The sequence below is a fragment of the Streptosporangium sp. NPDC051022 genome (assembly GCF_040683035.1).
GTDB lineage: Bacteria > Actinomycetota > Actinomycetes > Streptosporangiales > Streptosporangiaceae > Streptosporangium.
This window is the reverse complement of sequence record NZ_JBFBCF010000012.1, coordinates 159431-215799: the sequence shown is the minus strand read 5'-3', so window position 1 is coordinate 215799 and position 56369 is coordinate 159431. Positions and strand designations below refer to the sequence as shown.

Annotated in this window: 54 protein-coding genes and 1 riboswitch (1 of these 55 cut by a window edge); of the genes, 13 read left to right on the top strand and 41 right to left on the bottom strand. The window is 71.1% G+C overall.

Features of this window, described 5'->3' with window-relative positions; translation table 11 throughout:
- The 6 genes from AB0N02_RS21420 to AB0N02_RS21395 all read right to left on the bottom strand — a co-directional run.
- Positions 1–482 carry the 5' portion of a YegS/Rv2252/BmrU family lipid kinase gene (locus tag AB0N02_RS21420; protein WP_363949103.1) on the bottom strand. Its footprint begins 523 nt before the window's first position, so the window shows 482 of its 1005 coding nt (coding positions 1–482); its start codon is at positions 480–482; the stop codon falls past the left edge of the window.
- Positions 483–500: 18 nt separating this feature from the next.
- Positions 501–1379, bottom strand: coding sequence for a twin-arginine translocase subunit TatC (gene tatC / locus AB0N02_RS21415; protein WP_363949101.1), 879 nt, complete (start codon positions 1377–1379; stop codon positions 501–503).
- A gap of 49 nt (positions 1380–1428) precedes the next feature.
- Entirely contained in the window at positions 1429–1752 is a 324-nt protein-coding gene (gene tatA, locus AB0N02_RS21410) for a Sec-independent protein translocase subunit TatA (protein WP_363949099.1), read from the bottom strand.
- 65 nt (positions 1753–1817) lie between these two features.
- Positions 1818–2006: a hypothetical protein gene (locus tag AB0N02_RS21405; RefSeq protein ID WP_363949097.1), complete on the bottom strand. Its 189-nt coding sequence runs from the start codon at positions 2004–2006 to the stop codon at positions 1818–1820.
- Positions 2007–2030: 24 nt separating this feature from the next.
- Positions 2031–2987 (bottom strand): WYL domain-containing protein, encoded by a 957-nt coding sequence (locus AB0N02_RS21400; RefSeq protein ID WP_363949095.1) that lies wholly within the window; start codon positions 2985–2987, stop codon positions 2031–2033.
- Between the two features lie 85 nt (positions 2988–3072).
- Positions 3073–4032, bottom strand: coding sequence for a WYL domain-containing protein (locus AB0N02_RS21395; protein ID WP_363949093.1), 960 nt, complete (start codon positions 4030–4032; stop codon positions 3073–3075).
- 56 nt (positions 4033–4088) lie between these two features.
- On the opposite strand from AB0N02_RS21395, the gene AB0N02_RS21390 reads away from it, so the two are divergent.
- A complete protein-coding gene (locus AB0N02_RS21390) occupies positions 4089–5252 on the top strand; it encodes a DUF3866 family protein (protein ID WP_363949090.1) in 1164 nt (387 codons plus the stop codon).
- Here the strand turns inward: AB0N02_RS21390 and AB0N02_RS21385 are convergent.
- From AB0N02_RS21385 to AB0N02_RS21350, 8 genes are all read right to left on the bottom strand, one after another.
- Positions 5198–5680: a DUF3291 domain-containing protein gene (locus AB0N02_RS21385; RefSeq protein ID WP_363949087.1), complete on the bottom strand. Its 483-nt coding sequence runs from the start codon at positions 5678–5680 to the stop codon at positions 5198–5200. The two genes, AB0N02_RS21390 and AB0N02_RS21385, sit on opposite strands and share 55 nt — an antisense overlap.
- 27 nt (positions 5681–5707) lie before the next feature.
- Positions 5708–6349 (bottom strand): transcriptional regulator, encoded by a 642-nt coding sequence (locus AB0N02_RS21380; protein WP_363949085.1) that lies wholly within the window; start codon positions 6347–6349, stop codon positions 5708–5710.
- 88 nt (positions 6350–6437) lie between these two features.
- A complete protein-coding gene (locus AB0N02_RS21375; protein WP_363949083.1) occupies positions 6438–7388 on the bottom strand; it encodes an FKBP-type peptidyl-prolyl cis-trans isomerase in 951 nt (316 codons plus the stop codon).
- A 95-nt stretch (positions 7389–7483) separates the two neighbouring features.
- Positions 7484–8842 carry a Pup--protein ligase gene (gene pafA, locus AB0N02_RS21370; protein WP_363949081.1) on the bottom strand — a complete coding sequence of 453 codons (1359 nt, stop codon included), beginning with the start codon at positions 8840–8842 and terminating at the stop codon, positions 7484–7486.
- Positions 8843–9203: 361 nt separating this feature from the next.
- Complete coding sequence (locus tag AB0N02_RS21365; protein ID WP_363949079.1) at positions 9204–9719, bottom strand: hypothetical protein; 516 nt, start codon at positions 9717–9719, stop codon at positions 9204–9206.
- Positions 9720–9841: 122 nt separating this feature from the next.
- Complete coding sequence (gene prcA, locus AB0N02_RS21360) at positions 9842–10672, bottom strand: proteasome subunit alpha (protein WP_363949077.1); 831 nt, start codon at positions 10670–10672, stop codon at positions 9842–9844.
- A gap of 19 nt (positions 10673–10691) precedes the next feature.
- Positions 10692–11510: a proteasome subunit beta gene (gene prcB / locus AB0N02_RS21355; protein WP_363949219.1), complete on the bottom strand. Its 819-nt coding sequence runs from the start codon at positions 11508–11510 to the stop codon at positions 10692–10694.
- Between the two features lie 642 nt (positions 11511–12152).
- Entirely contained in the window at positions 12153–12362 is a 210-nt protein-coding gene (locus AB0N02_RS21350; RefSeq protein ID WP_363949074.1) for a ubiquitin-like protein Pup, read from the bottom strand.
- Positions 12363–12708: 346 nt separating this feature from the next.
- On the opposite strand from AB0N02_RS21350, the gene AB0N02_RS21345 reads away from it, so the two are divergent.
- Positions 12709–13503 carry a serine/threonine-protein kinase gene (locus AB0N02_RS21345; protein WP_363949071.1) on the top strand — a complete coding sequence of 265 codons (795 nt, stop codon included), beginning with the start codon at positions 12709–12711 and terminating at the stop codon, positions 13501–13503.
- 296 nt (positions 13504–13799) lie between these two features.
- Here AB0N02_RS21345 and AB0N02_RS21340 read toward each other — a convergent pair whose 3' ends face one another.
- The 10 genes from AB0N02_RS21340 to AB0N02_RS21295 all read right to left on the bottom strand — a co-directional run bounded on the left by AB0N02_RS21340 (position 13800) and on the right by AB0N02_RS21295 (position 25655).
- Positions 13800–15131 carry a cobyrinate a,c-diamide synthase gene (locus AB0N02_RS21340; protein WP_363949068.1) on the bottom strand — a complete coding sequence of 444 codons (1332 nt, stop codon included), beginning with the start codon at positions 15129–15131 and terminating at the stop codon, positions 13800–13802.
- Positions 15125–15727: a cob(I)yrinic acid a,c-diamide adenosyltransferase gene (cobO, locus tag AB0N02_RS21335; protein ID WP_363949217.1), complete on the bottom strand. Its 603-nt coding sequence runs from the start codon at positions 15725–15727 to the stop codon at positions 15125–15127. The genes AB0N02_RS21340 and cobO overlap by 7 nt, the downstream gene beginning before the upstream one ends.
- Positions 15728–15812: 85 nt before the next feature.
- Positions 15813–18002, bottom strand: coding sequence for a putative cobaltochelatase (locus tag AB0N02_RS21330; RefSeq protein ID WP_363949065.1), 2190 nt, complete (start codon positions 18000–18002; stop codon positions 15813–15815).
- 31 nt (positions 18003–18033) lie between these two features.
- Positions 18034–18597: a histidine phosphatase family protein gene (locus AB0N02_RS21325; protein WP_363949062.1), complete on the bottom strand. Its 564-nt coding sequence runs from the start codon at positions 18595–18597 to the stop codon at positions 18034–18036.
- The gene (locus tag AB0N02_RS21320; protein ID WP_363949059.1) at positions 18594–19337 is read right to left on the bottom strand and encodes a CbtA family protein; all 744 of its coding nucleotides are present in this window, start codon (positions 19335–19337) and stop codon (positions 18594–18596) included. The genes AB0N02_RS21325 and AB0N02_RS21320 overlap by 4 nt, the downstream gene beginning before the upstream one ends.
- Positions 19338–19344: 7 nt before the next feature.
- The gene (locus AB0N02_RS21315; protein WP_363949056.1) at positions 19345–19539 is read right to left on the bottom strand and encodes a CbtB domain-containing protein; all 195 of its coding nucleotides are present in this window, start codon (positions 19537–19539) and stop codon (positions 19345–19347) included.
- Between the two features lie 43 nt (positions 19540–19582).
- Positions 19583–19677: riboswitch (adenosylcobalamin (AdoCbl) riboswitch) on the bottom strand.
- Positions 19678–19824: 147 nt separating this feature from the next.
- Positions 19825–21342: a depupylase/deamidase Dop gene (dop, locus tag AB0N02_RS21310; RefSeq protein ID WP_363949053.1), complete on the bottom strand. Its 1518-nt coding sequence runs from the start codon at positions 21340–21342 to the stop codon at positions 19825–19827.
- An 84-nt stretch (positions 21343–21426) separates the two neighbouring features.
- Complete coding sequence (locus AB0N02_RS21305; protein WP_363949050.1) at positions 21427–22611, bottom strand: acyltransferase; 1185 nt, start codon at positions 22609–22611, stop codon at positions 21427–21429.
- Positions 22612–22816: 205 nt separating this feature from the next.
- Positions 22817–24580: a proteasome ATPase gene (gene arc / locus AB0N02_RS21300; protein ID WP_363949047.1), complete on the bottom strand. Its 1764-nt coding sequence runs from the start codon at positions 24578–24580 to the stop codon at positions 22817–22819.
- A 205-nt stretch (positions 24581–24785) separates the two neighbouring features.
- On the bottom strand, positions 24786–25655 hold the full coding sequence (locus AB0N02_RS21295) for a tRNA (adenine-N1)-methyltransferase (RefSeq protein ID WP_363949044.1): 870 nt from the start codon (positions 25653–25655) through the stop codon (positions 24786–24788).
- 182 nt (positions 25656–25837) lie between these two features.
- Between AB0N02_RS21295 and AB0N02_RS21290 the strand changes: the two genes are divergently transcribed.
- Complete coding sequence (locus AB0N02_RS21290; protein WP_363949041.1) at positions 25838–26941, top strand: GNAT family N-acetyltransferase; 1104 nt, start codon at positions 25838–25840, stop codon at positions 26939–26941.
- 228 nt (positions 26942–27169) lie between these two features.
- Here the strand turns inward: AB0N02_RS21290 and AB0N02_RS21285 are convergent, their stop codons facing one another.
- The 3 genes from AB0N02_RS21285 to AB0N02_RS21275 all read right to left on the bottom strand — a co-directional run bounded on the left by AB0N02_RS21285 (position 27170) and on the right by AB0N02_RS21275 (position 30295).
- Positions 27170–28642: an FHA domain-containing protein gene (locus AB0N02_RS21285; RefSeq protein WP_363949038.1), complete on the bottom strand. Its 1473-nt coding sequence runs from the start codon at positions 28640–28642 to the stop codon at positions 27170–27172.
- Between the two features lie 21 nt (positions 28643–28663).
- A complete protein-coding gene (locus tag AB0N02_RS21280; RefSeq protein ID WP_363949035.1) occupies positions 28664–29020 on the bottom strand; it encodes a hypothetical protein in 357 nt (118 codons plus the stop codon).
- A 177-nt stretch (positions 29021–29197) separates the two neighbouring features.
- Positions 29198–30295 (bottom strand): site-2 protease family protein, encoded by a 1098-nt coding sequence (locus tag AB0N02_RS21275; protein WP_363949214.1) that lies wholly within the window; start codon positions 30293–30295, stop codon positions 29198–29200.
- 181 nt (positions 30296–30476) lie between these two features.
- On the opposite strand from AB0N02_RS21275, the gene AB0N02_RS21270 reads away from it, so the two are divergent.
- From AB0N02_RS21270 to AB0N02_RS21260, 3 genes are all read left to right on the top strand, one after another.
- The gene (locus tag AB0N02_RS21270) at positions 30477–31346 is read left to right on the top strand and encodes a RecB family exonuclease (RefSeq protein ID WP_363949032.1); all 870 of its coding nucleotides are present in this window, start codon (positions 30477–30479) and stop codon (positions 31344–31346) included.
- A 143-nt stretch (positions 31347–31489) separates the two neighbouring features.
- Positions 31490–32680 carry a sensor histidine kinase gene (locus AB0N02_RS21265; RefSeq protein ID WP_363949029.1) on the top strand — a complete coding sequence of 397 codons (1191 nt, stop codon included), beginning with the start codon at positions 31490–31492 and terminating at the stop codon, positions 32678–32680.
- Positions 32680–33363, top strand: coding sequence for a response regulator transcription factor (locus tag AB0N02_RS21260; RefSeq protein ID WP_363949026.1), 684 nt, complete (start codon positions 32680–32682; stop codon positions 33361–33363). The genes AB0N02_RS21265 and AB0N02_RS21260 overlap by 1 nt, the downstream gene beginning before the upstream one ends.
- Here the strand turns inward: AB0N02_RS21260 and AB0N02_RS21255 are convergent.
- Positions 33324–34223, bottom strand: a complete 900-nt coding sequence (locus AB0N02_RS21255; protein WP_363949023.1) for a LysR family transcriptional regulator — start codon at positions 34221–34223, stop codon at positions 33324–33326. The two genes, AB0N02_RS21260 and AB0N02_RS21255, sit on opposite strands and share 40 nt — an antisense overlap.
- A 79-nt stretch (positions 34224–34302) precedes the next feature.
- On the opposite strand from AB0N02_RS21255, the gene AB0N02_RS21250 reads away from it, so the two are divergent.
- Complete coding sequence (locus AB0N02_RS21250; protein ID WP_363949021.1) at positions 34303–35157, top strand: GNAT family N-acetyltransferase; 855 nt, start codon at positions 34303–34305, stop codon at positions 35155–35157.
- A 123-nt stretch (positions 35158–35280) separates the two neighbouring features.
- Here AB0N02_RS21250 and AB0N02_RS21245 read toward each other — a convergent pair whose 3' ends face one another.
- From AB0N02_RS21245 to metH, 8 genes are all read right to left on the bottom strand, one after another.
- Positions 35281–36342: a dipeptide ABC transporter ATP-binding protein gene (locus AB0N02_RS21245; RefSeq protein ID WP_363949018.1), complete on the bottom strand. Its 1062-nt coding sequence runs from the start codon at positions 36340–36342 to the stop codon at positions 35281–35283.
- Positions 36343–36463: 121 nt separating this feature from the next.
- Positions 36464–37504, bottom strand: a complete 1041-nt coding sequence (locus AB0N02_RS21240; protein WP_363949015.1) for an ABC transporter ATP-binding protein — start codon at positions 37502–37504, stop codon at positions 36464–36466.
- Positions 37501–38514: an ABC transporter permease gene (locus AB0N02_RS21235; RefSeq protein WP_363949012.1), complete on the bottom strand. Its 1014-nt coding sequence runs from the start codon at positions 38512–38514 to the stop codon at positions 37501–37503. Before AB0N02_RS21235 ends, AB0N02_RS21240 begins: the two co-directional genes overlap by 4 nt.
- 81 nt (positions 38515–38595) lie before the next feature.
- Positions 38596–40374 carry an ABC transporter substrate-binding protein gene (locus AB0N02_RS21230; RefSeq protein ID WP_363949009.1) on the bottom strand — a complete coding sequence of 593 codons (1779 nt, stop codon included), beginning with the start codon at positions 40372–40374 and terminating at the stop codon, positions 38596–38598.
- Positions 40375–40432: 58 nt separating this feature from the next.
- Positions 40433–41443: an ABC transporter permease gene (locus AB0N02_RS21225; RefSeq protein WP_363949007.1), complete on the bottom strand. Its 1011-nt coding sequence runs from the start codon at positions 41441–41443 to the stop codon at positions 40433–40435.
- Positions 41444–41706: 263 nt separating this feature from the next.
- A complete protein-coding gene (locus tag AB0N02_RS21220) occupies positions 41707–42219 on the bottom strand; it encodes a cellulose synthase (RefSeq protein WP_363949005.1) in 513 nt (170 codons plus the stop codon).
- Between the two features lie 283 nt (positions 42220–42502).
- Positions 42503–43153 (bottom strand): HAD family phosphatase, encoded by a 651-nt coding sequence (locus AB0N02_RS21215; protein ID WP_363949003.1) that lies wholly within the window; start codon positions 43151–43153, stop codon positions 42503–42505.
- Positions 43154–43184: 31 nt separating this feature from the next.
- Positions 43185–46649 (bottom strand): methionine synthase, encoded by a 3465-nt coding sequence (gene metH / locus AB0N02_RS21210; protein ID WP_363949000.1) that lies wholly within the window; start codon positions 46647–46649, stop codon positions 43185–43187.
- 210 nt (positions 46650–46859) lie between these two features.
- Here metH and AB0N02_RS21205 point away from each other — a divergent pair, with 210 nt between their 5' ends.
- The 4 genes from AB0N02_RS21205 (at position 46860) to AB0N02_RS21190 (ending at position 49667) form a co-directional block, all read left to right on the top strand.
- Positions 46860–47714: a PAC2 family protein gene (locus AB0N02_RS21205; RefSeq protein ID WP_363948998.1), complete on the top strand. Its 855-nt coding sequence runs from the start codon at positions 46860–46862 to the stop codon at positions 47712–47714.
- A gap of 189 nt (positions 47715–47903) precedes the next feature.
- Entirely contained in the window at positions 47904–48575 is a 672-nt protein-coding gene (locus tag AB0N02_RS21200) for a hypothetical protein (protein WP_363948996.1), read from the top strand.
- Positions 48576–48770: 195 nt separating this feature from the next.
- Positions 48771–49247: a peptide deformylase gene (def, locus tag AB0N02_RS21195; protein ID WP_363948994.1), complete on the top strand. Its 477-nt coding sequence runs from the start codon at positions 48771–48773 to the stop codon at positions 49245–49247.
- A gap of 216 nt (positions 49248–49463) precedes the next feature.
- Complete coding sequence (locus AB0N02_RS21190; protein WP_363948992.1) at positions 49464–49667, top strand: cold-shock protein; 204 nt, start codon at positions 49464–49466, stop codon at positions 49665–49667.
- A 286-nt stretch (positions 49668–49953) separates the two neighbouring features.
- On the opposite strand, the gene mshC is transcribed toward AB0N02_RS21190, so the two are convergent.
- The 5 genes from mshC to AB0N02_RS21165 all read right to left on the bottom strand — a co-directional run bounded on the left by mshC (position 49954) and on the right by AB0N02_RS21165 (position 54067).
- On the bottom strand, positions 49954–51177 hold the full coding sequence (mshC, locus tag AB0N02_RS21185) for a cysteine--1-D-myo-inosityl 2-amino-2-deoxy-alpha-D-glucopyranoside ligase (RefSeq protein ID WP_363948990.1): 1224 nt from the start codon (positions 51175–51177) through the stop codon (positions 49954–49956).
- Positions 51178–51268: 91 nt separating this feature from the next.
- Positions 51269–51985: an NRDE family protein gene (locus AB0N02_RS21180; RefSeq protein ID WP_363948987.1), complete on the bottom strand. Its 717-nt coding sequence runs from the start codon at positions 51983–51985 to the stop codon at positions 51269–51271.
- A 33-nt stretch (positions 51986–52018) separates the two neighbouring features.
- Positions 52019–52780 (bottom strand): SCO1664 family protein, encoded by a 762-nt coding sequence (locus AB0N02_RS21175; protein ID WP_363948985.1) that lies wholly within the window; start codon positions 52778–52780, stop codon positions 52019–52021.
- On the bottom strand, positions 52777–53346 hold the full coding sequence (locus AB0N02_RS21170) for a DUF3090 domain-containing protein (RefSeq protein WP_363948983.1): 570 nt from the start codon (positions 53344–53346) through the stop codon (positions 52777–52779). The genes AB0N02_RS21175 and AB0N02_RS21170 overlap by 4 nt, the downstream gene beginning before the upstream one ends.
- 10 nt (positions 53347–53356) lie before the next feature.
- A complete protein-coding gene (locus tag AB0N02_RS21165) occupies positions 53357–54067 on the bottom strand; it encodes a histidine phosphatase family protein (protein WP_363948980.1) in 711 nt (236 codons plus the stop codon).
- A gap of 65 nt (positions 54068–54132) precedes the next feature.
- On the opposite strand from AB0N02_RS21165, the gene AB0N02_RS21160 reads away from it, so the two are divergent.
- Positions 54133–55077: an aldo/keto reductase gene (locus AB0N02_RS21160; RefSeq protein WP_363948978.1), complete on the top strand. Its 945-nt coding sequence runs from the start codon at positions 54133–54135 to the stop codon at positions 55075–55077.
- A 218-nt stretch (positions 55078–55295) separates the two neighbouring features.
- Entirely contained in the window at positions 55296–56309 is a 1014-nt protein-coding gene (locus tag AB0N02_RS21155) for a hypothetical protein (RefSeq protein WP_363948976.1), read from the top strand.
- Positions 56310–56369 lie beyond the last annotated feature (60 nt).

Here is a 56369-nt window from a genome sequence, read left to right as displayed (position 1 = left end):
TATCTGGCCATGCCCGGCGGCCAGGTCATCCGGTTGGCCCGTTCGTTGACGCGGGAGTCGAAGCCGCAGGCGAGGACTCCGGCGAACCATTCGCCGTCACCGGTCCTGGCGGCGTCGACCGCGCGGAGCCCGCCGCCGAGCACGACGTCGGCGGCGGCCACGGGTGATCTCCCCGTCAGGCCGAGCGCGGCGGCGATGTCGTTTCCGGTGCCCGCGGGGACGATCCCCAGCGGGACGCCGGTCCCCGCGACCGCCTGGACGGCCAGGTGCACCAGCCCGTCGCCGCCGAAGGCCACCAGCGTGCCCGCGCCCGCCGCGACGGCCGTACGGGCGCGGGTCAGGGCGTCGGCGGCGGACTCACCGACGATCACCGAGACCTCGGCTCCGCCGCGGCGCAACCGGTGCAGCACCGGGCCGAGCAGTTCCCGCGAACGTCCGCCCCGGGCGGCTGGATTGACGAGGACGGCGATCTCTCCGGGCACGGCCCGGGAATCCATCGCTTACTTCGGCGAGTCGGTATCCGTCTCCAGATCGAGCGGAGAGGCCTCGTCGTCGGACAGCTGGGAGAAGTCATCGCCCTTGGCGGCGGCCCTTCTCTCCCTGAGGTACATGAACCCCTCGGCGAGGGCGAACAGCACGACCATCGGGATCGCCAGGGCGATCATCGAGAACGGGTCGGTGCTCGGCGTCGCGAGCGCCGCGAAGACGAACATGATGAAGATGACCATGCGGCGGTGCTTGGCCACCGTGGCACGCGGCAGGACCCCGATGACGTTGAGGAAGACCATCAGCAGCGGCAGCTCGAAGGAGACACCGAAGATGATCAGCATCACCAGCGCGTAGGTGAGGTAGTCGTCCATCTCCAGCAGCGGGATCGCGTTGTCGGGCGCGAAGCCGAGCAGGATCGACAGGCCGGTGTCCATGATGAGGTAGGCCAGCGCCGCGCCCGCCGCGAACAGCGGGATCGCCAGGCCGAGGAACGAGATCGAGTAGCGCTTCTCGTTGCGGTACAGGCCGGGGGTGACGAAGGCCCAGATCTGGTACAGCCAGACCGGTGAGGAGAGCACCATCGCGAACATCGCCGCGACCTTCAGGTTGACGAAGAAGGCCTCGAAGACGCCGCGGATGGCGAAGGTGCACTCTCCCGGCCGCAGCATCCGCGACGCGGGCAGGCCACAGTAGGGCGCGGTGATGAAGGCCCAGATCGGCTGGAAGAAGATGAAGCCGACAATGATGCCGACGACCATCGCGAGCAGGGCGATGATCACACGGTTGCGCAGCTCACGGAGATGCTCCATGAGCGGCATGCGTCCCTCGGACCTCTCCTCGGACGACACCGATCCGTTCGAGCCCGGCTTGGGCCATTTCAGCAGCGCCATTCACGAATCCCGGTCTGACGAGTGATGTGATCAGGAACCAACCGGAAGCCTACTGCGGCTTCGCGGCACCGGCCTGGGCACGCAGCTTGGCGGCCTGCTCCTCGAGGGCGCGGGCCTGCTCCTCGACCGACGCCTGGGCGGCGGGAGCCGTGGGGAGCGGCTGAGGAGCCGGGGCGGCCTGCGGCTGTGCCTGGACGACGGTGGCCGCCGGAGCGCCCGCCTCGTCGTCGTCGCGGAGCTTGGAGGTCTCCGCCTTGAAGATCCGCAACGATCGGCCCAGACCACGAGCCGCGTCCGGCAGCTTCTTCGCGCCGAACAGCAGGATCAGGATCACTCCGATGATGATCAGCTCGGTGGGTCCCAGGTTGGGCATGACACATCCTTAAGCCGAACGACATGCACTCTCTTGCCCGATCGTACGCTCCCCCGGGCACAGACTCATCCCTTCCGGGCCTGGATTGTCCGGACCTGCTCGTTGAAGGCGCTGTGTGCGGGGGTGATCCTCCGGCGTATTCCGTCGACCTCCCTGCCCAGTTCCCGGGTGGCCAGCAGCACGCGGACCCCCAGAAAACCCAGCAGCACAAGGCCTGCGAAGGCGAGACCGACCGCGGCGAAGATCCAGCTCATATCAACAGATCATAACGTCGCGTGTCAGGAGACCGACTCGTAACGATTCAGCGCGGACGTCGCGGCCCGCCTGACGTCGTCGGCCAGCGAGGCGGGGGAGAGCACCCGCCCCGTGTCCCCCAGGCGCAGCGCCAGGCGCACCAGCCAGTCCTGCTCACGGGCGCGCAGCCCCACCCGCAGACGGCCCTCGCCGAGCTCCTCGACCCGCTCGCACGGATAGTATTCGGCGACCCAGCGGCCCGCGGGGGTCAGCTCCAGCTCGATCAGCTCGTCGGTCGGCGAGGGGCGGAACACCCCGGGCGTCACCTCGCCGGGCACGGCGTCCGCGGGCGGATCGGCGGCCACGTCGAGGATCTCCACCGTGAGCATCCGGTCGAGGCGGAACAGCCGCACCGCCTCGGCCCGGTAACACCAGCCCGACAGGTAGGAGCGGCCGTCGACCACGACCAGGCGCATCGGGTCGACCTCACGCGGGGTGATCTCGTCGCGGCCCGGCACGTAGTAGCGCAGTGAGAGCCGCCTGCCGCACCGCAGCGCCTCGTTGACGGTCGGCAGCGCGTCGGGGGCTGCGTCGACCTCGACGGCGACCTGGCTGCTGACCGCGGCCGCGCCCTCGCCCGAGGCCTGCTCGAACTTGGCGATGACCCGGGCCAGCGCGTCGCGTTCGCCGAACTCCGGCAGCTCGGCGAGCATGCGCAGGGCCACCAGCAGGGCACTGGCCTCGTCGACGCCCAGCCGCAGCGGGCGGGCGATGGTGTCGGCGTTGTCGATGATGATCTCGCCGCCGTCCCACGAGACGTCGATCAGATCACCGGGGGTGTGTCCGGGCAGCCCGCACATCCACACCAGCTGCAGGTCGTCGATGAGCTGCTTCTCGCTCAGCCCGAAGATCTTCGCCACCTCGGGCACCTGGGCCCCGGGGTGCGACATCAGGTAGGGCACCAGGGCCAGCAGCCTGGGCAACCGGTCCGCCGTGCTCATGCCTCGCCTCTCCTTCTCGGCCCCGCGTCCCGCCCGGCCACTGTCCACTCCTCACCGGCGGCCCGGACCGCCGCTCGCGCGCCCGTCATGCCAGGGCGCCCTTCAGCCGGCAGATCACTGCCTCCCTGGCGTCCGGCGGCCCGGCCACCTCGGCGTCGGCGGCGAAGCCGACCACCCATCCGGCCAGCCGCTCGGTGTCGGTGAAGTCGACGTCCAGCTCGTCCCACCCGTCATCGCCCCGCCGTACGGCCTTCGCCACCTGGCGCAGCCCCTGGCAGGTGCCCTCGCGGACCCGGATGAGGGCGGTGCGCTCCTGGACCGTCATGTCGTCGCGGTAGCCGACCATCGACTTGATGTCGACGTCCTCGGGGACCACGACGGTCCCGGGACGGCCGACCGGGACGACGGGGCCGTTGATCCGGCTGAGCCTGAACACCCGCGCCGCGCCGCGGTCGCGGTCGTGCCCGACGACGTACCACCGGCCGCGGCGGCTGACCACGCCCCACGGCTCGACCGTCCGGGTCAGCACGCTCTGGCTGGCCGCCGCCCGGTAGGGGAAGCGGACCGCGCGCCGGTCGCGCACGGCCTCCCACAGCGCGGGGAAGGACGGGTCCCTCGTGTCGACGCGCAGCTCCAGCGCCCCGCCGAGCATCCCGCCCGCCTCGTCGGTCTCCACACCCCCCGCGCGCAGCTTCAGCAGCGCGCCGCTGGCCGCCTCGGCCAGACTGGCCCGCTGCCACACCTGGGCCGCCAGGCCGACCACGGCCGCCTCGTCCGGCTCCAGGGTGATCTCGGGCAGCTCGTAGGCCTGCCGGACGATCCGGTAGCCCGGATCCTCCTCCCAGGGGTCCTTCTGCACCTCGATCGGAATGCCGATCTCGCGCAGCTCGTTCTTGTCCCGCTCGAACATCCGCTGGAAGGCCTCGTCGTTGGCGGCGTCGTAGCCGGGCACCGCCTGGCGGATGTGCTCGGCGCTGAGCGGCCGCCTCGTGGCCAGCAGGCAGATCACAAGGTTCAGCAACCGCTCGGTCTTCCGGCGAGACATCCGGCCTCCTTCCCCGTTCACATGACTCTACGTCCAGGTGACGCTACTCTTCCCCGGTGATCAGATGGCGCAGGGGCGAGATCGTGCGGATCCGGCGAGAGTGGCCGGGAGCGATGGAACTCGACGTCTCCACCGAGGAGGGAAACGTCCGCGCGCTGGCCTACCCCGCCCTGGTCGGGCGTCCTGAGCCGGGCGACACGGTGCTCCTCAACACGACCGCGCTCGCGATGGGTCTCGGTACGGGAGGTTACGCCATGGTGGTGGCGCTCCCGGACAGATTGCCGAAAGATCCGCAGGGGCCGGGGCACCTGGTGAAGGCACGCTACACCCCGCTGCAGGCTACCGTGCTCGGCGCCGACGAGCAGGACTCCCCCTTTCACGAGACGCTCCGCGACGCCGACTCGCTGGACGGCATGCCGGTGGTCGTCGCCGATCTGCACTCGGCGCTGCCGGCGATCCTCTGCGGCCTGTACGGCTCACGCCCTCCCGGCGGCCCCGCCGCCCGGGAACAGGCGCGGGAGACGGGCGAGGCCCCCGAGACGACCACTCCCGCGGAGACCGAGCGGGCGGACGAGGGCCGGGCCGTCAGGGTCGCCTACGTGATGCTCGACGGCGGCGCGCTGCCCGCCTGGTTCTCCATGTCCTGCGCCCAGCTCAGGCAGGCCGGGTGGCTGGAGGGGGTTGTCACGGTCGGCCAGTCGTTCGGCGGCGACGTCGAGGCCGTGACGCTGCACACAGGCCTGCTCGCGGCCCGCCACGTCATGGGCGCCGACGTGGCGATCGTCACCCAGGGACCGGGGAACCTGGGCACCGGCACCCGCTGGGGCTTCTCCGGCGTCTCGGCCGGCGAGGCGGTCAACGCCGCCGCGGTGCTCGGCGGCCGGCCCGTCGCGGCGCTGCGGATCAGCGAGGGTGACCGGCGCGAGCGCCACATCGGGGTCTCCCACCACTCGCTGACCGCCTATGGCAGGGTGGCCCTGGCCCCGGCCCAGGTCGCGGTGCCCGAGCTGCCCGGCGCCTTCGGCGGGCGGGTCGCCGAGCAGTCCGAGCCGCTGGCCGTACGGCACGAGCTGGTCCGGGTGCCCGTGGACGGCCTGTACGAGGCGCTGCGCGACTGCCCGGTGCGGCTGTCCACGATGGGCAGGGGCCTGGACGAGGACCTGGCCTACTTCCTGGCCTCGGCCGCCGCCGGACGCCACGCCGCCTCGCTGCTGTCGTAGAAGTCCTTGAAGGTGAACGCCTCCGGGGCGGGGCCCTGCGCCCGCAGCAGTTCGAGGCGCCGCATCCCCTCCTCCAGCGTCGGGATGTGACCCTCGGGGATCCACCACATCACCGAGTACGGCTGCGCCACGCGCAGGAACCACTCCCTGCGCCGCTGCAGGAACCCCAGGTGGACGGTGCGGTAGACGAAGTCCCACAGGGTGTCGCGCGACTCCCACACCGAGAAGTTGATCACCAGGTGGTCGCCGTAGTCGTGCTTGACGACATCCTGGGGACTGTCACCGCCCTTGAGACGCCAGACGAAGCCGGGGGCGGCGTCGGAGACCGCGTTGACGGGTTCGAGTGCCGCGACGAAGTCGGCGAGTTCGGGGGAGTCGACGGGGGCACGCATGTGGCCGACGTTCAGCTGGGCGAGATGCATGGCCATCAGCAGACCATCCCCCGCCCTTCTATGTCAATTTTTATTGTTTTTAGAGAAGGCGACGCAGCACTCCCCCGGCCGGGGATCCAGCCTGGCCGTCGCCCCGTCGTCCCCGAGCCCCTCGATCAGCCCCCGGCACAGCGCCAGGTTCATCGAGCACACCAGCAGCGGATGTTCCAGGGACAGCACGTGGAACGGGCAGTTGCGCAGCCGCAGGTCGTCCCCCTCCTCGTAGGGTTCGTATCCCCGCCCGCGCAGCGCCCGGCCGAGGTCCTCCCCCTCCCGCCCCAGCCCCGCGCCCACCCGCCGCGCGGCCTCCTGGGCCACCTCGTCCCCGCCGAGCAGGTCGACCACCTCGGCCAGCACCAGCGCGAGAGTGCGGTAGTCCCTGGCGGGGACGCTGACCTGCCACTCCCCCGGCGCCCTGCGGTAGACCTTCGCCGGCCGGCCGCTGCCGGGGCCCGTGCGGTCCGTCAGCCGCCTGAAACCCGCCTCCAGCAGCCCGGCCTCGACCAGCTTGTCAAGATGAAAGGCGGCCAGGGTGCGCTGCACCCCGACCGCCTCCGCCGTCTCGTTACGCCCGGCCTCGCGGCCGAGAGAGATCACGTACTCGTATACGGCCCGCCGTACCGGGTCGTGGAGGGCCGCCACCGTGCCGAGGTCGTCGCTGCTCACAGCCGGGATTCTAGGCCCGGCCCGGCCGGGGCGCGGGCCCGTGCCCCACCGCCGACCGGCGTGCGGCGACCTCACCGGTTCCCGCGGCTCAGTAGGCCGCCAGGACGTCGACCAGGAAGACCAGCGTGTCGGTGCCCTTGATCTTGTCGCCGGATCCCTCCTTGCCGTAACCGAGGTCCGGCGGGATGCTCAGCAGCACGCGACTGCCGACCGGGACGCCGACCAGGCCCTGGTCCCAGCCCTTGATGACCTTCCCGGTGCCGATCTGGAATATGATCGGCTCACCGCCGCGCGACCAGCTGCTGTCGAACTCCAGGTCCGATCCCCAGATCTTGCCCGCGTACTGGACCAGGATCGACTGGCCCGACTTGACCTCCGGCCCGGAGCCCTTGATCACGGTCTTGGCGACGAGCCCCTTGGGGGCCTTCTCCGAGGTCTTGGTGGTCAGCTTGGGCGCGGCCTCTCCGCCCGGGTTCTCCACCTTGACACCCTTGATCCCGGGGTCGGCCGCGGTGCCCTGGGCGGCCTTGTTCGCCGGAACGTCGACCACGTCGACCACGAAGACCTGCGACTGGCCCGCGGGCGCCTGGGCCTGCTGCTCCTTGGGCAGTGCGTCCTTGGCGACGACCGAGAGGAACCGGCCGCCGCTCTTGGTCGAGGTGAAGCCCTTGCGCAGGATCTCCGGAACCTGCTCGTTGAGCGTGATCAGCTGCGGGCCGCCCTCGTCGTAGGTCGAGCCCGCCATCTTGTTCTCCTTACCGTCCCAGGTGAAGACGGTGAAGTTGGCGACCACGCTGCCGCCCTCCTTGACGGAGACGGCACCGGTCCCGGGCGTGACCACCTTGTAGGAGGAGGTTTCGACGACCTTCGCCGGGAAGGCCACGGTCGGCTTGGCGTTCGCCTCCCCGGTGACCTTCAGGTCCGGCGCCGCCTGGGCACCGGCCGGAGTGGCGACGGTGTCCGTGCCACCTCCGGAGCCACAGGCGGCGGCGAACAACAACGGCACTGCGGCCAGTACGGCCAGGCTGCGGCGGCGCATAGATATCCCTCAAGCAGACGTCAGGTTTGCGTCACACTACCCGTCCTGACATACGGGTGCGGTAAGCCGTAAAGGACCTTGCCGAAGCGTGACCATCACATTCCCGCGATGAGTTTGTCCACTCTCTCGTCCACGCTGCGGAAAGGGTCCTTGCACAGCACCGTGCGCTGCGCCTGATCGTTGAGCTTCAGATGCACCCAGTCGACGGTGAAGTCGCGCCGCTTCTCCTGCGCCCTGCGGATGAACTCCCCGCGCAGCTTCGCCCTGGTGGTCTGCGGCGGCACCGACTTGGCCTCGAAGATCTTCAGGTCGGAGGCGACCCGCTCGACCGCGCCGCGCTTCTGCAGCAGGTAGAACAGGCCCCGGCGGCGGTGCACGTCGTGGTAGGCGAGGTCGAGCTGGGCGACCCTGGGGCTGGACAGGGGCAGGTCGTACTTCCTGCGGTAGCGCTCGATCAGCTGATACTTGGTGACCCAGTCGATCTCGCGGGCGACCAGGTCGAGGTCGCCGGTCTCGACGGCGGTGAGCGTCCGCTCCCACAGCTCGAGCACCCGGTTGCTGATCTCGTCGCCGCCCCGGCGGTCGACGAAGTCACGGGCCTTGGAGAGGTACTCCTGCTGGATCTCCAGCGAGGACGCCTCCCTGCCGTTGGCCAGCCGTACGCGCCGCCGCCCGGTCATGTCGTGGGAGACCTCCCGGATGGCCCGGATCGGGTTCTCCAGCGACAGGTCGCGCATCACGGTGCCCGCCTCGATCATGCGCAGCACCAGGTCCGTCGCGCCGACCTTGAGCAGCATGGTCGTCTCGCTCATGTTGGAGTCGCCGACGATGACGTGCAGGCGGCGGAAGCGCTCGGCGTCGGCGTGCGGCTCGTCACGGGTGTTGATGATCGGCCGGGACCGGGTGGTGGCGCTGGAGACGCCCTCCCAGATGTGCTCGGCCCGCTGGGAGACGCAGTAGACCGCGCCGCGAGGGGTCTGCAGCACCTTGCCCGCGCCGCAGATGATCTGACGGGTGACCAGGAAGGGGATGAGCACGTCGGCCAGGCGGCCGAACTCCCCGTGCCGGCCGACCAGGTAGTTCTCGTGACAGCCGTAGGAGTTGCCCGCCGAGTCGGTGTTGTTCTTGAAAAGGTAGATGTCGCCGGCGATGCCCTCCTCGCGGAGCCTCTTCTCGGCGTCGACGAGCAGGCCCTCCAGGATGCGCTCGCCCGCCTTGTCGTGGGTGACGAGCTCCACGACGCTGTCACACTCGGGGGTGGCGTACTCGGGGTGGCTGCCAACGTCGAGATAGAGACGCGCTCCGTTGCGCAGGAAGACGTTGCTCGACCGGCCCCAGGAGACGACCCGGCGGAATAGATAGCGCGCTACCTCGTCGGGCGACAGCCGCCGCTGCCCCCTGAACGTGCAGGTGACGCCGTACTCGTTCTCAAGCCCGAAGATGCGACGATCCATTGCCTCACACTATTCGCCGAACCCCTCTTGCGGGAGGGATCAGTGGGGTTTTCGGTCGTACGGCTTATGCCCGCGGGAGGAAGCGGCTAAGCGTGAGCGGGGCTCACGCCCGGTGAGGACGGGCCCGGACCCCGCGGGAAGGCTCGGAAGCGGCGGACGCCCGCGCCGGACGCCCACCCCGGGGCGCCTCCCCCGGGTGCCTCCCCCTGGCGGAGCGGAACCGGCCCGCCCCGTGACGCCGGTCGGCGGCCCGGGGCACCGGCCGGGCGATTCGGCTAGCCGAAAAAGCATGATTCTCATCACCCGGGAGCGGCTCGCGCCGCGGGTGGACCGCTCCCGGCACGGCCGTACGGTGCGGGGTTCAGGGAGTGTAGATCTCCTGGACCTTGACGATCCGGCCGCGGTACACGGTGATCAGTGAGGGGCGCTGGAACTCCTTGGCCCTGCTCAGCAGCACCTTGCGGGAGCAGCGCTTGGCCCCGAGCCCGTGCTTGTCGACGGTCATCCCCGCGAGGTCGGCCGAGCAGCCGAAGGCGCTCAGGAAGACGACGTTCGCGGCCACGGGCGAGGCGTAGGCGGTCACGTCGCCCTCGGCCGGACCGACGAAGTACCCCTCGGAGTACTTGTCCTTCACCCACTTGATCGGCTTGTACTCCACCTCGGTGCGGGCCACGTGGGTGATCCAGCCCCGCAGGACGCCGTCCTTGCGGGGGCTGATGTGCTTGGTGAAGTCATGGCCGGGATCGCTCTGGAACGTGGTCCCGAAGACCTTCGGCACGGGGAAGTCCGGGATCGCGGCGGCCTCGGCGGGAGTCGCTCCGATCAGGGCGGCGGAGAGCACGGTGGCCGCGAGCGCGGCCGGCAGGGAACGATTCATGCCCGATACGACGACGGCGGCGGAGATGAGGTTGGCCCGGAGCACGGTGATACACGTCACACGGCCGGGCGCCGCGCCCCGTGGGGGGCGCGGCGCCCGGCCGTGCGTGGATGCGGGAACGGTCAGCCGTTCGAGCCGGTGTCGATGTCCCCCTCGGGGGCGGTGGGCGGGAGGCCGGGCGTCTCGGACGTCCCGGGCGTCACGGGAGCCTCGGGCGTCCCGGGAGCCTCGGGAGCCTCGGGCTCGGCCGCCGGAGCCGCCTCCCCCTGCCCGGCCAGCAGGCGCTCCAGCTTCGGGCCGATGAGGCGCTGGAACTTGCGGTGCGGCCGGTTGCGGTCGAGCACCGCCACCTCCAGCTGGCTGGCCGGGGAACGCTCGCCCCCCGGCTCCGTGAGCGCGAACAGCGCCGCCTCCAGCGCCTCGGCCAGCGGCAGCCCCTCGCGGTAGCGCTCCTTGAGCCTGGCCGCGACCGCCTCGGCCTGACCGCCCATCGCTACCAGGCCGGTCTCGTCGAAGACCGAGCCGTCGAAGGTGAGACGGTAGATGTGGTCCTCGTCGGAGGAGTCGCCGACCTCGGCCACGACGATCTCGACCTCGAACGGCTTCAGCGACTCGGTGAAGATCTGGCCGAGGTTCTGCGCGTAGAGGTTGGCCAGGCCGCGCGCGGTGACGTCGTCGCGCGCGTAGTTGTAGCCGTTGATGTCGGCGTAGCGGATGCCGCCGAGGCGCAGCGCCTCGAACTCGTTGTAGCGGCCGACCGCGGCGAAGCCGATCCTGTCGTAGATCTCGCTGATCTTGTGCAGGGCCCTGGAGGGGTTGGGGGCGACGAACAGGATGCCGTGCTCGTACTGCAGGACGACGACGCTGCGGCCTCGCGCGATCCCCTTACGCGCGTAATCCGCCTTGTCCCGCATCTGCTGCTCGGGCGAGACATATCCAAAGGGTATGGACACCTGGGGTGATCCTCTCGTGTTAGCGCAGCGGGGCGACGGGGCCGTCGGGGGAGGTCATCCGTACGTCGAGGACGGTCTGGACGTGACCGCCCACCTCCTCGTCGGACAGACGGTGGAAACCGTCGGCGGTGATCTGCGCTACGACGGGCCAGATCTTACGGGTGACGTCGGGGCCGCCGGTCGCCGAGTCGTCGTCGGCGGCATCGTACAACGCGTTGATCAGCACCTGGACGACCACCTCCGGCGAGGCGTTCTCCCGGTAGAGCTTCTTCAGCGAGCCGCGCGCGAAGATCGAGCCGGAGCCGATCGAGTGGTACTGCTGCTGCTCGTACGGCCCGCCGCCGACGTCGTAACCGAAGATCCGCCCACCATCGGTCTCGGGGTCGTAGGCGGCGAACAGCGGCACCACGACCAGGCCCTGCATCGCCATGCCGAGGTTGCCGCGGATCATGGTGGCGAGCCGGTTGGCCTTGCCCGCGACCGAGAGCGTGCGGCCTTCCATCTTCTCGTAGTGCTCGAGTTCGACCCGGTAGAGGCGGGCCATCTCGATGCCGGTGCTCGCCGTTCCCGCGATGCCCATGCACGAGTGGTCGTCGGTGCGGAACACCTTCTCCACGTCTCGCTGGGAGATGATGTTCCCCGAGGTCGCACGGCGGTCACCGGCCATCACCACGCCGCCGGCGCAGGTCGCCGCGACGATCGTGGTCGCGTGCGGAATCTGATCGCCGACCGGGACTGCCAGGGTCTCGTTTCGGCCGGGCAGCAAGTCCGGCGCGTAGGAGCCGACGAACTCGGTGAACGAGGAAATGCCGCTGTTCGTGAAGATGTGATTCACCATGCCGGCGGGCAGGTCCCTGTGCGATCCCACGCGACTCCCTCCAAAGGTGCGGTCCTTTTAAGGCCCGACCTTACTCATCTTGCCGTGCTGCTTGCACTTCCCTGGATCAGCTCAGCGCGAACCCCCTTCGCGCGGTTCTTCGAATCTTTACAGCCCGGGTAAGCCCGGGTAATCACCGGGCTGTCGCGCTCGTGTGGCCCGTGACGGAGCGGGCCGCGGTGTCGCGGGGGCCGCGTGATCGCGACGCTGCCGAGACGGGGCCCCGGCGTGACCACGGGCATGGTGACGGCACGCCCCGCGGGCTGCCAAGGCGCGGGCCGCGCCTGCCAGGGGTCGCGGCCTGCGGGCCGCGCCCCGATCCCTCTACCGCGTGGTTCGTCGTCTCGTCGTCGTGTTCGCCGCGGACCCGCGGCCCGGCCGGTCCACGTCGCACAGGTGTGACAGGACCGGCGGTGGCCGGTCGGTCATCGTTCGCGGCACGGTGGCGGCCGAAACCGGAACGCCCCGACCTGTCGGTGTCTCCAACGGTGTCCGTACGCTCGGGGAGCCGCCGCCGGCGGCCCTTCGCTTCGCGGCCCCGCCCGCTCCTCAGCTCCTGACGGCTCTGCCCTCACCCCAGACCATGCGACTCGGGCCTTCGCCCTACTGTCCGCCCTTTTGGACGTACGACCTGACGAACTCCTCGGCGTTCTCCTCGAGGACCTCGTCGATCTCGTCGAGAATCGCGTCGACGTCGTCGGAAAGCTTCTCGTGACGGTCCTGGACGTCGGTGGAGTCCGCCGGGGCGGTCTCCTCCACCTCCCTGTCGGTCCGACCGGTCTGCTTCTGACCGCCGGTGTCCTTGCTAGCCATCTGTGGCACCTCCACATGGGGGACGTCTCTGCCCCATATCTTCCCCGAACCGGCAGACATTTCGCGTGGATCGTCCTGCGATCTTTACGGGAGCCCGCCGAAGTCACTTCGAGGCCCTACCCGTAAGACAACCCGCCGGTACCCTCCCACGGCAAATCCACCCGCCCGGCCGGACGGGCCGGTCCGGCTCCCGCCCCTCCTCGCAGGCGTCCGCGGGGGCGTCTCCGCAGGGCATCGGCGTCGTTTTGCGGCCTTCACGCCACGGATCCGGGTCCGTTTACCCCACCCGGCGAGTCGGGATCGTTCCAAGTAGGCCAACACGGTCCGAAACTGCGATCATTGGCGGGTGAGCACCATCGTCGCCAGCCGTTACAAGCTTCTTTCCCCCGTCGGCCGGGGAGCGACGGGCGTGGTCTGGCGCGCCTACGACCTGTTACTCGAACGAGAAGTGGCGCTCAAGGAGATCGCCCTGCCTCCGGGACCCGCCGCCGCGGACCAGCGGCGGCGGGTGGTGCGCGAGGCACGGATGGCGGCCCGGCTGAGCCACCGGGGCATCGTGACCGTGCACAACCTCACCGAGGAGGGCGAGCGGCTCTGGATCGTCATGGAGTTCCTCGAGGCGCTGACCCTGCACGACACGCTCGTGCAGGCGGGCCCTCTCCCCGCGGACCTGGTGGCGGCGATGGGGCGCAAACTGCTCGACGCGCTGCGGCACGCGCACGACGGCGGAGTGGTCCACCGCGACATCAAGCCCGCCAACATCATGCTGACGGGCGACCGCGTGGTGCTGGCGGACTTCGGCTTCGCCGCCTTCGAGGGCGCGGCGGGCACCTCCCTGCGCGGGACCCCGGCGTTCATCGCGCCGGAGACCCTGCAGGGACGGGGCGGGACGCGCGAGGCGGACATGTGGTCGTTCGGGGCGACCCTCTACATGGCGGTCGAGGGCAGGACCCCGTTCCGGTCGGTGAACTCGATGCCCGCCCTGGTCCAGGCTCTGCGTGAGCCCGCACGGCCGCCGCAGCGGGCGGGCGCGCTGGAGCCGGTCCTGCGCGGCCTGCTCCGCAAGGACCCCAGGGCGCGGCTGAGCGCCGAGCAGACCTCGGCCCTGCTGGCCAAGGTGCGCTGCTTCAGCGCCGCCTGAGCACGGCGCGGCGCCGCGCCGACGCCTTTACAAAGTAGATCAACGGGTTTCCGTATTCCCGGATGTTCTCCGGTGAGGCTCACACCGGAGAACATCGGAGAACACCCGTGGGCACCGGGAGGCGCCGGAGGACACCTGGAGCACAGGGGACACAGGGGACACAGGGGACACGGCCGGGTCCGCGGAACGCCGGAGCCCGGGTCAGGAGCCCGGAGATCCGGCCCCGGGGCCGGGGCCGGGGCCGGGAGGCGGGGAAGGCTGGAGACCCCCGGGAGACCTCGGGGGCCGGGACGGCCCTACCGGCCGGCCCCCGCGCGGCACATCCCGACGAAGCGGGCGGCCAGCTCGGGACTGCCCGCCCAGTGCAGGTGCAGGTAGGAGGCGACCACCGGCCCCGCGGCGAACCCGTCGGCGCCGCCCCTCCAGCGGAACAGGGGCCGTTCGGGCGCGGGCTCGACGGTCGTGCGGTGGAACTCGTGGCCCCGGTAGCGCTCACCCGCCCGGGTCAGCGCCGAGTCCCGCACCGCCACCGCGTCGCGGTAGCCGAGGGTGAGGGTGCCGGTCATCCTGGCCTCGAGGTCGAGGACCCCGCACATCGGCCTGCCGTCCAGCCGCCTGGCCAGGTACAGCAGGCCCGCGCACTCGGCGGAGACCGGGCCGCCGAACGCGGAGACCTCCTTGCGCAGCGGCTCGTTGGCCGACAGTTCGGCCGCGTACACCTCGGGGAACCCTCCGCCGATGATCACTCCCTCCGTCCCCTCCGGCAGGGCCTCGTCGACGAGGGGGTCGAAGGTGACGACCTCGGCTCCGGCGGCCGCCAGAAGCTCGGCCTGCTCGGTGTAGCCGAAGGTGAACGCCTGTCCTCCCGCCAGCGCGACCCTCGTGGTGACGGGCACCACGGGTTCCGGGGGCCCGGGGGTCCACGGGAGGGCGGACAGGGCTGGGGCGGTGCGGGCGAGCCGTACGAGCCCCTCCAGGTCGCACGAGGCGGCGACCAGTTCCGCGACGGCGTCCATGGCCCGGCCGGCCTGGATCCGGCGTTCCGCGGCGGGCACGAGGCCGAGATGGCGGGAGGGGGTCGCGACGGCGTCGCTGCGGTGGATCACGCCCAGCACCGGGACGCCGCTCTCGGCCAGGGCCTCGCGGCAGATGTCCTCGTGCCGGGCGGAGCCGACCCGGTTGAGGATCACCCCGCCGATCCTGATCCGGGTGTCGTAGGAGGCGAACCCGTGCACGATCGCGGCCACGGAGCGGCTCTGCCTGGCCGCGTCGACCACCAGGACGACCGGGGCCTCCAGCAGCCTGGCGACGTGCGCGGTCGAGGCGAACTCGCCCGAGCCCGCCCCGTCGTAGAGGCCCATCACGCCCTCGACGACGGCGAGGTCGGCCCCGGCCGCGCCGTGCAGGAACAGCGGGGCGACGAGCTCCTCCCCCACCAGCCACGGGTCGAGGTTGCGCCCGGGACGGCCCGTGGCCAGGGCGTGATAGCCGGGATCGATGTAGTCGGGTCCCACCTTGTGCGGGGAGACCGCCATGCCCCTGCGGGTGAGCGCGGCCATCAGACCGGTCGCGACCGTGGTCTTCCCGGCCCCCGACGCAGGGGCCGCGATCACCAGACGGGCTACCATTCGATGCCCTTCTGCCCTTTCTGCCCGGCGTCCATGGGGTGCTTGACCTTGCCCATCTCCGTCACCAGGTCGGCGGCGGCGACCAGGCGGGGGTCGGCGTCGCGGCCCGTGACGACGACGTGCTGGCTGCCGGGCCGCTCCGCCAGGGTGGCGACGACCTCCTCGGCGTCGATCCAGCCCCACTTCATCGGGTAGGTGAACTCGTCGAGCACGTACAGCCGGAACGTCTCGGCGGCGAGGTCGCGTTTGATCTGTTCCCACCCCTCGCGTGCGTCGGCGGCGTGGTCCTCCTCGCTGCCGGGGCGCTGGATCCACGACCAGCCCTCCCCCATCTTGTGCCAGGAGACCGGGCCGCCCTCCCCGGAGTCGCCCAGGACGCGCAGGGCGCGTTCCTCCCCGATGCGCCACTTGGCGGACTTGACAAACTGGAACACCCCGATCGGCCAGCCCTGGTTCCAGGCGCGCAGGGCCAGACCGAAGGCCGCGGTGGACTTGCCCTTGCCCGGGCCGGTGTGCACGATCAGCAGCGGCCGGGTACGGCGCTGCCGGGTGGTCAGCCCGTCCTCCGGGACGCTGACCGGTCTGCCCTGCGGCATCGTCATTCGCCTTTCAGTGTCGTACGGCCCGCCACGGACCCGCCGTCACGCCATATCACGTTATGTCACACCATGTCACGTTGCGTCATGCGGCGGCTCGCCGTCGCCGGATCATGCCTGCCAGATCGGTGAGGTCGTCGAGGCGCACGCTCTGCGCGTCCATCCGCCGTGCCAGGGCTCCGGCCAGGCCGAGGCGGACGTGCCCGCTCTCACAGTCCACCACCACCGTGGCCACCCCGGCCAGCAGCCCGGCGGCCCGGTGGGACTCCTCGACGGTGCCCGAGGTGGCCCGCCCGTCGGTCACCAGGACCAGCAGCGGGCGCCTCGACGGGTCGCGCAGGCGCTCGACCCGCAGCACCTCGGCGGCGCGGAGCAGCCCGGCGGCCAGCGGGGTGCGGCCGCCGGTCGGCAGCTCGCGCAGCCGGGCGGCGCCGGCCTCGACGGAGGAGGTCGGCGGCAGCACCAGGTCGGCGCGGGTACCGCGGAAGGTGACCAGGCCGACCTTGTCGCGGCGCTGGTAGGCGTCCAGGAGCAGGCCGAGCACGGCGCCCTTGACCGCGCGTATGCGCTGCCTGGCCGCCATCGACCCGCTCGCGTCCACGACGAACAGCACCAGGTTGCCCTCCCTGCCCTCGCGCGCGGCCTCCCTGAGGTCCTCGCGCCTCAGCAGCAGGCCCGGCCCGCTCCTGCCACGCCCGGCCTGGTGCGGCGCGGCCGCCGCGACGGTCGCCGCCAGGTGAAGGGAGGCGGCCCGCCCCCGGGGAATCCTGGCGCCGACGGTACGGCCCAGGGGCGTGGCGGCCCTCGAACGCCGTCCCGGGGCTCCCGCGCCGAGGCCGGGAACGGTGAACAGCCGGGCCCGTCCCGCCGGATCGGCGTCGAAGACCCGCTCGTTCCCGGTGGCGGCCCGCGCCGCGCCGGACGCGGGAACGCCGGCGGGCTGATCCGCCCCCTCCGCCGTGTCCGCCGGAGGGGGCGCGCCGGGCTCCAGGTCCGGAAGCGTGGTGTTCCGGGGGCCGGGAGCCGGGCGGGAGGCGTCCTCCCCCGGAGTCTCCGGGGCGTCCGCCCCGGAGCCGTCGGCACGGTCGGCGCCGTCGGCGCCGTCTCCGTCACGGTCCCGGTCGCCGTCCGGGCCACTGTCCGGGCCGCCGTCTGGGCCGCCGTCCGGGCCGCCACCGGGGCCGCCCTCCGGGTCGTCGGGCTCCTCCGGATCGTCGGGGACCTGGTTGAGGAGGTCCTCCAGCCTCGACTCGTCCAGGCCGGGCGCGTCGAAGGGGTCGCGGCGGCGCCGGTGCGGCAGGGCGAGCCTGGCCGCCTCGCGGACGTCGTCGGCGGTGACGGAGGCGCGGCCCCGCCAGGCGGCGTGCGCGATCGCCGCCCTCGCGGTGACCAGGTCGGCCCGCAGCCCGTCCACCTCGAAGCCCGCGCAGACCGTGGCGATCCGCCGCAGCGCCGCGCCGGGCAGCGTGACGCCCGCCACCCGGGCCCGCGCCTCGGCGATGCGCTCGGCCAACGCCCGCTCCTCGTCCTCCCACCGGGCGGCGAAGGCGGCCGGGTCGGCCTCGAACGCCAGGCGCCGCCGTACCACCTCGGCCCGCTGGGACACCTCCCGCGACGCCCGTACCTCCACGGTCAGCCCGAACCGGTCGAGCAGCTGGGGCCGCAGCTCGCCCTCCTCCGGGTTCATGGTCCCCACCAGCAGGAACCTGGCGGCGTGCCGTACCGAGACGCCCTCCCGCTCGACGTAGCAGGTGCCGAGCGCGGCGGCGTCGAGCAGCAGGTCGACCAGGTGGTCGTGGAGCAGGTTGACCTCGTCGACGTAGAGGACGCCCCGGTGCGCGCCCGCCAGGAGCCCCGGTTCGAAGGCCTTCACCCCCTCGGTGAGCGCCCGCTCCAGGTCGAGCGAGCCCGCCAGGCGGTCCTCCGAGGCACCGACCGGCAGTTCGACGAGCCTGGCGGGCCGTACGGTGCCGGGCCCGGCGGCCCGCGACGGCGCGCTCTCCGCCTCGTGGGGCCCGTCTGGACATTCGGGGTCGGGGGCCGCGGGGTCGCAGGAGAAACGGCAGCCGCGTACCACCTCCACCGGCGGCAGCAGCGCCGCCAGCGCCCGCACGATCGTGGACTTGGCGGTGCCCTTCTCCCCGCGGACCAGGACCCCGCCGACGCCGGGGGAGACGGCGTTCAGGATCAGCGCGAGCTTGAGGTCCTCCGATCCCACGATCGCGGTGAAGGGGTAGCGCGGGTGACGCACCTTCGAGGCCTCCCTTGATGTCATCTGATGTCGCCGGGTCACCGGCGGGGTGTCGTCATGCGGGGTAGCTCAGCCGCCAGCGTCCGGCCCGCCCGGTGAGCTCGACCCGGGCCAGCGGGGCCACGTCGACGCGCCAGAAGGCGGAGGCCGGGGCGCCCACCGCGTGGACGACCGCGGCGCGGACGACCGCGGCGTGGGTGACGGCGACGGTCCGGCCCGGCTCCAGCGCCGACAGCCAGCCCGCCACCCGGCCGAGGAGATCGATGATCGACTCCCCTCCGTGCGGCGCGGCGGCGGGATCGGTGAGCCAGGCGGCGAGGGCCTCCGGCTCGGCGGCCTCGATCTCGGCGAGCGTCCTGCCGCTCCACCGGCCGTAGTCGCAGTCGGCGAGCAACGGGTCGGGCTCGGCCCGCAGGCCGAGGGCCTCGGCCGTCTGGGCGCAGCGCAGCTCGCCCGCCCGGACGGCGCGGGCCGGGCCCATCGCCGGAGCCAGGGCCTCGGCGCGGCGCAGGCCGGGTCCGTCGAGCGGTTCGTCGCCCGGGAACGCGGCCCGTGCCGTCGCCCGCGTCGAGGCGTGGCAGATCAGCAGCAGGCGGGTGACCCCCGAGAGGGGTCTCACACCGGGCTGCGCCTGCGCGCGGCGAAGGCGAAGAGCGCGCCGACGCCGAGCCAGAACACCGCCTGGGTCCCGAGGGAGGCGATGCGGAAGTCCCACAGGAGGTCGGCGGGGAAACCGTCCGGCACCTCGTTGATCCCCGGCAGCAGGATCCAGGCCGCCACGACCGGCACCAGCAGGGCGGCGCCGCTGGCCAGCCAGCGCAGCCACGGCTCGCCCGCGGAGAGGTACCGGTAGGCGGCGGCGCCCGCGCCCACGGAAAGGATCCCGATGACCACGGCGGCCAGGTAGAGCACCGTGCGCTGGTCGATCGTCTCGGGGTCGCCGACGGCCGGCGGGTTGGCGGGATACTTCAGGAAAGGGATGAGGACGATCGCGACGAACGCCGCCGCCGCGAGGGTGACCGCGAGCAGCGGCTCCGAGCGGGGACCGGCCCGGCCGCGCACCGCCGCGTAGGCGAGGGCGAACAGGCCGCCGACGGCCAGGCCGTACAGGGCGAGGGCCAGGAAGAGACCGAACCGCTGGCCGTTCCTGCTGACCAGCTCCTCTTCCCCGTGGGAGTCGGCGGTTGCGGCCGCCTCGTGCGAGTGGGACTCACCGGCCGGGGAGGCGGCCGCGGCCGCCTCCTCCAGCGCGATGGCCCGGTCGATGCGCGGCTCGCCCACGGTGTAGGCGAAGACCGCGGCGAACAGCCCGGCGAGCAGCCCGACGAGCATGCCCCTGACGATGAGTTTGATGATCACGTGTGGCTCAGTGGCAGGGGACGCCGAGCAGGTGACGACCGTCGTGCATGAGTTCGTGCAGGTAGTTTCCGGCCTGCGAGATCGCTCCCTGGTCGAAGGCGACCAGGTAGGCGATGAGCAGCAGCACCGGTACTGCGAGCAGCCAGCGGGTGAGTGAGATCCAGGGGATGGGCTGGGCGTACGGAGCAGAGATCTGGCTCACGGCCACCTCCTTCGGGATTGACGCGTCCCTAGTCGTAAGGTCGGTGGCGGCCGAGTGACCTGGCTTCCAGCCCCGGAAGGGCCGGTTACAGTGGCGCGACCGCACCGGAATCTCACCGGATTTCCCTCGCACCGCCACAAAACACCCGGAACGTATCCCGGTTCCCTACGTTCCGTCAATCCAGGTGACGCCCGGCATCCCATCCGAATCCACGATCCGGCGCCATGATCCGCGGCCTTCCCGCGGAAGGCGTCCCTGCCGGGGACCCCCTCCGCGGGCGGGCCCTCACTGCTCGCCGGTGAGGGCGGTCACCAGGTCGGCGGCGGTGCGGCAGCGGTCGAACAGCTCGCCGACGTGGGCCTTGGTACCGCGCAGCGGCTCCATGGTCGGAACCCGCTGCAGGGACTCCCTCCCGGGGATGTCGAAGATGACCGAATCCCAGGAGGCGGCGGCGACCGACTCGCTGAACTGGCTCAGGCAACGGCCGCGGAAGTAGGCCCGGGTGTCGCTGGGCGGGGCCTCGATGGCCCGCTGGACCTCGTCCTCGGTCACCAGGCGCTGCATCCGGCCCCGGGCGACCAGCCTGTTGTACAGGCCCCGGTCGGGCCGGATGTCGGAGTACTGCAGATCGACGAGCTGCAGGCGCGGGTGGGACCAGGCCAGGCCGTCACGGGCGCGGTAGCCCTCCAGCAGCTCCAGCTTGGCCACCCAGTCGAGCTCCCGCGACAGCTGCATCGGGTCCTCGGCCAGGCGGGTGAGAACGGACTCCCAGCGGTCCAGGACGTCCTTGGTGAGCTCGTCGACGCCGTTGCCGCTGCGCTCCTCGGCGTACTTGCGCGCCAGCTCCAGGTACTCCATCTGGAGCTGCACCGCCGTCAGCCTGCGGCCGTCGCGCATCGAGATCTCGTACTTGAGCGTCGGGTCGTGGGAGACCGCGCGCAGCGCCTGGACGGGGTTGTCGACCGCCAGGTCGCGGGTGAAGTAGCCGTCCTCGATCATGGCGAGGACCAGCGCCGTCGACCCCAGCTTCAGGTAGGTCGAGATCTCCGACATGTTGGCGTCGCCGATGATGACGTGCAGCCTGCGGTACTTCTCCGGGTCGGCGTGGGGCTCGTCCCGGGTGTTGATGATCGGCCGCTTGAGCGTCGTCTCCAGCCCGACCTCGACCTCGAAGAAGTCGGCCCGCTGGCTGATCTGGAAGCCCTCGCCGCGCGAGTCCTGCCCGATGCCGACCTTCCCCGCCCCGGTGACGACCTGCCGGGAGACGAAGAACGGGGTCAGGTGCCTGACGATGTCGGCGAACGGCGTGGCCCGCCGCATCAGGTAGTTCTCGTGGCAGCCGTAGGAGGCGCCCTTGTTGTCGGTGTTGTTCTTGTAGAGCTGGATCGGGGCGTTGGACGGGATGGCCGAGGCGCGGACCGCGGCGTCGTGCATGACCCGCTCCCCCGCCTTGTCCCAGATCACCGCCGCCCGCGGATTGGTGCATTCGGGAGTCGAGTATTCGGGATGGGCGTGATCCACGTACAGCCGGGCCCCGTTGGTGAGGATCACGTTGGCCAGACCCAGGTCCTCGTCGGTGAGCTGGCTCTGGTCGGCCACCTCCCTGGACAGGTCGAAACCCCGGGCGTCGCGCAGCGGGTTCTCCTCCTCGAAGTCCCACCGTGCCCGCCTGGCTCTGGCCGCCGAGGCCGCCAGATAGGCGTTCACCACCTGGGAGGAGGTCACCATCGCGTTGGCCCCCGGCTGTCCGGGCACGGAGATGCCGTATTCGGTCTCGATGCCCATCACCCGCCGTACCGTCATGCGCACCCTCTGTTCATCCGACTGAGTTCTCCGCCGTATATATCCCCGACCCTAGACCCTTCACTATGCCCGGTGACCATACAGTTATGGCACAGAGGCCTTTTCGCCCGCGGCGAAGGGCTCGGCGGGCGGGGCGGGGAACGCTCCCCGGCCGGGCGGATCGGGCGTGGGGGCGGGCGGACCGGCCGCCGCGGCCCGGCGCCGCCGCCTGGCCTTGACGAACTCCTGCACGGGCCGCTCGGCGACCCGGTGGACGACGTAGGACAGGGCCATCGTGACCAGTACGGTGACCAGCGCGGTCAGCCAGGGGGGAAGCGCGTCCCGCAGGGCGGGCACGAGCACCACCGCGACCGGCGTGTGGAAAAGGTAGAGCGGGTAGGTGAGGGCTCCCAGCACGACCAGGCCGCGCCAGCGCAGCCGGCTCAGCCAGCCCAGCGCCACCATCGCCATCAGCACGTAGAAGCAGGCGACGGTCGCCACCACCGCCCAGTCGGCCGCGGGCATCGCCTCGCGGCCCGCCGCCTCGATCCGGCCGGCGACCCTGGCCAGGGCCGCGTCCACCGCCAGGCCGCCGCTGATCCCGGCCACGCACCACAGCACCACTTTCGGCCCGAACCTGGTCATCAGGTAGAAGGCCATGCCCGCCACGAAGTACGGCGCGTACTTCGGCATCACGATCAGCTGCACCCACTCGTTCTCGGCGAGCCCGAGCACCCCTGCCGCCACGGCCGCCAGCAGCCACACGCCCATGAAGACCAGGCAGCGCGCGAACGTCACCCCGACGATCACCAGGATCGAGATCAGCAGGTAGAAGCGGAGCTCGGCCCAGAGCGACCAGTAGACGCCGTTGGCGTCGGTGACCCCGGCGGCGCGCTGGAACATGGTCAGGTTGACCAGATAGTCGCGCAGGCTCAGCTTGGGGTCGAGCGCCGTCGCCGCCGTCAGGCCGTAGACCGCGGCGACCGCGGCCACGCTGACCCAGTAGGCGGGATACAGGCGTACCAGGCGCGAGAGCGCGAACGCGCCCAGGCTCCTGCCCCAGATGCTCATCAGGATCACGAAACCGCTGATCATGAAGAACAGCTCGACGCCGAGGATGCCCAGGCTCGACAGCGGCGCCACCGCGGGGAACAGCTTGGCCGGGCGCTCTCCCCAGACGGAGGCGAAGGCGATGAGGTAGTGGAAGGACACGACCGCCATGGCGGCGACGAACCGCAGAAGGTCGAGTTCGGCGAGCCGTCCGTTCCCCCGGTCCACCGTGCCGGTCACGAGGTGGCCGGAGCTAGATCTTCACGCACGCATCTTGGACGGCACTTCGATCATTCGGGTTCCCTCCCGGGCGCCTCGTTTTTCCCACCGGTCACATCCTTCACCGGCGGACCGCCCCGCGGCGGGGCGCCGCGCGTACACGAAGGCGGCGCCCGCCCCCGGGTGAGGGACGGGCGCCGCCTTCGTGCGCGCCGGAGGTGATGCGCTAGAGGTACTGGCCGGTGTTGGCGACCGTGTCGATGGACCGGCCCGCCTCGGTGCCCTGCTTGCCCGTCACGAGGGTGCGGATGTAGACGATCCGCTCGCCCTTCTTGCCGGAGATGCGGGCCCAGTCGTCGGGGTTGGTGGTGTTGGGCAGGTCCTCGTTCTCGGAGAACTCGTCCACGCAGGCCGCCAGCAGATGCTGGATCCGCAGGCCCTTCTGCCCGGAGTCGAGGAACTGCTTGATCGCCATCTTCTTGCCGCGGTCCACGATGTTCTGGATCATGGCGCCGGAGTTGAAGTCCTTGAAGTACAGGACTTCCTTGTCACCGTTGGCGTAGGTCACCTCGAGGAAGCGGTTCTCCTCGCTCTCGGTGTACATCCGCTCGACGACCCGCTGGATCATGCCCGAGATGGTGGCCTCGCGGCTGTCGCCGTGTTCGGTGAGGTCGTCGGGGTGGAGCGGGAGATCCTGGATGAGGTACTTCGAGAAGATGTCCTTGGCCGCCTCGGCGTCCGGCCGCTCGATCTTGATCTTGACGTCCAGGCGGCCGGGCCGCAGGATCGCCGGGTCGATCATGTCCTCGCGGTTGGAGGCGCCGATCACGATGACGTTCTCCAGGCCCTCGACACCGTCGATCTCGGACAGCAGCTGGGGAACGATGGTGTTCTCGACGTCGGAGGAGACGCCCGAGCCACGGGTCCGGAAGATCGAGTCCATCTCGTCGAAGAACACGATCACCGGGGTGCCCTCGGAGGCCTTCTCCCGGGCACGCTGGAAGACCAGGCGGATGTGCCGCTCGGTCTCGCCGACGTACTTGTTGAGAAGCTCGGGACCCTTGATGTTGAGGAAGAAGCTCTTGCCGGACTGACCGGTCTTCTCCGCGACCTGCTTGGCCAGGGAGTTGGCGACGGCCTTGGCGATCAGCGTCTTTCCGCAACCGGGCGGGCCGTACAGCAGCACGCCCTTCGGGGGACGGAGCTTGTGCTCGCGGAAGAGGTCGGCGTGCAGGTAGGGAAGCTCGATGGCGTCCCGGATCTGCTCGATCTGCCGCATGAGCCCGCCGATCTCCTCGTAGGAGATGTCGGGCACCTCCTCCAGGACGAGCTCCTCGACTTCGGACTTGGGAATGCGCTCGTAGACGTAGCCGGAGCGCGGCTCCAGCAGCAGTGAGTCGCCCGCCCGGATCGGCTGGTCGAGCAGCGACTCGGCCAGTCTCACCACCCGCTCCTCGTCGGCGTGCGAGATCACCAGCGCGCGCTGGCCGTCCTCAAGGAGCTCCTTGAGCATCACGATCTCGCCGAGCTCCTCGTATCCGAGGGCCTCGACCACGTTGAGCGCCTCGTTGAGCATGACCTCCTGGCCACGCTTCAGCGATTCGACGTCCACCGCTGGACTGACGTTCACTCGAAGTTTGCGACCGCCGGTGAAAACCTCCACCGTGCTGTCTTCCCTTGCCTCGAGGAACACGCCGAACCCGGATGGCGGCTGCGCCAACCGGTCGACTTCCTCCTTGAGCGCGACGATCTGGTCCCTGGCCTCCTTCAGGGTGGCCACCAGACGCTCGTTCTGGCCGGTTACGGCCGCGAGGCTCGCCTGCGCTTCATGGAGACGCTCTTCGAGGATCCTGGCCTGCCGGGGAGACTCCGTCAGCTTCCGACGTAGCGCGGTGATCTCCTCCTGCAGGAAGGAGACCTGTGTTGTGAGGTCAGCGACCTCCCGTTCGCGCTGCGCGGCTCGAGCCTCAGCGTCGTCGCGAGCTGCCACGGCGTCACCTCCTTCCCAGTCGAGACCGACTACTCAAAACCCTACCCATCTGGGGGCTGTCCCTTACCTGGCCGAACGGTGTTCGTATGGCTACATTAAGTAGGCGCTGATTAATCCCTTATGGTGCGTTTAGTCCATGGAGCATAAGAACACGGGATTCTGTTCCCACGGCACGACCTGACGCACCCTCGTGGCCGAATCGTCATCAACTAGTGGACGACGCAGACTCTTCGCCATATGCCCCCTTTGCCGGACGCCTGCGACGGGGTGGTGGGGTCACTCCGTCCGCCATGCGACGCGCGGTGACGAGAAACCCGGTGTGGCCGACCATCCGGTGATCGGGCCGTACCGCCAGGCCTTCGACATGCCAGTCGCGAACCAGGGTCTCCCACGCATGGGGCTCGGTGAAACTCCCGTGTTCGCGGAGAGTTTCCACCGTGCGGGACAACTGGGTCGTAGTCGCCACATAACAGCAGATGACACCACCCGGCGTGAGCGCCTTGGCCGCGGCGTCGACGCACTCCCACGGGGCGAGCATGTCCAGGATGATCCGGTCGACGTCGCTCTCGTCGAGGGCGTCCACGAAGTCGCCGACGACCAGACGCCACTGGTCCATCGGGCCGCCGTAGAACTTCTCCACGTTCTTGGTGGCCACCTCGGCGAAGTCCTCGCGCCGCTCGTAGGAGGTCACCCTGCCCTCGGAGCCGACGGCCCGCAGCAGGAAGCAGGTCAGCGCCCCCGAGCCGACCCCCGCCTCGACGACGCGCGCCCCGGGGAAGACGTCCGCCATGCCGACGATCTGCGCCGAGTCCTTCGGGTAGATGACCGCCGCGCCGCGCGGCATGGACAGCGTGTAGTCCTGGAGCAGGTGCCTGAAGGCGAGATACTGGGTGCCGCCGGACGAGCGCACGACCGATCCCTCGGGCTGACCGATCAGGTCACTGTGCGGGATCGCGCCCTTGTGCGTGTGGAAGACCCCGTCTTCCTTCAGCGTCACCGTGTGACGCTTGTTCTTGGGGTCGGTGAGCTGAACCTGATCCCCGGCCTGAAACGGCCCATGCCTGCGAAAACCCATGCACGCAAGGTTATCGGCGCACGGCGGCCACCGGTCCCGTCCCGGGACGGCGCCCGCCGACGCCACCCGCCCCGCGCGGAGGCCGGATCCCGCCCCCGTTCGCGGCGACGGATCCGGGCCCGGCGGCCGCATGAGGGGCAAATGGTTGGTTCACATCTGTCGGGAACTGATAGCAGTTGGGGATGCTGCCACAAGATGTGATCCTCGCCGGTCAGGTCGTCCTGCGTCCGCCGGTCCCGGCCGACGCCGAGCCGATGGCCCGCGCCTGCGCCGACCCCCGCGTCCACCACTTCCTGCCGACCATGCCGGTGCCGTACACCCGCGACGACGCGGTCGCCTTCCTGGGGATCGCCGAGCAGACGTGGAAGGCCGGCGGCGCCGCGTTCACCGTCGCCGACGCCGAGACGGACGAGTGGATCGGGAACATCGGGCTCAAGCCGCTCGACCCCCGGGGCAACGGCGAGATCGGCTATCTGGTCGCGCCGTGGGCGCAGGGACGCGGGGTGGCGACGGAGGCCACCAGGGCGCTGACCGGGTGGGCCTTCGCGCTCGGGCTGCGGCGCGTGGAGCTGCTGGCCGACGTGGAGAACCTGGCCAGCCAGCGGGTCGCGATGGCCGCCGGCTTCCACCACGAGGGCGTCCGGCGCTCGGCCGAGGCCCGGCGGGACGGCACCCGCGGTGACCTGGTGGCCTTCGCCCGGCTGCACGACGATCCCGGCGAGCGCGTACGGCCGTTCCTGTCCGGCTTCCCCGGCGGTTCGCTGTCCGACGGGGTGGTACGGCTGACGCCGCTGGGCCCGCGGGACACGGACGACTACCACGCGCTGCAGAACCTGCCGGACGTCGCCCGCTACAGCGTCCCCCCGGAGGGGCCCGACCCGGCCAGGGTCGAGCGCCTCTGCCGTGAGGCGGGGATGCGCTGGCTGACCGGCGACCGGGTCGAGGTGGCCATCAGGGACGCCGGGACGGACGACTTCGCCGGGCACATCCAGCTCACCTCGATCGTCCCCCTCCTGGGCCAGGCCATGACGGGCTACAGCACGCTGCCCGCGTTCCGCGGCAGGGGCTTCACCGTCCGCGCGGTGAACCTGCTGGTCGAGTGGGCCTTCGAGCACTCCTCCCTGGAGCGGATCGTGGCAGGCACCGCGCCCTCCAACATCGCGTCACAGCGGGTGCTGGAGCGCGCCGGCTTCAGCCGGGAGGCCCTGCTGCGCAGCCTGCTGCCGGGACCGGACGGCACGCGTCTGGACGACCTGCAGTGGTGCCGGATGCGTCCGCGGGAGTAGCCCGCGAGAACCCCGGGAGCGGTCGCGCCCCCGGGATTCACGAGCACGCGCCCTCGCGGGGCCGCGCCGAGGTGGCCGCGCGCCGCCGGGACGGCCCTGGCGGCCCGCGCCCCGGGCGGCGGCGGGAATGTCACGCCCTCCCCTTCCGGGATCTCCCAGAGGCTCTCAGGGGTCTTCCCGGGCCCTTCCAGGGCTTTCCCGGGCTTTCCCGGGAAAGGCGCGGGCGCGCTAGCGGTTGCGGTGCGACTCGTAGCGCATCGTGCGGGAGACGCCGATCCGCACGGTCGTGCCGGGCAGGATCGCGACCGGCTCGTTCGGCGGGATGTCGTAGAAGTTGGGGTCGCCGGGGGGCTGGATCTGGGTGCCGTTGACCGAGCCCAGGTCCACCAGGTTGACGTCCCAGCCGTCCAGCGCGACCCGCAGGTGACGCCGGGAGACCGAGCCGTCCGGGCTGGTGACCTTGGCCGGGCGCACCGAGCCGTCGGCGACCTCCGGGGCCCGCTCCGGATCGCGGCCGACCAGGTAGTCGGTGTCGAGGCGGAGGGTCATGCCGTCGTCGAGGAGGAGCACGCCCAGCGGCGGGCGCGGCCCCTTGTAGGGAACGAGCGTGCGCTGCACCAGCGCGATGCCGCAGACCGCGCAGTACGGCACGCGCGGGTCGTTGAAGTGGTCGTTCTTGCAGTCCACACCGTAGACCAGCGGCCGCGACTCGGGCTGCTGGTCGGACGGCGACGGCTCGATCGGGCCCTGCGCGCCCCCCGGGGGCGGCAGCTCGTAGTCGAACGACTGGTCCCGGACGTCGAGGGGCTCGCCCCCGGGGCCGCCCGCCCTGGGGGGCTCCATCTCCTCGTGCTGGCCCACGGCCGGGACGTGCCCGGAGGCGGGCCCCTGCAGCGGGAGGCCGGGCACGGGCTCGGAGTGCCAGGCCTGGGGCACGGCGGGCTGCGGCGCGGGAACGTACTGGTCGGGAGGCCCCATCGGGTAGGGGGCCGGGGGGAGACTCTCGATCGGAGACGCCGGCCACTCGGGGTGCGAGGAGGCGGGGGCGGGAACGGACCAGTCCGAGGGCGCGGAGACGGGCGGAGGCGCCATCTCGGCCGGGGGCTGCGACCACTCCTGGACGGGCGGGACGGCCTCGGCCTGGGGCACCGGCGGCTGGACCGCCGCGGCCGCCTCCATCCGGGGCTCCACCGCTGGCTCGGGGCGCCGGACCTCCTGGACCGGTGCCCCCTCCTCGGCCGGGAGGCAAAGGACTCCGCCGCCGACGATCACGCCGCCGTCCAGCCGGGTGAGGGGGTGCGCCTCGCCGGCCTCGGGAAGGCGCAGCTCCACCCGGGTCACCGGGCCGGGCACCAGCCGGTCGGACCAGGTGAGCGCGTCGCGCCCGGCCAGCCGGACCTCGCCCGCCGAGCCGGTGACCGACGCGAAGGCGGGCCCGCTGACGAGCACGGCGACCCCCGTGGACACCGGCCCCGCGACCGCGCAGGCCACGGACTCGCCCATCATGACCGCCAGCACCTGCGCGACGCGGCGGGCCAGCGCGCGGCCGTCGCCGCCCGAGGCCACGGTCTCCCTCAGCGCGCCCAGCAGGTCCTCCACGACAGCCTCGGCCGCGTCACACACCAGCAGCAGGTCGCCCACGTGGGCGACCAGCCCGTTGCCCGGAAGCGGACGCACCACTCCGAAGCCCTCGTCGGTCACAGAACTCTCCCTCCCGAAACGTCACCGGACGAACGGCACCCGCGTCGGCCCGTTCGCCACCGGCCCCACGGACCGGACGACGGTGAAATGCGTCCGGAACACGGCCGATGGCACCGGGTCGGTGACATCAACCGCACCGGACCGTAGCAAAAAGTACAGCAGAAGGCCCTCATGAACGAGCGTCAGCGAATGGAACGGCGTCACCGGCCCCTCCCCGCCGCGGCCGCGCGAGGAAGCGGCCGACCGGCTCCCGGACGCCCCCGGCACCGCCGACGGGACCGCCACCGCCGACAGGACCGGCGATCCGCCGGCGCGACGGCCGACCGTTTCGGCCGGCCAGAACACGCGACGGCCGACCGGTTCGGCCGGCCAGAACATCGGTTGGCCAGAACATTAGTCGCGGCACGCTCCGAAAACGAGGGGGCGACACCGGATCGCCCCGCCCCACACCGTTCCGGTGGTAACGGTACGCATCCGGCCGGACACGCGGAGATCCTCTGTGATCCCCCGTGATCCCCTGCGCCCCTGCGATCCCTTGTGATCCCCCGTGGCCCGCTAGACCCCGCTGAACACCCGGTTCACGTCGGAGGTGGCCAGCACCCCGAAGATCTCCCCGCCACGCTCGACCAGGAGGTACTCTCCCGCGGGCGCCTCGCGCATGGCGTCGATCAGCGCCTCCCCCGACAGATCGGCGGCCAGCACCAGCGACGGCTCGAGGTTGCGCGCCAGCGAGCCCGCCGTCACCCAGGGACGGCGGTTCTCGGGGGTGGCCTCGACCGCGACCTCGTTGACGATCCCGGTGGGGCGGCCCTCGTGGTCGACCACGACCATGGCCCCCGCCTGCGCCTCCGAGGCCCGGCGCAGCGCCTCGGCCAGCGGCACGTCGCCGGTCACCGGAATGGCCCGCCTGGCCAGGGCTCGGGCGTTCACCTGCGGGATGCGGGCCCGCATCCGGGCGCCGCGCAGCGACTGGGAGGCGCCCATCCAGATGAAGGCGGCCAGCAGGAGCGACCAGATGAGCATGTTCGGGCTCGGCGCCTGCCCGCTGACCAGCGCCACGCCGACGACCATCGCGACCATCCCGACGGCCAGCACCCGGCCGCCCCAGGCCGCGGCGATGGTGCCCGACATCGGGCTCCTGGTGGCCTTCCAGACCCCCGCCCGCAGCATGCGGCCGCCGTCGAGCGGCAGCCCCGGCAGCAGGTTGAAGACCCCGACCATCAGGTTGGACCACCCCAGCAGCATGGTGAGCACGCCCAGGACGGTGGTCGTGTCGAAGCCCATGAGGCTGTGGGCGAAGGTTCCGGCGGCGGCCAGTCCCAGGGAGAGCAGGGGGCCGGCGAAGGCGACCATGAACTCCCTGCCCGGGGTCTCGGGCTCGCGCTCGATCTCCGAGACGCCACCGAGCAGGTAGAGGGTGATGCGGCGGACGGGCAGGCCGTACATCCTGGCCACGACGCAGTGGGCCAGCTCGTGCAGGAACACCGAGACGTACAGCAGCACCGCGAACGCGAACGCGACGACGTAGGTCATCGGGACGCTCAGCGTGGGCAGCCAGACGCTCACCGTCTGCTGGAAGCTGTAGGTGATGAACGCCGCCACGATGAGCCAGGTCGGCGAGACGTACACCGGGATGCCGAACGGCCGTCCCATCCGCAGTCCTGGGCTGTCCTGGCGCGGGCTGTCGCTGCTCAACGCTGGCTCACCGTTCCTCGCTCACTTCGCCTTCAGGCCTTGATGCTACGCGCCATCTCGCCCCCCGCAGACGTCCCGAGTCCACCTGGGCCCCAAACCGCCGTCCCAAACTGTCGTCACCGTGACCTACAGTGCGGACATGTCACTGATCGAACCCACGATCATCGGAGCGCTGTCGCCGTCCCGCGCCGGTGACTTCATGACGTGCCCGTTGCTCTACAGGTTCCGGGTGATCGACCGGCTGCCCGAGCCGCCGTCGCCCGCCGCGGTGCGCGGCACGATGGTCCACTCGGTGCTGGAGCGCCTCTACGATCTTCCCGCTCCGGCGCGCACGGTGGGCGCGGCCCTGGAGCTTCTGGAGCCGCAGTGGCACAGGCTGCTGGCCGAGGAGCCCGCCTACGGCGACATGTTCGCCGACGACCGGGAGCGGGCCGAGTGGCTCTCCCAGGCCCGTGACATGCTGAAGCGCTACTTCACCCTGGAGGACCCCACCTGCCTGGAGCCGGCCGAGCGGGAGCTCTACGTGGAGGCGGTGCTGGACAACGGCCTGATGCTGCGCGGCTACATCGACCGCCTCGACGTCGCGCCCACCGGCGAGGTGCGCGTCGTCGACTACAAGACGGGCAACGCGCCGGGCCCCGCCTTCGAGGCCAAGGCGCTGTTCCAGATGAAGTTCTACGCGCTGGCGCTGTGGCGGCTGCACGGCTCCGTGCCCCGTCTGCTCCAGCTGATGTATCTCGGGGGTGACGGCGAGGTCCTGCGCTACTCCCCCGACGAGGCGGACCTGCGCGCCACCGAGCGCAAGGTGCGGGCCCTGTGGACGGCCATCGAGCGGGCGATGGAGACCGGCGAGTGGCCTCCCCGGCCCAGCAGGCTGTGCGACTGGTGCAACCACCAGGAGCTGTGCCCGCAGTTCGGCGGCACTCCCCCGCCGCTGCCGGAGCGGCAGCCCGGCGACACCGTGCGCAGCACCCGCATGACGCCCAGGGCCGCCACCGACGAGCTCTGAGCGGCCCCGTCCCGCGGCCCCGTCCCCGGTGGGCGGCCCGGTTCCCGGTGGCGGCCCTTCCCGCGGGCCTTCCTCCGGGGGGATGAGGGCGATATCCCCCCGGAGCAGGGTGGCGGCAGGGGTGGGACGCCTACATTGATTGTGTGCGCAACCCCCCCGGCGGCCTGCGGGTCTGGCTCCATGATCGTCCGTTGGTCCTCGACGCGGTCCTGGCGTCGGTGCTGGCGTCGGGGGCCGCGCTCTCCCTCTACGTCCCCCTCACGTCCGCCGGGACGCCCCGGCCCGGCCTGCCCGGCGTCCTGGCCTCGGTCCTGCTCGTGGCCGGTTGCCTGTCCCCGGTGCTGCGCCGCCGCCTGCCGTTGCCCATGCTGTTCCTGGTCGGCCTGGCGGGCGTCGCCCTGGCGCCGCTGGGCCTGAGCGACCTCCCGCTGTGGCCCGCCACGCTGGTGCTGCTCTACACGATCTCCGCCCATCGCGGCCTGGCCGCCAGCCTGGGCGCGCTGGCCTGGAGTTTCGCCTGTCACCTCGTCTCCGCGTCGCTGGGCGACGGGCTCGGCGACTGGACGGCCCACCTGCTCGTGGCCGTCCTGGCGCTCACCCTGTGGATCTCCGGCCGCAGCGCCCGGCTCCGCCGGGCGTACATGGCGGAGTTGCGGGACCGGGCCGAGCGCACGGAGCGGGCCAGGGAGGCCGACACACGGGCGGCCAGGGCCGAGGAGCGTTCCCGCATCGCCAGGGAACTGCACGACGTGGTCGCCCACCACGTGAGCGTGATGACCGTCCAGGCCTCAGCCGCGCGCCGGGTGCTGGCCACCAACCCCGACGGGGCCAGGGAGGCGCTGTCGGCCATCGAGGAGATGGGGCGGACCGCGATGGCGGAGATGCGCAACATCGTGGGCGTGCTCAGGACCGACGCCGCGCCCGCGGAGCGGAGCCCGCAGCCGGGGGTGAGCGAGATCCCCGCGCTGGTCGAGCAGATGCGCGAGGCCGGTCTGCGGACGCAGCTGTGGATCGAGGGCGAGCACAGGACGCTGCCTCCCGGCGTCGACCTGGCCGCCTACCGGCTGGTTCAGGAGGCGCTGACCAACAGCCTGCGGCACGCCGGCCCCCTGGCCCGCGCCTGGGTGACGGTACGGCACGAGCACGGCCAGCTGGCCGTGCGGGTCGAGGACGACGGCCAGGGGGTCCGCACCGCCCAGGGGGGAGAGCGGACCGGTCACGGACTTGTCGGCATTCGCGAGCGTGTCGCCCTCTATGGTGGAGTCCTGAGGATCGGCCCGCGCCCAGAGGGTGGATTCGAGGTCAATGCCCGGTTTCCTCTCAAGGATGTGTGATGACGATCAGAGTGCTGCTGGTGGACGACCAGCCACTGCTGCGCACGGGGTTCCGTCTCATCCTGGAAGCCGAGACCGACATCACGGTGGTCGGCGAGGCCGGTGACGGCAAGGCCGCCCAGGAGCAGTCGCGCGCGCTGCTGCCCGACGTGGTGCTGATGGACATCCGGATGCCGGGCGTGGACGGCATCGAGGCGACCCGCAGGATCGTCCGCGAGGCGACGGGCGGGGCGCACGTGCCCAGGGTGCTGGTGCTGACGACCTTCGACCTCGACGAGTACATCGTGGAGGCGCTGCGCGCCGGGGCCAGCGGCTTCCTGCTCAAGGACGTCCCGCCCGACGAGCTGGTGCAGGCCATCCGGGTGGTGGCGGCGGGAGAGGCCATCGTCGCGCCGAGCGTCACGCGCAGGCTGCTGGACAAGTTCGGGGCCCGCCTGCCCTCGGCCTACCAGCAGTCGACCCCCGCCCGCCTGGACCGGCTCACCGAACGCGAGCTGGAGGTGCTCCGGCTGATCGCCAGGGGCATGTCGAACGCCGAGATCGCCGCCGAGCTGGTGGTGAGCGAGACGACGGTCAAGACCCATGTCGGCAACGTGCTCACCAAGCTCGGCCTGCGCGACCGCGTCCAGGCCGTGGTCCTCGCCTACGAGACCGGCCTGATCACCCCGGGCGCCATCTCCTGACGGCCGCCGAGGGCCGCGATGACGCGGGCGAGCACGGGGCGGGTGTCCGTGCGGCGCCAGGCGACGGCCGTGGTGCATCTGAGGCCGTCCGAGAGCAGCACGAAGACCACTCCGGCGCGGGCGTAGTGCTCGTCGGTGCCCTGTGAGAGCAGGGCGACGCCCCGCCCCGCCGCCACCAGCTCCAGGGTCTCCTCGATCGCGCCGGACCCGATCTCGCCCGCGACGTCCGTCACACCGATGGAGCCCGGGTGACGGAAGGCCCGCCAGATCCGGTCGGGGCTGTGCGGCACCACCCAGACCCGGCCCGCCAGGTCCGCCGGGCCGGCGGTGGCGAGCCTGGCGAGCGGGTCGCCGACCGGCACCGCGACGGCGCGGCGGTCGCCGCCGAGGAACAGGGTCTCCAGGACCCCGCCCGTGGTCAGCGGCGGCCACACCACGGCCAGGTCGCTCTCCCCCGTCAGCAGCCCGCAGGCCGGGTCGTCGAAGTCGAAGCGGCGCAGCCGTATCTCCTTGCCGGAGGCGCGCCGTATCCCGTCGAGCAGCCGGGAGGTGAGCGCGCCCGCGGCCTCGCCCATGAAGCCCACGGTCAGCCCGGAGGCCTCCCCCGCCAGCACCGCCTCGAACTCGTCGGCGGCGGTCGTCACGGCCACCGCGTGGGCCAGCAGCAGGCCGCCCAGCTCGGTCGGGCGCACGCCGCCGCGGTCGCGGACCAGGAGCGGCCGCCCCGCGGTGGCCTCCAGGCGTTTCACGGCGGTGCTCACCGTCGGCTGGCTGACCCCGAGCGCGGCGGCCGCGCCATGGAACGAGCCCGCCCTGACGACGGCGACGAAGGCCCGGACCGCGGGTAGCGTGACGTCCATCCGGCAACGATAGTCATCGGCTATCGGCATAGCCGCAAACTATTGAACGGGTCACGGGCCCGTCGCCGATGATCGGCCCATGACAGAACAGCCGTGTGCCCCGGGGGCCGTGACGGAGATCCGCGAGCTGACCCCCGGCGACCTGGAGGCCTGCCTGGAGGTGGCGGCCGATCGAGGCTGGGACCGGGAGGAGCGCAAGTGGCGTTTCCTGCTGGAGTGCGGGCGGGGTTACGGGCTCGTGGACTCCGGCGGCGAGCTGCTGGCGACGGCCGTGCTGACCCGGTACGGCACCCGCACCGCCGCGATCAGCATGGTGCTGGTGGCCTCCCGGTACGCGCGCCGGGGGCTGGGCCGCCGCCTGGTCGGCCACGTCGCGGAGCGGGCGGGCGGCGCGACCGTCTTCCTGAACGCGACCGAGATGGGGCGTCCCCTGTACGAGCGGCTCGGATTCCGCGTGACGAGCGCGGTCACCATGCACCTGGGGACCTTCACCGGGAAGCCGTCGGAACGGTCACGACCCGCCGTACCCCGGGACCTGATGGCGACCGCCGATCTCGACGCGGAGGTCGTCGGCGCCGATCGCGCCGCGCTCCTGGTGAGGTACGCGGGCTTCGCCGAGCAGATCCGGGTGATCGATGACGGGGGCCGTGTCACCGGCTACGCCGGCATGTGGCGCAACGTGCACAACACGGTCATCGGCCCGGTGATCGCCGCGAACCTCGCGGACGCCCGTGCGTTGATCGCCGACCTCGCCGCGCAGGCCGGCGGGCCGGTCAGGGTGGAGGTCGAAAAGCGCAGGACCGGCCTGGCGGGATGGCTGGAGGGGCACGGCGTGACCGCGACGATGCGGACCTCGGACATGGTCCTCGGCGGCGGCCCGCTCCCCGGTGACCGGAGCCGTTTCTTCGCCCCGGTCATGTCGGCGCTGGGATGACCCGGGGTGATCCGGGACGACGCGGAACGCCTCCGCCACGCCCGGAGGCGGGAAGGGCCCTTCCGGCACGGCGCGTCCGTCCCGCACGGCGCGAGGGCCGCACGGGACGGACGACGGGACGCGTCAGGCCGAGACGGTCTCCGCAGGGCTCGTCTCCCCCACCTCGGGGGCGTTCTCCGGGAAGTGACAGGCCACCTGGTGACGGGGAGCCAGCTCCAGCAACGGCGGCTCGACCGTCTTGCAGATCTCCTGGGCCTTCCAGCAGCGGGTGTGGAAGCGGCAGGCGGGCGGCGGGTTGAGCGGGCTCGGCACGTCCCCCTGGAGCCGGATGCGCTCGCGATCCTTGCGGCGCGCCGGGTCGGGCACCGGAACCGCCGACATCAGGGCGGTGGTGTAGGGATGCTTGGGCGAGTCGTACAGGGACTTGCGGTCGGCCAGCTCGACGATCTTGCCGAGATACATGACCGCGACGCGGTCGCTGATGTGCCGGATGACCGACAGGTCGTGCGCGACGATGACGTAGGTCAGGTCGAGCTCGTTCTGCAGGTCCTCCAGCAGGTTGACCACCTGGGCCTGGATCGACACGTCCAGCGCGGAGACCGGCTCGTCGGCGATGATGAGCTTGGGCTTGAGCGCGAGCGTCCTGGCGATGCCGATGCGCTGGCGCTGGCCGCCGGAGAACTCGTGCGGATAGCGGTTGTAGTGCTCGGGGTTGAGACCGACCAGTTCCAGGATGTCCTGGACCGCCTTCTTCGTGCCCTGCTCGGACTTGATCCCCTGGATGCGGAAGGGCGCTCCGACGATGGCGCCGACCGTGTGACGGGGGTTGAGCGAGGAGTAGGGGTCCTGGAAGATCATCTGGATGTCGCGGCGGAGGGGGCGGATCCTCGACGACGACATGTGGGTGATGTCGTGGCCCTCGAAGACGACCTTCCCGCCCGTCGGCTCCAGCAGGCGGGTGATCAGCCTGCCGGTGGTGCTCTTGCCGCAGCCGGACTCGCCGACCAGGCCGAGGGTCTCGCCCTTGCGGACGTCGAAGCTGACCCCGTCGACGGCCTTGACCGCGCCCACCTGGCGGCGGAGCAGGCCCTTCGTCACCGGGAAGTGCTTTTCGAGCCCCTGGACGGACAGCAGCGCGTCGGACGGGGCCGCGTTCGCGGCGCCCTTGTCGTCGACCGAGGTCACGCGTCCTCCCCCGTCAGTCGCGGGACCGGCCACTGTGTCAGCCACTGTGTCGGCCACTGTGTCGGCCACGGGGCCGGCCGCGGGCGTACCGTGCGCCCGTCGGCTCGCTGGCTACGCTCGCTCACGTGCTCTCCATCATCGGCTTGATCTCGTTGTCCCAGATGGACCGCCGCTCCGCGGGGGGCATGTGGCAGCGGACCAGGTGACCACCCTCGGTCTCCACCAGCTCGGGCACCTCGGAGGTGGACCTGCCCTCGGTACGGCCCACGTAGGCGCACCGGGGGTTGAAGGCGCAGCCGGACGGCACGTTGATCAGGGAGGGCGGGGTGCCCTTGATCGGAAGCAGCCGCTCGGTCGGCTCACGGTCGAGGCGGGGCATCGAGCCCAGCAGGCCCCAGGTGTAGGGGTGCTCCGGCCGGTAGAAGATGTCCTCGGCGGAGCCGTACTCGATGCACTTGCCGCCGTACATCACCAGGATGTCGTCCGACAGCTCGGCGACCACGCCGAGGTCGTGGGTGATGATGATCAGCGCGGAGTCGAACTCGTGCTGCAGATCGGTCATGAGGTCCAGGATCTGCGCCTGGACGGTCACGTCGAGGGCCGTGGTGGGCTCGTCGGCGATCAGCAGCTCGGGGTCGCAGGAGAGCGCCATGGCGATCATCGCGCGCTGGCGCATGCCGCCGGAGAACTGGTGGGGGTAGTCGTCGACCCGCTTGTCGGGCTGCGGGATGCCGACCCGGCCGAGCATGTCGATCGCGTGCTTGCGGGCGACCGCCTTGCTGACCTTGTGGTGGATCCGGTAGGCCTCGATGATCTGGGTGCCCACGGAGTAGTAGGGGTGCATCGCCGACAGCGGATCCTGGAAGATCATCGCCATCTTCTTGCCGCGCAGCGTCCGCACGTGGTCCTGGCTTGCGCTGACGAGCTCCTCGCCGTCGAGCCAGATCTCGCCGGAGATCTTCGCCCGGCCGCCCTTGTGCAGGCCCAGGATGCCCAGGCTGGTCACGCTCTTGCCGGAGCCCGACTCGCCCACGATGCCCAGGGTCTTGCCCCGTTCGAGCTTGAACGACAGGCCGTCGACGGACTTGACCAGGCCGTCCTCGGTCGGGAAGTGGATGCGCAGGTCGCGCAGCTCCAGGAAGGACTGGGACGGAGTCGTCATGAGAGCCTCACCCTCGGATCGACCACCGCGTACAGGACGTCCACGATGAGGTTGGCCAGGACGATGAAGAAGGCCGCAAACAGGGTCACGCCCAGCACCACGGGCAGGTCGTTGCCGCGGATCGCGTCGATGACCAGCTTGCCGATGCCCTGGATGGAGAAGGTGCTCTCGGTGAGCACCGCGCCTCCCAGCAGCAGGCCCAGGTCGAGGCCGAAGATGGTGAGGATCGGGGTCAGCGTGGCGCGCAGGGCGTGCTTGGTGACGACCGTGCGCTCCTTGAGACCCTTGGCGCGGGCCGTGCGGATGTAGTCCTCGCCCATCGTCTCCAGCATGCCCGCCCTGGTGAGGCGCGCGTAGAGGGCCGCGTACAGGAACGCCAGGGTGATCCAGGGCAGCACGAGCGACTGGAACCACATGACGGGGTTCTCGGTGATGGGGGTGTAGCTGCCTCCGCCGGGGAAGATGCCCAGCGTGTAGGCGAACACCGACAGGGAGACCAGGCCGGTGAAGTAGATCGGCAGCGACACACCGGCCAGTGCCACCGTCATCGCCGCCCGGTCGAGCACGCTGCCGCGTTTCAGCGCGGAGACGACGCCGATGCTGACGCCGGTGACCAGCCACAGGACCGCGGCGCCCACGGCCAGCGAGAGCGTCGCGGGAAGGCGGTCGAGGAGCGTCGGCCAGACCGGCTGGTTGTTGTTGAAGGAGAAGCCGAAGCAGGGCGCGGGACACTCGGCCTTCTTGGGGCCGAGGGAGTAATCCTGACCGGCGACGATGCCCTGGGCGAACCGTCCGTACTGCACGAGGAGCGGATCGTCCAGATGCAGCCGCTTGACTGCTCCCTGAATCGCCTCGGGTGTGGCGTCCCGCCCCACGTAACGCGAGGCCATGCCCTCGGGGGTCTGCCCCAGGGCACGCGGGATGAGGAAGAAGATCGCGAAGGTGGCCATGCTGACGACGGCGAGCATCAGCACGGCGGCGATCACGCGGCGGACGATGAAAGCGACCACGATCGTTCGGCCGGGGTGCCCGGGAGGGTCGCTCCCGGGCACCGTCAGGCCTTCACCTGCCTTTGGCTAGCTAGAGAAGGACTACTGCTTGACGCCCAGCCACGTGTAGTCGTACATGCCCCAGGCGGGGTGGACGTACACGTTGGTGAGGGTGGAGGGACGGAAGATCAGGGTCTTCTCGTAGACGAACGGCAGGAAGGCGGCCGACTCCATGACCTTCTGGTCGACCTGCGCCCAGATCTCGTTGCGGGCGGCGGCGTCGGCGGTCTGGATGCCCTTGTCGAGCAGGTCGTCGATCGACTTGTCGTTGAGCTCCATCATGTTGTAGTTGCCGGAGGCCTTGATCGCGCGGCCGTCGACGATCTGCGACAGGAAGCCGAAGCCGGACGGCCAGTCGGCGCCCCAGCCGGCGATCATGATGCCCAGGTTGTTCTTGTGCACGAAGTCCGGCTTGCCGGCGTACTGCGCGCTCCAGTCACCCGAGGGGTACTTCTTGATGGTCAGCTTGATGCCGACCCGGTCGAGCGAGGCCTGCATGGCCTCGGCGACCTGGACCTCCTTGGTGCGGTCACCGCGGACCGCGATGTTGGCCGCGAAGCCGTTCGGCTGACCGCAGGCCGTCAGGGCCTCCTTGGCCTTGGCCAGGTCACCCTTGTGGTCGGCCCCGTTGGGGTACAGGTCGAACTGCTTGTAGCCGACCGTGGTCGGGGTCATCGCGGTGGTGCCGATCTCACCGCCGAGCGGGCCACCCCACGGCGCCTGGGTGGCGACCTTGTCGGTGGCGTACTGCACGGCCTTGCGGCACTCGATGTTGTCGAACGGCTTGACCTGGGTCGACATCATCGCGTAGCGGTTGAACGGCGTGAAGGGGTTGTCCGTGGAGTCCTTCAGCTTGGCGTCCTGGACGACCTTCGCGCGGCCGGCCGACTGCAGGCCGGTGCCGGCCAGGTCGACCTGGATCTGCCCGGCGATCAGGCGGTTGTCGATGTCCTCGGCGTTCTGCTTGAACTGCACCTCGATGCGGTCCGGCAGCTGCTTGCGGGTGGTGTCGGTCGCCGGGTCCCAGTTCGTGTTCCGGACGAGGTTGAGCTGCTTGCCGACCTCGTGGCTCTCGAACTTGTAGGGGCCGGTCGAGGCGACGGCCTTCTCGTAGTCGACGCCGGTGTCCTTGGCCTGCGGCACCGGGGCGGTCTGCGGGTTGGCGACCAGGAAGTCGAACTCCGAGAACGGGGCCTTGAGCTTGAAGACGACGGTGTAGTCGTCGGGGGTCTCGACGCCCTTGAAGTCGTCGAGGTTCTTGTCCTTGTAGGGACCCTTGTAGTCACCCGCGTCGAGGTACTGCGCGAAGTACTTCGGACCGTCGGTGAGCTCGTCGGTGAAGTTGCTGCGGGCGACGGCGTACTTGATGTCGGCGGCCTTGACCTCGGTGCCGTCGTCGTACTTGATGCCCTTCTTGAGCTTGTAGGTCCAGGTCTTGCCGTCGGCGCTGACCTCACCGGGAGCCTCGGCGACGTCCGGGACCAGCTTCAGACCGGCCTCACCGGGCAGGGCGGTGTAGGTCATCAGGGGACGGGAGTACAGCCGCGAGAAGTTCCAGTTCCAGGCGTAGTAAGTGTTGCCCGGGTCCATCGAGTCGGGCTCGTCCGACAGCGCGAACTTGAGCGTGCCGCCCTTGGCGTCGGAGGCGTTGACGACCTTGGTGTAGGCGTCGTTGTGCTTGGCGGTGGAGGCCGCGCCGCCGGTGGACTGGCCTCCGGGGGAGGCGTTGCCACCGCCACCGGCCGTACCGCCGCAGGCGGCAAGCCCCATGGTCAGCACGGTACCCAGCGCGGCGAACGCCAGGAGGTTGGTCTTCCTCATCGTGGTGGTACACCCCTTGTCATGAGTGACGGTGTTACAAGGAAAGATCGCGCCTTCGTTAGCGGGCGCGCGGGTCGAGGGCGTCCCGGAGCCCGTCGCCCAGCAGGTTGAAGGCCATCACGGTAATGAAGATCGCGAGGCCCGGGACGATCATGAAATGGGGGGCGATCTGGTAGTAGTCCACCGCCCGGGTGAGCATGCCTCCCCAGGAGGCCTGGGGCTCGTTGACACCCACGCCGAGGAACGACAGGGCGGCCTCGAAGAGGATGTTGGTGGGGATCAGCAGGGTCGAGTAGACCAGGATCGGCGCCACGAGGTTCGGGAGCATCTCGCGGAAGATGATGTAGCCGTTGCCCGCTCCCAGCGACCGCGCCGCGTCCACGAACTCGCGCTCGCGCAGCGACAGCGTCTGGCCGCGGACGATGCGGGCGATGTACGGCCAGCTGAAGAAGCCGATGATGAACACGATCACCGCGATCCGCAGGCCGTTGCCGGTGAGGCCGAGCGCGTGGTCGGGCAGCGCGCCCACGATGGCGATGGCGAACAGCAGCAGCGGGAACGCCAGGAAGATGTCCATCAGCCTGCTGATGATCGTGTCGACCCAGCCGCCGAAGAACCCGGCGAGCACGCCCATCAGCGAGCCGATCACCACCGACAGCAGCGTGGCGAGGAAGGCCACCAGCAGCGAGATCTGGGCGCCGGACAGGATGCGGGCGAACAGGTCACGCCCGTTGACCGGCTCCAGGCCGAACGGGTGCTCCAGGCTGATCCCGCCCCAGGAGGCGATGGGGGCACTGGTGAGCGGGTCGATGAGGTCGTTGTTGGGGACGTTCGGCAGATCGCCGAACAGCGCGATGAGGCCCCCGAAGGGGCGCTCGGCGAAGATGGCGACCAGCGTCAGGAAGGCCACCACGACGGCGCCGAAGACCGCCGCCTTGTCACGCTTGAGACGCAGCCACGCGATCCGGCCGAGGGAACGGCCTTCGATGGCCTTTCCGCCCGCCCCTTCAAGAACGGCCTCGGGCTGGGCCTCCATGGCCTGCCCTGAGACATCGAGCGGTGCGGTCATACCACTGGCCCCCTGGGTCCCAGACGACATTGTCCGATTAACGCGTGCCCGGGTCGGGAGCGCGCCTGAAGTCTATGGGGCCGTTTGACGGTCCCGTGACGCAGAATCTATGGGCTGATCTGCGCTGACTAGTCCCCCGAGGCGCTATGTGGCTCAACTGTGATTCATGCGAAATTCATTTGTTTTGATCTTGAAGAGAATGTCTGGAAGCCGTTCGGCTTCTGTCTCGAATTCGTGACATTGCACTGCGGGGTAACGCAGCGTCATCCGATCCCACGGCGCTTCAGAATGTCCTCGATATCCGAGAAATCATCGTCCGCGGCCGGCTTCGCGGGCTGGGCGGCCTTGCCGGGCTGCGGGCGGGGCCGTGCTCCGGCGGGCGCCGGAGGCGCGGCGGCCACCCCCGGCCTGGCGGGCGCGCCGGTCACGGAGGACCCGGATGACCCGGAGGGCGCGGCGGCCGGAGCGGAGGCGCCGCGGCGGCGCAGCACGCCCGAGACCAGGAACAGCACCGCCGACAGCCCGGCCACGGCGACCCCCGCCCACACCACGGGGCTGAACACCAGCGCGGCGAAGAAACCGACGACCGCCGTGCCGACCTGCCACAGGGCGGGCAGCGCGCCGGTCAGGTAGGCCGCCAGCGGCAGCAGCGACCAGGCCGCACCGCGCAGCCCCGCCGCGGCTCCCCGGCGGCGCAACAGCAGGAAACTCAGCACCAGCCCCACGCCGGTCACTCCGGCGCAGAGCGGCAACCACGCGATCTGGTCAAACGGCATAGCGGACCGCCCCTCGTATCGGCTTATCGATCCATCCTGGCACGCCGGACCGGAACCGTTCCTCCTCCCAGGGGAGGGATCATCCCCTAGGGGACGGGCGCCCGGCGGCTAAGGGGCGCCCTCCCGCCTCATGGGAGGGCCCCCTCATCGCCCGGGATCCTTCGGAGCCCGTCGTGCCTGGGGTCTCGCGGGGCCGGCGGGGTCTCGCGGGGCCGGCGGGGTCTCGCGAAGGCTCGGCACGGCCCTGCCGGGAGCCCGGGCACCGGATCCGCCGGGGCGGACGTCAGAGCTCGGCGGCGAACAGCCCCCGCAGCGCCCCGAGGTCGACCTCGCGCAGCGATCCGACGACGAGACGGCCGGGCGCGGCCGGGATCGGCAGCACGCTGGGCACGGCGACCACCCGGCAGCCCGCCGCGGTGGCCGAGGTCACGCCGTTCGGGGAGTCCTCCAGCACGACGCAGCGGGCCGTGGCCACCCCCAGCAGCCCGGCCGCCCTCCGGTAGGGCTCGGGGTCGGGCTTGGTCCTCGTCACGTCGTCGCCGGTCACCACGTGATCGAAGTTGTGCCGGCCGATGCCGTTCAGGCAGGCCTCGGCGATGGGCCTGAGCGAGGAGGTGACCAGTGCGGTCGGCAGGCCCGCGTGCCGTACGGACGACAGCAGCTCGGCGGCGCCGGGCATCATCTCCACGCCGTCGGCGAGCCTGCCGGTCATGCCCTCCAGCATCCAGGCCGCCACGTCGGCCGGATCGGCGTCGGAGCCGGAGAGCTTCAGCATGTAGGCCACGGTCGACGGCATGGAACCGCCGACCAGCTGTTCCTGGTCGGCGGGTCCCCACTGCCCCCCGAGCCGTTCCATCACCTCGGTCTCGACCTGGAACCAGATCTTCTCGCTGTCGACGAGCAGCCCGTCCATGTCGAAGAGAACCGCGTCCATTGCCCCGAAACCCCTTATCCCTTATCTACGGTCAGACGTTGAAATAGTTGGCCTCGGGGTGGTGAACGATCAGCGCGGAGGTCGACTGCTCCGGGTGGAGCTGGAACTCCTCGGAGAGGTTCACGCCGATCCTGGCGGGATCGAGCAGCTCCATGAGCTGGACCTGGTCCTCGATGTTGGGGCAGGCCGGATAGCCGAAGGAGTAACGGCAGCCGGTGACGTTGACCTTCAGCATGTCCTCCAGCGACTCGTCGCCGCCGATGCCCAGCTCCGAGCGGACCCGCGCGTGCCAGTACTCCGCCAGCGCCTCGGTGAGCTGCACCGACAGGCCGTGCAACTCCAGGTAGTCGCGGTAGGCGTCCTTGGCGAACAGCTCCGCGGCGGCCTCGGAGATCCGGCTGCCCATCGTGGCGACCTGGAAGGCGACCACGTCGACCTCGCCGGAGTCCTTGGACCGGAAGAAGTCGGACAGGCACAGGTGCCGGTCACGGCGCTGGCGCGGGAAGGTGAACCGGGTGCGCTCCTCGCCCGCCTCGTTCAGGATGATCAGCGAGTCGCCGTCGCTGACGCAGGGGAAGTAGCCGTAGACGACGGCCGCCTCCAGCAGCCCCTCGGTCTGCATCCGCTCCAGCCACATCCGCAGGCGCGGCCTGCCCTCGGTCTCCACCAGCTCCTCGTAGGAGGGGCCGCCGCCGCCCCGCGCGGCCTTGAGGCCCCACTGGCCCATGAACGTCGCACGCTCGTCCAGGAACGCGGAGTACTCGGCCAGGGAGATGCCCTTGACGAGGCGCTCGCCGTGGAAGGGCGCCTTGGGAACGGGGTTGTCCGCGGCCACGTCGGAGCGGGCCGGCAGGTCCTCGACCGGGGTCCTGGCCAGCTTCGCGCCGCTCTTGACGCGCCGCTCGCGCAGCACGGGCAGCGCCGCGCCCTCCTCGCCACGCTTGACCGCCATGAAGGCGTCCATCAGGCGCAGGCCCTCGAAGGCGTCGCGGGCGTAGCGGACCTCGCCCTGGAAGAGCTCGGCGAGGTCCTGCTCGACGTAGGCGCGGGTCAGCGCGGCGCCGCCGAGCAGCACGGGGTACTTCTCCGCGATGCCCCTGGAGTTCATCTCCTCCAGGTTCTCCTTCATGATGACCGTGGACTTCACCAGCAGCCCGGACATGCCGATGACGTCGGCCCTGTTGTCCTCGGCCGCCTCCAGGATCGCCGAGACCGGCTGCTTGATGCCGAGGTTGACGACCTCGTAGCCGTTGTTGGACAGGATGATGTCGACCAGGTTCTTGCCGATGTCGTGCACGTCGCCCTTGACGGTCGCCAGCACGATGCGGCCCTTGCTCTCACCCTCGATCCGGTCCATGTAGGGCTCGAGGTAGGCCACCGAGTTCTTCATCACCTCGGCCGACTGGAGCACGAACGGCAGCTGCATCTGGCCGGAGCCGAACAGCTCGCCGACGGTCTTCATGCCGTCGAGCAGCACGTCGTTGACGATCTCCAGGGCGGGGCGCTGGGCGAGCGCCTCGTCGAGGTCGGCCTCCAGGCCCTTGCGCTCACCGTCGACGATGCGGCGCTTGAGCCGCTCCCACAGCGGCAGGCCGAGCAGCTCGGCCGCCCGGTCGGCCTTGACCGAGGCGGCGTCCACGCCCTCGAACAGCTCCATGAACCGCTGCAGCGGGTCGTATCCCTCGCGGCGCCGGTCGTAGACCATGTCCAGGGCGACCTGGCGCTGCTCGTCGGGGATGCGCGACATCGGCAGGATCTTGGAGGCGTGCGCGATGGCCGAGTCGAGGCCCGCGTTGACGCACTCGTTGAGGAAGACGCTGTTGAGCACGATGCGCGCGGCCGGGTTGAGACCGAAGGAGATGTTGGACAGGCCGAGGACGGTCTGCACGGCCGGGTAGCGGCGCTTGAGCTCCCTGATCGCCTCGATGGTCTCGACGCCGTCGCGGCGGGTCTCCTCCTGGCCGGTGGCGATGGGGAAGGTGAGGGTGTCGACGACGATGTCCTCGACCCGCATCCCCCAGTCGTTCCGCAGGTCCTCGATGATCCGGACGGCGATCCTGACCTTGTCCTCGGCGGTGCGGGCCTGGCCCTGCTCGTCGATGGCCATGACGGTCACCGCGGCGCCGTGCTCGCGGACCAGCTTCATGATCTTGTGGAACCTCGAGTCCGGGCCGTCGCCGTCCTCGTAGTTGACCGAGTTGACGACCGCGCGCCCGCCGAGCATCTCCAGGCCGGCCTCGAGCACGGCGGGCTCGGTGGAGTCGAGCACGATCGGCAGGGTGGAGGCGGTGGCGAAGCGGAACGCCAGCTCCCGCATGTCGCCGGCGCCGTCACGGCCGACGTAGTCGACGCACAGGTCCAGCATGTGCGCGCCGTCGCGGGCCTGCGCCCTGGCGATCTCGACGCACTCCTCCCAGTTCCCGGCGAGCATCGCCTCGCGGAAGGCCTTGGAGCCGTTGGCGTTGGTGCGCTCGCCGATGGCCAGGTAGGAGGTGTCCTGGCGGAAGGGGACGCTCTGGTAGAGCGAGGAGGCCCCGGCCTCGGGGCGCGGGCGCCGTGCCACCACCTCCTGGCCGCGCACCCGCTCGACCACCCGGCGCAGGTGCTCCGGGGTGGTGCCGCAGCAGCCGCCGACGAGCGACAGGCCGTAGTCGCGGGTGAAGGTCTCGTGGGCGGAGGCCAGCTCCTGCGGGGAGAGCGGGTAGTGAGCGCCGTCCGAGGTCAGCACGGGCAGGCCGGCGTTGGGCATGCACGACAGGCGCACGCGGGCGTGGTGGGCCAGGTAGCGCAGGTGCTCGCTCATCTCGGCCGGGCCGGTGGCGCAGTTGAGCCCGACGACGTCGACGCCGAGCGGCTCGACGGCGGTGAGCGCCGCGCCGATCTCCGAGCCGAGCAGCATCGCGCCGTTGGTCTCGATCGTCACCTGGGCGATGATCGGCACGTCGCGGCCCGCGTCGGCGATGGCCCTCTTGGCGCCGACGACCGCCGCCTTGACCTGGAGCAGGTCCTGGCAGGTCTCGATGATCAGCGCGTCGGCGCCGCCGGAGATCAGGCCCGCCGCGTTGTCGTAGTAGGCGTCGCGCAGCTCGCCGTACGGCTTGTGCCCGAGGGTGGGCAGCTTGGTGCCGGGGCCGATGGAGCCGAGCACGTAACGGGGCCGGTCCGGGGTCGCCCAGTGGTCGGCGGCCTGCCTGGCGACGCGGGCTCCGGCCTCGGAGTACTGGAAGACGCGGTCGGCGATGGCGTATTCGCCGAGGGCCGCCAGGTTTGCGCCGAAGGTGTTGGTCTCGACGCAGTCGACACCGACCTCGAAGTAGGCGTCGTGCACGGCGCGGACGATGTCGGGGCGGGTGACGTTGAGAACCTCGTTGCAGCCCTCGTGGCCCTCGAAGTCGTCGAGGGTGACGTCGTGGGCCTGAAGCATCGTCCCCATGGCCCCGTCGGCGACCATCACGCGCTCGGCCAGGACTTCACGGAAGGACGGGGTGCTTGTCATGGGGACAAGACTACTGGGAGGCGTCCGGCCGCCGTCGTTCGTCACATCGGCTCCCGCGCGCGGCCCGCCCGGCGGAAACGCGCGGTGTTCCCGGGCGCGCGGCGGGTGACGTCCCGTTCGCGCACAGCGCTCCGGGAAGGTGACGTAAAGGCCCCCTCACCGCATAGGCTTAGCGGGAAAGCACGGCGAGGAAACAAGAGGAGGCCGCGCGTGATCGAACTCGAAGGTCTACCCGAGCTCGTCGACCCGGTGCTGATCGCCGCGTTCGAGGGGTGGAACGATGCGGGCGAGGCTTCGAGCGGAGTGATCGCACACCTCGAGGAGGAGTGGAAGGCGACCCCCCTGGTCTCCTTCGACCCGGAGGAGTACTACGACTTCCAGGTCACGCGCCCCGTCGTGGAGATGGGCGAGGGCCTGACCCGCTCCATCACCTGGCCGACGACCAGACTGTCGGTGGCCAGGCCGCCGGGCGCCGGTCGTGACGTGGTGCTGCTGCGCGGCATCGAGCCCAACATGCGGTGGCGGACGTTCTGCGAGGAGATCATCACGGTCTGCCGCGAGCTGGGGATCGAGCTGGCGGTGCTGCTCGGCGCGCTGCTCAACGACTCTCCGCACACCCGTCCCGTGCCGATCGTGGGCTCGGCGACCGACGAGGGCCTGGCGCGGGCGATCAACCTGGAGCTGAGCCGCTACGAGGGGCCCACCGGCATCGTCGGCGTGCTCCAGCACGCCCTCGGAACCGCCGGGGTGCACGCGGTCTCCCTGTGGGCGTCGGTGCCGCACTACGTCGCCCAGCCTCCCAACCCCAAGGCCACCATGGCGCTGCTGAGCCGGATGGAGGACCTGCTCGACATCCCGATGCCGATGGGCGCCCTGGCCGAGGAGTCGCGGGCCTGGGAACACGGCGTGGACGAGCTGGCCTCCCAGGACAGCGAGGTCGCCGAGTACGTCAAGGAGCTGGAGGAGCGCAAGGACGCCGCCGAGCTGCCCGAGGCGAGCGGCGACGCCATCGCCGCGGAGTTCGAGCGCTATCTGCGCCGCCGGGATCGCGACGGCGATGGCTGAAACGCGCCGCACATAGTTATAATCGTTTACTCCTTTCTCCACTGATTTAGAGTGATAATCAGTGCCCATCCGGGTTCGCTCGGATCGCACCAGGTCGGAAGACCGGCTCGCAACGATTGGACGACCAGGAGAAACACCGTTCCGTAAACACCGGTGAACGAGCCCGTCACCGCGCCGAACATTGTCCACGTGACAGCGCACGTTAGGGCGATCATGGCCACTCCACAGCTCGACCCGCACCAGAAAGCACAGGAGGCGCGACGCCGCGTCCTCGAGATGGCCGTATTCATGAAACGTGAGGACGGTGAGAACGCCCCCTCGTACCCACGCATGCGGGGCACCACCCCCGGGCAGGCGGTCGACATGTTCCTCGCCCTGCTCCAGGACCGGCTCCCGGTCTGGCTCCGCATCCTCGACGACCTGATGTACCTCGTCGGCAAGGGGCGGGTGAACGACAACCTGCTGCCCATCGCGCGGGCCGGCATCGACTACTACTCCGAGGTTCAGGCGGCGGCACTGCCCGCCTTCACCTCCCCCTCGGTCACCGTCCGCTTCCGCGAGGCGATGCGCGACAACGAACTCGGCCCCATGTCGGAGGTCGTGCCGCTGGCCGAGTACCTCGCGGCCGAACAGCGGGCCGGCCGGATCTCGGCCGAGGCGGACCCGCTCGCCAGCGCCCGCCTGCTGCTGGCCGGATGCTTCCGCCACGCCTACTACGAGATGTTCGTCGGCGTGGACTTCCTGCCCTCGCGGGACGACAGCGCCGAGGAGATCATCCGGGAGCTGAGGCTGGAACGCGCGCCGGGAGACTGCGCGGGAGACGGTGCGGGAGACGGAGAGCCGCCGGTCATCCCGGGATGAGCCCGCGGGCCTTCCGCCCCGCGGACGCGGGCCCGCACGGACGCGGCCGGGCCGGAGTGCGGCCCCGCGGGGCACCGGCCCGGCCGCGCCGTACGCCCGCGGCGTACCGGAGACGCGACAACGCCCCGATCATGGTTGGACGGGCGCGACAATGGGAATCCTGCGCGTGTCCGTCCGTCGCCTCGGGGAGTGTGTGTGGCCGTCCAGCCGATCCGACTGTTCGCCGATCCGGTGCTGCGGGCCGTGGCCGAGCCGGTGACCGGCTTCGACCGGGAGCTGCGCGCCCTGGTCAAGTCGCTCCAGGCCACCCTGCGCGCGGGAGCGGGCCGCGCGGGCCTGGCCGCCCCGCAGATCGGCGTCCCGCTGCGGGTTCTCGTCTACGAGCTGGACGGCAGGTCGGGGCATCTGGTCAATCCCCGGATCGAGGTGTCGGAGCGGAAGGTCGTGGCCGACGAGGCGTGCCTGTCGGCCCCCGGGCTCTGGTGGCCGCTGGAACGCTCCTACATGGCCACGGCGCGCGGCCGCGACATGTTCGGCAAGCCCGTCACCGTCCGCGCCCTGGGCATGCTCGCGCGGGTTCTCCAGCACGAGGTCGACCACCTCGACGGCGTCCTCTTCGCCGACCACCTCCCCGCCGAGGAGCGGGAGCGCTTTTTCGCCGCCATCTCCTGACACGCACACGCGCGCGAGACGCCGCCTGATAAGCTGGTTCGGTTGCAGTCGTAGTTCTCAGCCAGCCTTATCATCTCAAGTGCTCATGAGGTCCGCCGGCAGCGGGCGTTCCGGTTTCTCCCGATGGTTTCAGCGGGTGCATGGCAAGGCCCGCAAATGCAGCCCCGAACCGCCGACCTGGCGATTCGGTGAGGCTCCCGATGAGGAGAAGTAGTTTTGTCCGAGGGCACCGTTAAGTGGTTCAACGCCGAAAAGGGTTTCGGATTCATCGCGCCGGATGACGGCAGCGCCGATGTGTTCGTGCACTACTCGGCCATCGACTCCAGGGGCTACCGCACCCTGGAGGAGAACCAGCGGGTCAGCTTCGTCACCACTCAGGGCCAGAAGGGCCCGCAGGCCGACCAGGTTCAGGTCATCTGATCCGGGTCCGCCGGGCTCGGGTCTCCGAGCCCGGCGCGTGTCTCGTTCCGGGCCCGCACCGCTTCGGCGGTGCGGGCCCGGTCCGTTTCCCGCCCCCCCTGGACGGGGACGCGCCCGCCTCCGGCGTCGCCTCCCGCCCGGCCCCGTTTTCGCCCGGCTCCGTTTTTCCGGCTCCAGGGGCGTCTCCCCCGGGGCCCGCAGGACCGTCAGAGACGCCTTTCCCGCGCGCCGGAGGCGTTCTCCGACCCCATCCCGCCGACAGGCCCGCGACGACTCAGGCTCGCTCTCAGAGCCTCACACCGAGCAGCGCGTCCGTGACGTCCCTGACGAGCGCCGGCGCCTCCGGATCGGTCCCGCCCTCGGCCAGCGCCCGCTCGGCCCAGCCGTCGACGACCGCGAGCGCCCCGGGGGCGTCCAGATCGTCGGCGATCCGGCCGCGGACCTCGTCGAGCACGCCGGCCGCCCCCGGACCGGTCTGCAGCCCCGCCGCCGAGCGCCAGCGCGCCAGCCGTACCTCGGCGGAGGCCAGCTGGTCGGCGGTCCACTCCCAGTCCTCGCGGTAGTGGTGCGCCAGCAGCGCCAGCCGGATGGCCATCGGGTCGGTCTGCCCGCGGAGCCGGGAGACGAAGACCAGGTTGCCCCTGGACTTGGACATCTTCTCGCCGTCGAGGGCGACCATGCCGGCGTGGACGTACGCCTTGGCGAAGGGCCACTCGCCACAGGCCACGTGTCCCTCGTGGGCGCCGCACTCGTGGTGCGGGAAGATCAGGTCGGAGCCGCCGCCCGCCACGTCGAACCCGCTGCCCAGGTTGGCCAGCGCGATCGCGGTGCACTCGATGTGCCAGCCGGGCCTGCCCCTGCCGAGGCGCGAGGGCCAGGAGGGCTCACCCGGGCGTTCGGCGCGCCAGAGCAGCCAGTCGAGCGGGTGCTTCTTGCCGGGACGCCCCGGGTCTCCGCCGCGCTCGGCGGACAGGGCGAGCATCAGCTCCTCGGAATATCCGGAGACGGCGCCGAACTTGGGCGCCGCCGCGACGTCGAAGTAGACGTCTCCGTCGAGGTCGTAGGTGGCGCCCTTGTCGCGCAACCGCTCGATCAGCTCGGCGACCTGGTCGACGACCTCGGTCACGCCGACGTACTCGCGCGGCGGGAGGATCCGCAGCGCCTCCATGTCGGTCCGGAAGAGCTCGATCTCACGCTCGGCCAGCTCGCGCCAGTCGACCCCCGTCTGCTCGGCACGCTCCAGAAGGGGGTCGTCCACGTCGGTGGCGTTCTGGGTGAAGTGCACCTCGTGACCGGCGTCCCGCCAGGCGCGGTTGACCAGGTCGAAGGCGAGATAGGTGTTGGCGTGTCCCAGGTGGGTGGCGTCGTAGGGCGTGATGCCGCAGACGTACATCCGCGCCGTGGGGCCCGGTTGGGTGAGGCCGGCCTCTCCGGCCGCGGTGTCGAACAGCCGCAGCGGGACACCGGCACCGGGCAGCGGAGGGACCTTCGGCGCAGACCACGATCTCATGTGTTGAGCCTATCCAGCAGACAGACCGTCCCGATCGAGCCGGGACGGTGGATGGTACGGGGCACTTTCTCAACCGCGAAGACTCGTCGGATCATTCCGGCAGGACACGCCGGAACGCCGCCGGGTCGTGGGGATCACCGGTGAAGTCGTAGCGGACGCCCTCCGCCGACAGGCCCAGCAGGGAGACCGACAGGGAGCCGAAGACCCGCCCGCCGGGCAGTTCGCGACGGATGATCATGGCGCGGGGGTCGTCGAGGGGCAGCGCGGCACCGGTGGCGAGTTCCCGCCACTCCTGCCAGGGACCGTCGAGCCCGTCCGGCCTGCCCGCCTTGGCGAACAGGGGACGGAAGAAGGCGACCCGCTCGTTCTCCTCACCCCGCTCCCAGCCGCTGTTCACGATCATGTGCGTTCCCTCGGGAAGCTCCTCGTCCCGCAACGTGACCCCGTCCCAGTGCCACAGGCGGGCGCCCGCCCGGTCGGCCAGGACGAGGTGGAAGGGGTCGTAGCGGGCCGGGTCGAGGTCCGGCAGACCGCCCTCGGCCGCCGCCCTGAGCGGCAGGCCGCCACGGGACAGGCGCGTCTCCTCGGGGGCGAGCACGCCCCAGCCGTTGAGCAGGGCGCCGATCCGCCCGGCCGCGGGATCGACCGCCAGCCAGGTCCCGCCGGCCAGCAGGTCGCGCCCGCCGAGCAGGCCCGGCCAGTGCGGCCCCGGGGGAAGCCACGGGCGATCGGTGAACTCGTCACGCACCCCGACCAGGATCAGGGGGACCTCGGCGCTCGGATCGATGCTGACGACAACCGTGCACATGCCCGGCAGGCTACGCCCCCGCCGGTGGCGGCCTCAGATCGGGGGCCAGGGAATGGCCGGCCAGTCGGGAGAGGGCAGGGGGTGCAGGCCGGTGTCGAGCAGCCTGCGGACCCGCGACCACGTCGCCTCGACCTCGGCCAGGGTGAGGAGCTCGCGCAGGCGGCGGCCGAGGCCCCCCTGCTCCAGGTCCCGCTCGAGGCGGGCCAGGACGTTCATGGCCTCGCGGGACAGGGGTTTGCCGCGCCACTGCCAGAGCACGGTGCGCAGCTTGTCCTCGGTGGCGAAGGAGACGCCGTGGTCGACGCCGTAGACGTGCCCGTCGGTGAGCGGCAGCAGGTGGCCGCCCTTGCGGTCGGCGTTGTTGACGACGGCGTCGAAGACCGCCATCCGCCGCAGGGCGGGCTGGCGGCTGCGGATCAGGACCATGAGGTCCGTCTCCGGGTCGGTGTCGACCCAGAGCTGGCACATTCCGGGCCCGAAGGGGCCGTCGCGGTAGACGGTCGGCGGGACGATCCGCCAGCCGGTCGCCGCCGAGACCTCGAAGGCGGCCACCTCACGGGAGGCGAGAGTGCCGTCGGGGAAGTCCCAGAGCGGGCGCTCCCCGCGCACGGGCTTGTACACGCAGGCCGCCGAGAGGCGGCCGAGCCGGACCGAACAGTAGAGCGTCATGTTGCTCGCCTCGACCAGACGACCGGCTATCTCCAGCTGACCGTCGCGGAGCAGACGGAGAGCGGTCTCGTCGTCCAGTCCCGCCGCGGGCGCCGTGCTTAACGTGAACTCACTCTCGGCACTCATTCGCCTCCTTCGCCCTGTGAAGCGCTACTACCCCGGTAACCGTTGAGACGCACGCAAATATGCCCGGCCGCGTCGAGCGGCTGGCCGCAGAGCGGGCACGGTGGGCGCCCTGCCGCCACGAGGGCCATGGCGCGCTTGGTGAAGGCCCTCGCCGCGCCGGGACTGATGTGCACCCGCAGCACCGCGGGCTCGGAGAGCGAGGACGGCTCGAACTCCTCGTCCTCGGCGACGGCCTCCTGGGCCTCGATCACCACCTGCGCGGCGTCCGCGTCCCAGGCCAGGGCCATGGTGCCCACCCGGAAGTCCTCGCTGATCGGCGCGTCGAGCGGGTCGTTGTCCGTGAGCGCGGCGGGAGCGGCCGCGGGCACCTGGAGGCCGCCGCGCCGCAGCACCTCGTCGAGCAGCTCGTCCAGCCGATCGGCCAGTGCCGCGACCTGAAACTTCTCCAGCCCGACGGTGGTCAACCGGCCCTGAGCGCGGGCCTGCAGGAAGAACGCTCGTGATCCCGGTTGCCCCACGGCACCGGCCACGAATCTCTCGGGTGGGTCGTAGTCGAAGACCGGCATAGACCCGACCTTACGTGGTCCCGGCTCCGCCGCCGACCGCGGCGTCGCTCTCGGTGAGGTTTTGTCCCCCGTCTTCGTCCTCCGAACCCTCGGCCGGACCCCGCGGAGGCCGCAGGCCGGCCACGTCTCCGCCCAGGTCGTTGAGCCTGAGCACGAAGGGACGCAAGGGGGTGTAGCGAATCGCGGTGAGCGAGGCGGGGTCGGCGGTTATCCGCTGGAACTGGTCCAGGTGCAGGCCCATCGCGTCGGCCACCACGGCCTTGATCACGTCTCCGTGGCTGCAGACGAGGTAGACCGCGTCCGGGCCGAGCCGCTCGTTCCACTCCCTGACCGCGCTCACCGCCCGGTGCTGCACGGCGAGCAGGGACTCCCCGCCCGGGAACGTCACCGCGCTCGGATGGGCCTGCACCACCTTCCAGAGCGGGTCCTTGGCGAGTTCGCCGAGCGGGCGGCCCGTCCAGTCGCCGTACCGGCACTCCCCGAACCGGTCGTCGGTCAGCACCTCGACGCCGCGTCCCGCGGCGACGGCCTGGGCCGTCTCCTGGCAGCGCTCCAGCGGGCTGGAGACGATCGCGTCCAGTTCGAGGGCCGCCAGCCGTACGGCCAGAGCCTCCGCCTGGGCCTGGCCCGCCTCGCTGAGGTGGACGTCCGGGGTCCATCCCGCCAGGACGGGACCGGTGAGGTGGGTAAGGCCGTGTCTGGCCAGCAACAGGGTCGTCACGCGGGCAAGTCTTGCAGGCCTCGCTCCACTACTTTTAACGGGCCGGGCGGTACCCTGGCCGGATCATGGAGCAGCGCTATGTGGGCCGGAGCGGCCTGTCGGTGTCCCGCCTCGGCCTGGGGACGATGACGTGGGGACGTGACACCGGCGCGGAGGAGGCCGCGGCGCAGCTCCGGACGTTCGCCGATGCCGGCGGCACCCTCATCGACACCGCCGACGTCTACACCGGCGGCGAGGCCGAGAGGCTGATCGGGCGGCTGATCCGCGACGTGGTGCCGCGCTCGGAGCTGGTGCTGTCCACCAAGGCCGTGCTCACCCCCACCGGGCGCAGGCCGCGCGACGCCTCCAGGAGGCATCTGATCGCGGCCGTCGACGCCTCGCTGGCCCGTCTCGGGGTCAACGAGGTGGACCTGTGGCAGCTGCATGCCTTCGATCCGGACGTGCCCCTGGAGGAGACCCTGGCCACGGTCGACGCCATCGTGTCCTCGGGCAGGGCGGCCTACGCCGGGGTCTGCGACTACACCGGCTGGCAGCTGGCCGCGGCGGCCGTCAACCAGCGGGCGGTGCCCGGGCGGGTGCCGATCGTCGCCGCCCAGGTCGAGTACTCGCTGCTGGCGCGGGAGGCCGAGCGCGATCTGATCACGGCGGCCGAGTACGTCGGTGCGGGCGTGCTGGCCTGGTCGCCGCTGGGCAGGGGGGTTCTCACCGGCAAGTACCGCACGGGCATCCCCGCCGACTCCCGGGCGGCGACGCCGCACTTCGCCGACTTCGTCACGCCCTATCTGGACGAGAGATGCCGCCGGGTCGTGGAGTCGGTGACGACCGCGGCCGAGGGGCTCGGCGTCTCGCCGCTGTCGGTCGCCCTGTCCTGGGTCCGCGACCAGCCGGGGGTGGCCTCGGCCATCGTCGGCGCGCGCACCCAGGCCCAGCTGGCCGGTGTGCTCCAGGCGGAGGATCTCAGCCTGCCCGTGGAGATCAGGGAGGCCCTCGACGACGTCTCCGCCGACTGAGGCCGGCTGAGACCGACTGAGACCGACTGAGACCGGCCGGGGCGCGACGGACGGAAACGACGGGAGCACAGAACGAGAATCCATCTCGCGTATCACTACTCGATACCGAATGGCAACTTTACCCGGAAAAACCTGCCCTCCCCACAAAACTGTCAATGGTGACGGGAGGGGCACCCAGGTGTCAGAGAAGTTCCGTCACCGATGTGCAAGGGGGACAATTGCGAACTGCGATCTCTGCCGGCGCCCTGGCGCTGACGCTGGGCGGCGGGCTGCCCGTCGTCGCATCCGTCCCCGTGAGCGCCGCCACCCGGACGGGCGACTGCGAGGGCGGCGGCCTGCTGGGCGGGTTGACCGGCGGGCTCTGCAGGACCGTGGACACGGTGGGCGACATCGTGGGCGGAGTCACCGGCACTCCGGCCTCCGGCCCCGGGACCGGGACCGGCCCTGGTTCCGGCCCCGGTTCCGGCTCCGTCACGGAATCCACGACGAGCGACGCCAAAGACAGAAAAGATAAAAAAGATGAGATGGACGGAAAAGGCGGAAACAACGAGAGACGTGCGGGCAACGGTCACGATCCCAGCAACGGTTACGGTCTGAGCGACGCCTACGGGCTGAGCGAGGCCTACGGGCCGGGTGACGCCTACGACCCCGGCGACGACCCGGACCCGTCCGCGCAGGACACCGGGCCGGAGGCCGAGACACCCACGACCGCCGATCCCCGGGGCGAGGACCTGCTGCCCGAGGACTTCGGCGGCCTCTGCCCGCCGGCGGCGGGATCGCCCGGCTGCTCGGACTCCTCGGCGATCGACACCCCCGACGAAACCGCGCGGCCGTCCGCCTCGCCGCGGCCCGGCCCGCCGCGCAGGGACAGATCCGCCACCACCGGCGACGACGGCACGGCACCGCTGCCGAAGGAGCCGCTGCGCCCTTCGCAGGCCCACAGGCACGGGACGGACGACGAGGACGGGACCACGCTCCCCGATCCGCCGCCCGTGATCGACGCCGAGGCCCCCCGGATCGAACTGCTCTGGCCGACCGGCCCGGTGATGCGGAGGCTCCAGCGGGCCGTCACGCCCACCCGGTCGCCCGACCCCGTCGGCACGGCGCTCACCGCGGCCCTGCTGGTCGCGGCGATCCTCGCGGTGCGCCTGCTTTACGTGAGGCGGATCGGCGAGGCCGAGGAGTCCATACCGCTCGAACCGCTCAGGACGAGACGGCACCGGACGGCCTGAGGCCTCCCGCCGGGGACCGGCGGGAGGCCACCGGCCGGGCGTGTGACGAGCGGCGGGGGA

Bases quoted from the DNA above. Each gene is read 5' to 3' on its own strand.
- tatC (WP_363949101.1), bottom strand. From the start codon at position 1,379: ATGGCGCTGCTGAAATGGCCCAAGCCGGGCTCGAACGGATCGGTGTCG.
- tatA (WP_363949099.1), bottom strand. From the start codon at position 1,752: ATGCCCAACCTGGGACCCACCGAGCTGATCATCATCGGAGTGATCCTG.
- AB0N02_RS21405 (WP_363949097.1), bottom strand. From the start codon at position 2,006: ATGAGCTGGATCTTCGCCGCGGTCGGTCTCGCCTTCGCAGGCCTTGTG.
- AB0N02_RS21400 (WP_363949095.1), bottom strand. From the start codon at position 2,987: ATGAGCACGGCGGACCGGTTGCCCAGGCTGCTGGCCCTGGTGCCCTAC.
- AB0N02_RS21395 (WP_363949093.1), bottom strand. From the start codon at position 4,032: ATGTCTCGCCGGAAGACCGAGCGGTTGCTGAACCTTGTGATCTGCCTG.
- AB0N02_RS21385 (WP_363949087.1), bottom strand. From the start codon at position 5,680: ATGGCCATGCATCTCGCCCAGCTGAACGTCGGCCACATGCGTGCCCCC.
- AB0N02_RS21375 (WP_363949083.1), bottom strand. From the start codon at position 7,388: ATGCGCCGCCGCAGCCTGGCCGTACTGGCCGCAGTGCCGTTGTTGTTC.
- pafA (WP_363949081.1), bottom strand. From the start codon at position 8,842: ATGGATCGTCGCATCTTCGGGCTTGAGAACGAGTACGGCGTCACCTGC.
- AB0N02_RS21365 (WP_363949079.1), bottom strand. From the start codon at position 9,719: ATGAATCGTTCCCTGCCGGCCGCGCTCGCGGCCACCGTGCTCTCCGCC.
- prcB (WP_363949219.1), bottom strand. From the start codon at position 11,510: ATGGTGAATCACATCTTCACGAACAGCGGCATTTCCTCGTTCACCGAG.
- AB0N02_RS21350 (WP_363949074.1), bottom strand. From the start codon at position 12,362: ATGGCTAGCAAGGACACCGGCGGTCAGAAGCAGACCGGTCGGACCGAC.
- AB0N02_RS21340 (WP_363949068.1), bottom strand. From the start codon at position 15,131: ATGGTAGCCCGTCTGGTGATCGCGGCCCCTGCGTCGGGGGCCGGGAAG.
- cobO (WP_363949217.1), bottom strand. From the start codon at position 15,727: ATGCCGCAGGGCAGACCGGTCAGCGTCCCGGAGGACGGGCTGACCACC.
- AB0N02_RS21330 (WP_363949065.1), bottom strand. From the start codon at position 18,002: ATGACATCAAGGGAGGCCTCGAAGGTGCGTCACCCGCGCTACCCCTTC.
- dop (WP_363949053.1), bottom strand. From the start codon at position 21,342: ATGACGGTACGGCGGGTGATGGGCATCGAGACCGAATACGGCATCTCC.
- AB0N02_RS21295 (WP_363949044.1), bottom strand. From the start codon at position 25,655: ATGGGTTTTCGCAGGCATGGGCCGTTTCAGGCCGGGGATCAGGTTCAG.
- AB0N02_RS21290 (WP_363949041.1), top strand. From the start codon at position 25,838: ATGCTGCCACAAGATGTGATCCTCGCCGGTCAGGTCGTCCTGCGTCCG.
- AB0N02_RS21280 (WP_363949035.1), bottom strand. From the start codon at position 29,020: ATGTTCTGGCCGGCCGAACCGGTCGGCCGTCGCGTGTTCTGGCCGGCC.
- AB0N02_RS21275 (WP_363949214.1), bottom strand. From the start codon at position 30,295: ATGGGACGGCCGTTCGGCATCCCGGTGTACGTCTCGCCGACCTGGCTC.
- AB0N02_RS21270 (WP_363949032.1), top strand. From the start codon at position 30,477: ATGTCACTGATCGAACCCACGATCATCGGAGCGCTGTCGCCGTCCCGC.
- AB0N02_RS21260 (WP_363949026.1), top strand. From the start codon at position 32,680: ATGACGATCAGAGTGCTGCTGGTGGACGACCAGCCACTGCTGCGCACG.
- AB0N02_RS21255 (WP_363949023.1), bottom strand. From the start codon at position 34,223: ATGGACGTCACGCTACCCGCGGTCCGGGCCTTCGTCGCCGTCGTCAGG.
- AB0N02_RS21250 (WP_363949021.1), top strand. From the start codon at position 34,303: ATGACAGAACAGCCGTGTGCCCCGGGGGCCGTGACGGAGATCCGCGAG.
- AB0N02_RS21240 (WP_363949015.1), bottom strand. From the start codon at position 37,504: ATGACGACTCCGTCCCAGTCCTTCCTGGAGCTGCGCGACCTGCGCATC.
- AB0N02_RS21230 (WP_363949009.1), bottom strand. From the start codon at position 40,374: ATGAGGAAGACCAACCTCCTGGCGTTCGCCGCGCTGGGTACCGTGCTG.
- AB0N02_RS21225 (WP_363949007.1), bottom strand. From the start codon at position 41,443: ATGACCGCACCGCTCGATGTCTCAGGGCAGGCCATGGAGGCCCAGCCC.
- AB0N02_RS21220 (WP_363949005.1), bottom strand. From the start codon at position 42,219: ATGCCGTTTGACCAGATCGCGTGGTTGCCGCTCTGCGCCGGAGTGACC.
- AB0N02_RS21215 (WP_363949003.1), bottom strand. From the start codon at position 43,153: ATGGACGCGGTTCTCTTCGACATGGACGGGCTGCTCGTCGACAGCGAG.
- metH (WP_363949000.1), bottom strand. From the start codon at position 46,649: ATGACAAGCACCCCGTCCTTCCGTGAAGTCCTGGCCGAGCGCGTGATG.
- mshC (WP_363948990.1), bottom strand. From the start codon at position 51,177: ATGAGATCGTGGTCTGCGCCGAAGGTCCCTCCGCTGCCCGGTGCCGGT.
- AB0N02_RS21180 (WP_363948987.1), bottom strand. From the start codon at position 51,985: ATGTGCACGGTTGTCGTCAGCATCGATCCGAGCGCCGAGGTCCCCCTG.
- AB0N02_RS21175 (WP_363948985.1), bottom strand. From the start codon at position 52,780: ATGAGTGCCGAGAGTGAGTTCACGTTAAGCACGGCGCCCGCGGCGGGA.
- AB0N02_RS21170 (WP_363948983.1), bottom strand. From the start codon at position 53,346: ATGCCGGTCTTCGACTACGACCCACCCGAGAGATTCGTGGCCGGTGCC.
- AB0N02_RS21160 (WP_363948978.1), top strand. From the start codon at position 54,133: ATGGAGCAGCGCTATGTGGGCCGGAGCGGCCTGTCGGTGTCCCGCCTC.